Source organism: Paenarthrobacter sp. NPDC057981, assembly GCF_042886835.1.
Classification (GTDB): Bacteria; Actinomycetota; Actinomycetes; order Actinomycetales; family Micrococcaceae; genus Arthrobacter.
Genome location: NZ_JBHVQI010000030.1, coordinates 1 through 50,482 on the forward strand (window position 1 = coordinate 1; position 50,482 = coordinate 50,482).

A 50,482-nucleotide genomic window follows, 5' to 3' on the forward strand; every position below is an offset into this window, starting at 1 on the left:
GCACCCACCTGGGTGCCGACGTCGTGCTTTAAGCTCCCAGCCCGGGGCGAATGTGACTTCATACCCTTGCCGACCGGAGGCGCGCGTTCCTATAGGATTTGTGGCATGTCTGAACCTTCGCCGGCAGTCGCCCGCCCCGGCTTTCCTGTCAGTCGCCAAGTCCTGGCGGACCACGTGTATGAAGCGTTGCTCGAATGGCTCATGGATGGCCGCCTGGAACCGGGAGCTGCCGTCAGCATCGACGGGATGGCGCGGGAACTGGATGTTTCGCCCACGCCCGTGCGTGAGGCGCTGGCCCGGCTGGAGCACACCGGCATGGTTCGCCGTGTCGCGCTCAAGGGGTACCGGGTTGCTCCGGTTTTCACCCGCGAAGACTTCGCCGAGCTCATGGAAGCGCGGCTTTCGATTGAACCAGTGAATGCCAGGCTGGCATGTTCGCGGATGACGCAGGAGGGCCTCGATGCCCTGAAGCAGGCTGTGGAGGACTTGAAGACGGCTCCGAGGGGCGGAACATTCGCCGAGTATCGCAGCTACCTTGAAGCCGACGAACGCTTCCATCAGCTCATCGCCGCCCAGGCCCGCAACCAGTTCCTCTTGGCGGCGTACAACACCTTGGGCGGGCAGGTCCAGCGTTTCCGCTTGTTCGGGGGAGTGGGCATTACTGATGCCGAGCAGGCGATCTCTGAGCACCAGGCCGTTCTGGACGCCCTGACGAGCGGTGATCCTGAATTGGCTGCACAGGCGATGGTCGCGCACGTGGAGAACGTTCGCGGCCGGGCAATGGCTGACGCGCCCGAGGAATAGTCATTTGCCAAGCAAGGCTCGCCGGACACTCCGGCGGGCCTTTTTTGTGACCCTCTTCACGAACATATGTAAGACATATAGGATGCAGGAAGTTTCCGAAAAGGCTTGACAGTTCCTTCGCGTTCGTAAATCCTATAGGAAACAGGATTCTACGAAGGAGTGATCATCATGGCGTATACCGCCGAGAATTGGCCCATCACCGCGGCCCTCCTGCAGTTCCCCGGCACCGACCATACGGGCAAGGACATCAACGACGCGGATGCTTCCGTCTGGGCCGACGTCCTCCAGGAAGTCAAGGACGCGGGTTTCGCCAACGCAGACCTCACCGACAGCTGGGTGCGTCCGGGCGATCTCAGCAAGGAACGCCTCGCAGAGTTCAAGCAGACCGCCGAGCATGTAGGTATCGGGACGCCGGTCATCTCAGCCATCCGCCGCAGCGTCATCCACACCACGGACTGGGCCGGGAACCTCGCCTACAGCCACCGCACCATCGACGCAGCCGCCGAACTCGGCTGCGAGGTAGTCTCGATCGGCCTCCATCAGGCGATTACGCCGGAGCAGCAGAAACAGCTGTGGTTCTGGACCGTGGAGGGTTACAAGGACCCCGTGGGGGACAAGGAAGCATGGGGCAACGCCGTCTCCCGCATCCGTGAACTCGGCCAGCACGCTGCCGAGGCCGGGATCCTGCTGTCCCTGGAAATGTACGAGGACACCTACCTCGGCACCTCCGACTCTTCCGTTCAACTGGTGCAGGACATCGGCCTGGACAACGTTGGCCTCAACCCGGACCTCGGCAACTTGATCCGCCTTCACCGGCCCATCGAGGACTGGCGCGAAATGGTGGCCAAGACCCTGCCGTATTCCAACTACTGGCACATGAAGAACTACATCCGCGATGAAGACGTAGCCCGCGACAGCTACATCACCATGCCCGCCCCCATGGAAAGCGGCCTCATCAACTACCGCGAGGCGTTTAAGTTTGCGCTGTCCGTCGGCTTCCAGGGCATCCTCTGCACCGAACACTACGGTGGCGACGGCCTCAGCGTCACCGCCAGCAACCAGGAGTACCTCCGCCGCCACGTCCTGCCCAAGTCCGAAGGTTATGCGCTGGGCACGAGCAAGGTTGCACAGGGCCGCCTGCAGCCGGCTGCAGAGTTGGCGGGAGCCGCGAAATGACCCGGATTTTCGATGACGCGGCCGCCTTTGCCGACGAAGCACTGGATGGTTTCGTCGCGGCCAACCGCGGGTACGTAGCCAGAGTGGACGGCGGCGTGGTGCGTTCCACCGAAGTTCCCGCTGGTCAGGTAGCGCTGGTGGTGGGTGGAGGCTCCGGACATTACCCGGCCTTTGCCGGGCTCGTGGGCCCGGGCCTGGCCGCAGGCTCGGCGTGCGGCAACATGTTCGCCTCGCCCGCGGCAGGACAGGTGTACCGCGTGGCCAAGGCGGCCAACGCCGGCGGCGGTGTGCTGCTGAGCTACGGTAACTACGCCGGCGACGTCCTCCACTTCGGTCAGGCGCAGCTTCGGCTCAACGCCGAGGGCATCGAGACCCGCACGGTCACCGTTACGGATGACATTGCCAGCGCTCCCATCGAGCAGTTGGAAAAGCGCCGCGGCATTGCCGGTGACCTGACCGTCTTCAAGATCGCAGGAGCCGCCGCAGAAGCGGGACTGGACCTTGACGGCGTCGAGCGTTTGGCCATCAAGACCAACTACCGCACGCGCTCCCTCGGCGTGGCCTTTGACGGCTGCACGTTGCCGGGCGCAAAGGACCCGCTGTTCCACGTTCCCGCAGGGCAGATGTCCCTTGGTCTGGGCATTCACGGCGAACCCGGTATCTCCGAACATCCCATGCCGACTGCCTCCGAACTCGCCGAACTCTTGGTGTCCAAGCTCCTGGCCGACAAGCCCGAGAACGCAGGAGACCGCGTGGTGGCCATCGTCAACGGGCTTGGCACCGTCAAGTACGACGAACTCTTCCTGCTGTTCGGCAAGATCGAGAAGCTCCTCGCAACTGCCGGGCTGACGGTCGTCGAGCCCGAGTGCGGGGAGCTGGTGACAAGCCTGGACATGTCCGGTCTGTCCCTGACGCTCCTGTGGCTGGATGAGGAACTTGAGCAGTACTGGTCCGCGCCCGCCGACACCCCCGCTTTCCGCAAGGGCAGCATGGCACCCCGCGCGGCGCGCTCCACGGCGTTGACCGACGACGCCGAAGCCTCCGACGTCGAGCAGCCCACCCGGGCGGCGGCGGAACTTGGGGAGCAGGCCGTGGAGATCCTCGCCCAGGTGAGGGACGTCGTCGTCGAGCATGAAGAGGAACTGGGCAAGCTGGACGCTATCGCCGGCGACGGCGACCACGGTATCGGTATGCGACGTGGCGTCGATGCAGCCGCTGCTGCAGGGGAAGCCGCGAGCGGTTCGTCGGTGGCACGCGTGCTGGCCAGTGCCGGCGAGGCCTGGAGCGAACGTGCGGGTGGCACCTCCGGCGCCTTGTGGGGCTCGGCCGTCATCGCTGCCGGGCACGCGCTCGGAAACCGGGACTCATACAGTGCCCAGGATGCTGCCGCTGCCGTGAAAGCCTTCGCCGGTGCCATCACCGAACTCGGCAAAGCCGAGCCGGGCGACAAAACCATGGTGGACGCGCTCCTTCCGTTCCGCGATGCCTTCCTGGCAGAGCTCGACGGCGGTGCTCCCGTTGACAGGGCGCTGGCAGTTGCGGCTGCGGCGGCAGAGTCCGCTGCCGCGAAAACCGCGGAGCTCCGGCCACTGAAGGGCCGCGCACGTCCCCTGGCCGAGAAGAGCCTCGGCCACCCGGACCCCGGCGCAGTGTCCTTCGGCCTGATCGCCGCACGGATCTCGCACTTCATCGATTCACAACTTGCCGCTGCAACCACTGCTGCACCGGCCGGAAACGGAGCCTCAGAATGAGCAACACCCAAGGCTGGCGCATCGTCGTCGGCAATGACGAAGCCGGCGTGGAATACAAGAACGCCCTCCTTGCTCTGTTGGAAGCTGATCCGCGCGTTGCGTCGGTGACCGACGTCGGCGTGGGCCCGGACGACAACACGGCCTACCCGCACGTCGCCGTCGATGCCGCCCGCAAGGTGGCCGAAGGCGAAGCGGACCGGGCACTGCTGATCTGCGGCACCGGCCTGGGGGTAGCCATCGCGGCCAACAAGGTTCCCGGCATCCGCGCCGTCACGGCCCACGATTCCTACTCCGTGGAACGTTCCGTCCTGAGCAACAATGCCCAGGTCCTGACCCTCGGCCAGCGCGTCATTGGACTGGAATTGGCCAAGAAGCTGGTGGGCGAATGGCTCGGACACCGCTTCGACGAGAATTCCGCCTCCGCCGCAAAGGTGGACGCCATCTGCTCCTACGAACCCGACTACACAAAGGCGGTCTGATCAATGACTACACCAGAAAACCAAGCCCGGAAGATCGCCGTCGTAGGCTCCGGCTACATGGGCGGCGGCATCGCCCAGGTCCTGGCGCTCGGTGGCGCCCGCGTTGCCCTCGCCGATGTTTCTGCCGAGGTAGCGCAGAAGAACTACGAGCGTTTGCTGGAAGAGTCGGAGCAGTTCATCGCTGACGGCCTCTTCCCGGAGGGTTCCACGGAGATCCTCAAGCAGAACCTGTGGGCTGCAAAGGACATCGAGGAAGCCGTTGCGGACGCTGATTTCATCGAGGAGTGCGTTCCCGAGGTCCTGGAAATCAAGCACCAGACCCTCGCCCGGATCAGCGCCGCAGCCCGCCCGGACGCCCTGATCGGCTCCAACACGTCAACTATCTCCATTGCTGCCCTGGCTGAGGCCGTCACCAACCCGGAACGCTTCCTGGGCGTGCACTTTTCCAATCCTTCGCCGTTCATTCCCGGCGTCGAGGTCATCCCGCACGCAGGCACCTCGGCTGCAACGGTCTCCGCGTCCTGTCATCTGGTCCACGCAGCCGGCAAGCAGACCGCCGTCGTCAAGGACGTCACCGGTTTCGTGCTGAACCGACTGCAGTACGCGCTGTTCCACGAAGCGGCACAGCTGGTGGAGCAGGGGATCGCAACCGCGGACGACGTAGACACCCTGGTCCGTACGACGTTCGGCTTCCGCCTGCCGTTCTTCGGCCCGTTCGCCATCGCCGACATGGCTGGATTGGACGTTTACAACTTCTGCTACAAGTCGCTGCAGACCGGCTTCCCGGAGCGTTTTGCGACGCCGAAGATCCTCTCCGACCTGGTGGAGGCCGGCAAACTCGGCACCAAGACAGGTGCGGGCTTCCTCAACGTTCCCGCCGAACGGACCCCGGAACTCATCGCCTACCGCAACAAGGCCTACGTCGCCATGCAGAAGCTCATTGAAGAGCTCGGCCCGGCACCCATCAACTAACAGGAGAAACACATGACTTTCCCCGCATCACGCACGGCTATCGTTACCGGAGCCGTCTCGGAACGTGGCATTGGCCGCGCAACCGTCAACTACCTGGCGGCACAGGGCTGGAACATCGGCATCATCGACCTCGATGACGCCGCCTGCAAGGCTGCGGCCAAGGAAATCGCTGCAGAATTCGGAGTCCAGGCACACGGCGTCGGCGCCAACGTGGCCAGCGAAGCCGAGGTCCGCGCAGCCATCGACGAGCTTGAAGCAGAGCTGCCCCAGATCGTGGCCTTGGCCAACGTTGCCGGCGTCAGCTCGCCCATCGGGTACCTGGAACTCGAACCCGCCGAATGGGAGCGCGTCCTGAGCATCAACCTTAACGGTGTCCACTACGCCACCCGGCGCGTGGCTGAGTCCATGGTGAAGAACCGCGTAGGCCGCATCGTCAACATCTCCTCCGTTTCGGCGCAGCGCGGCGGTGGCACCTTCTCGAAGACCCCGTACTCGGTTGCCAAGGCAGGCGTCATTGGCCTGACCCGCGCAACCGCCCGCGAGCTGGGGGAGTACGACATCACCGTCAACGCGATCTCGCCCGGCCCCATCGACACCGACATCATGGGCGGCACCTTGAGCGAAGAGCGCAAGGACGAACTGGTCAAGGACCTCGTGGTTAACCGCGTCGGCTCCACCCGCGACATTGCCGCAGCCATTGCCTTCCTCATCAGCGAGGACTCCGGATACATCTCCGGCCAGACGCTGAATGTGGATGGCGGGTTGTACATGCACTAGGGCCTTCGTCTATGAAGACCTGGACCCGAGAACGGAAGGTCTACCTTGCCGTGGGCGTGCTCGCCTGCGCCGTGGGCCTTGTGCTCATTCTCTTCCCGCGCTGATAGCCCGCTTTGGTTATCCCCCAACTGACTACTCAAAGAGGAGTTTCAATGTCCGTCGCATCAACTTCCACCAAGGAGTTGCTGGATTCGCCGGTTTTGAAGTCGGCAATATCCAAGGCTTCATTCCGGCTGATGCCCATGCTGGTCATTCTGTACGTGGTGGCCTTCCTTGACCGCACCAACGTTGGTTTTGCCGAAGCTGCCCTTGGGGTGGACAAGGGCATCACCGCGGGCGCGTACGCGCTCGGTGCCGGTATTTTCTTCATCGGCTACGCACTGTTCGAGATCCCCAGCAACCTGTTGCTCACCAAGTTCGGCGCCAAAATGTGGCTTGCCCGTATCGCTGTCACGTGGGGCATCGTGTCAGCATGCTTCGCATTCGTGCAGGGTGAAGCCTCGTTCATCATCCTCCGCTTCCTGCTGGGCGTGACCGAGGCCGGGTTGTTCCCGGGCGTGATCATGTTCCTTGCCGCCTGGTTCCCCAACAAGGTCCGCGTAAAGATGTTCGCCATCTTCTACCTGGCACAGCCGTTCTCCCAGATGATGGGCGCACCGCTCTCCGGTTGGCTGATCAACATCGGCGATCAGGTTCCGGGCGTTGCCGGCTGGCAGGTCATGTTCTTCGTCGAAGGCCTGCTGGCAGTCCTCGCCGGTATCGCCGCCTTCTTCTTCCTCATCAACAGCCCTCAGGACGCCAAGTTCCTGAGCAAGGAAGAAAAGGTGGCCCTGACGGACGTCATGGCCCTGGAAGACACCGTGAAAGAAGAATCCGGTCCCCGCGGCGTCCTCGCCTCGATGCGGAACGGCAAGGTCTGGTACTTCACCATCATCTACTTCTGCCTGCAGATCGCGGTGTACGGTGTGACGTTCTACCTTCCACAGCAGGTGTCCCAGCTGACCGGCCAAAAGGTTGGACTCGCCGTCGGACTCCTGACCGCCATCCCGTGGTTCTTTGGCATCTTTGCCTGCTACTTCATTGGAAAGGCAGCAAACACGGTTCTGCGTCGGCGTCGCTGGGGTACGGCGTTGTTCGTCTCCACGGGCCTGTGCATCTTCGGTTCCGCCTGGTCCGGAGCCAACCACCAGCCGACGCTCGGCATCATCTTCATCACCCTGGCGGTGTGCAGCTTCCTCGCGATCGGCCCCATCGCATGGTCGTACCCGACGGCGTTCCTCACCGGAACGGCCGCGGCGGCCGGTATCGGCCTCATCAACTCCCTGGGTAACCTGGGTGGTTTCGTCGCTCCGATCCTGCGCACCTCGGTCAACGAGATGACTGCTTCGGACACCGGAACCATGGGTGTGTACGCCCTGGGTGTTCTGCCCTTCCTGGCAGCAATCATGATGTTCGGAACGCGTGCCTTCACCAACAAAGCCGATGAGCTGCTGGACAAGTGATGCTGTTGGACACTGACACCTTGTATGTGGGAGTCAGCACCAAGATGTACATGGGCTACGCGCAATCGCTGGCGTGGCTGGAGCAGTTGGTGAAAGAAGTGGACGCCCGTCCGGCCCTCGCGGCCGGGCGGGTGGTCCCGTTTGTCATCCCTTCGTTCCCGGTTCTTCCTGTGGCGGCGGACCTTGTGGCGGCGTCGCCGTTGGTGCTGGGGGCGCAGAACTGCGGGTGGTCTGACGGCCCCTGGACCGGTGAGGTGGCGCCGTCGATGCTGGCGGAACTCGGCGTGGGAATGGTGGAAATCGGGCACGCGGAGCGGCGGCGGTGGTTCGGCGAGTCCGACGCGATGATCGCGCGCAAGGTTGGTTCCGCCGTCGAATCCGGCCTGACACCGCTGTTGTGCGTGGGGGAGGACGAGCCGGCCGGGCCTGAAGCTGCTGCGGAGATTGTTTTCCAACAGATCAGTGCTGCGGTGTCCGGCGACTGGTCCTTGGCCGCGAGGCTCGTTATTGCCTATGAGCCTGTGTGGGCGATCGGCGCACCCGAACCTGCCTCGGCAGGGTATGTCTCGGCAGTTGTTGGAGCGCTACGTGCAGCTCTGGGCCGGCACGGCTTGTCGGGGCTGCCGGTAATCTACGGGGGATCAGCGAAGCCGGGCCTCCTGCCGCAGCTCAGCGGTGTCTCGGGGCTCTTCCTGGGCCGCTTCGCGCACGAGGCCGCGAACTTCGGCCGGGTCCTGGACGAAGCCCTCGCCCTCCGTAACCAAGCAGCCCAACTGGGGGACAGCTAAAGTCGCTATGGGCCGTCAATGGAGCACTAACTGTCCCCTAGTTGGGTTCGGCGCGTTGGCAGAGGGCTACGAATCCGCCCAGGTTTTCCAGTCCCTCCGGATGCGTCGGGAGGTAGTTGGTCAGCTCAGGCGAACGGACGACGACGGCACGCCACTGGCCGCGCGACACCGCCACGTTGATGCGGTTGCGGGAGAGCAGGAACTCCATGCCGCGGGGAACCTCACCTGCAGCGGAGGCAGCCATGGACACAATCACCACGGGAGCTTCCTGGCCCTGGAACTTGTCCACGGTCCCGACGCGGACCCTGTTCAGGCCAGCGGCGTGCAGTAGATGCTTGATGAGCTGGACCTGCGCGTTATAGGGGGCGACCACCAGGATGTCGCTTTCCTCAAGGGGACGGCTGTGCGGTGATTGCGACGGGTCCCGCCACATCAGGCCCAGGTGCGCCTGTACTTGCCGCACCACTTCCTCCGCTTCCTCGGGTGAGCTGGTGGAGTTGCCGGTGTGCTGGACGTAGACACACGAGATTCCAGGTTCTGCACCGTCCAGCTGGCGTTGCGAGGCTGCGGGGGCCGCTTCCAGCCGGGAGTCGTAGGACAGTTCCGAGACAGCACCACAAAGTTCCGGATGCATGCGCCATGACAGGGCCAGGAAGTAGCCGAGCTCGGACGGCAAGGTGTTGTGGCCGTCGGACAACCAGCCCAGCGCGGACTCGTCAACCGGCTCGGGGTGGGTTCCCTGGGTGACCTGCGGAAGCTGCTGGGGGTCGCCAAGCAGCAGGAGGCGCTTGGCTGCCCGGGACACGGCCATGGTGTTGGCCAGGGAGAATTGCCCGGCTTCGTCGATGACCAGCAGGTCCAGTGAGCCCGCAGGAACCTCCTTGCCCACCATGGCCCAGGCGGTGCCTCCGATGAGGGCGCCACCGGGCATGGACAAAGCCTCTGTGACATCGGCTTTCGCACACCCGCCCCAGGGCACGGGGTCGTTGTGCTTGACCTCCTTGGCGACCCGCTGAGGGTCCACGCCGGCTTTCTCGACAGCGGCACACAGCATGTGTTCCACCACGGCATGGGATTGCGCCACCACACCGACTTTCCAGCCATCAGCCACGAGCCGGGCCAACACGTGCGCCCCGACATGGGTCTTTCCGCTGCCCGGAGGCCCCTGAACCGCAAGGTAGGAGTGGTCAAGGTCTTTGACGGCCGCCGTAATGGCGTCCACATATCCGTCCGGTCCGGGTTCTACGGCAGGAAGCGCAGAAAGAGCGCGCAGCCTGGGCGCTTGCCGGCGGACCAGGTCCAGGGCAGGGTCCTTCGGCCACTCCGGAAGGGAAGACCGGAGCCGCGTGGCCAGTGCCGCCAACGCTGCCCGTTGGCCGTTCGTGGGAATCGGGCTGTCCGGGGTCAGTGCCATCGGCAGTTGGGTGAACTCGGTGGAATCTTTGCGCAGGCCTTCGGCGATCGTGACGAATTCAAAGTCCCCGTCTTCGCCAACGTCGCTGACTTTCGTGTTGCCCCAGCCGGCACGGCCAAGCACCGACGATTCCTTGGCCAGCAACGCATCCGGAAGCGGGGGAGCGTACATTCTGAAGTACGTCTTGCCCGGGTCCAGACCCGCGCCGTCTCCCGACCGTCCGAGCAGTTTGACCATCCGGACCGGGTTGCTGCGGGGTGTGGGCTTGGCCCAACCCTCCAGCAGCTCCGCGTGGTCCACAACAAAAATGTCCCTGGCGTCATCCCACTGCGAAGTAGGTTTCTCGAGACGGTCGAAGTGCCCCCACCAGTGTTGCTTGTCCTCGCGCCGGTGGTAGCCGACACCCGCGGCCACAATCCCTATGGCCCGGGCGTCCAAGGTGGAGCGTTCGTCGTCGGGGAGCTGCGCCAGGTACTCGAACAAGGCTGTCTCCTCGGGCGCGGCCTCGTACCCCGCGGTACGCCTGTCCGTGTCCTCGTCGCCGTTTTCGCCGTCAACGGGTTTTCCATTCAACGAGCCAGGCACGATGGAGCGCTCGGCCGCCCGGGCCAGCAACCAGTTGCGCAACTCCAGCGTGGAAAGGCAGTCGTACTCGTTGTAGTCCCGGATGCTCTCGAGAATGCCGGTGGCCACGGCGGCCTCGCCGCTGTCCCGGGCCGTGCAGTAGTCGGCGTAGGCGACCACGGAGGCACCGGCGTCGGTCACGTCACCGGAGCGCAAGTGCTGCCCCATGTACAGGGGTTCCAGTTTCTTGATGCTGTAGGAGTTCGAAGAGACCCGGATACTGTGCCGAACGGTGTCATAGAGGTCCACCAGGACGCCTTGCTTGAGGAGATCGTCGACGGCGGTCTCGCCCGTCACGTGCGTGAGGGACAGGTTCCGCAAGGCGGTCTTCTCATAAGCTGCGTAGTGGTAGATGTGCATGCCCGGGTACTGTGCACGGCGCTTGGCAACGTAGTCCAGGAAGTCGACGAAGGCCTTGCCTTCCTCGGCCCTGGAGTGCGCCCAGAAGGGTCGGAATACCGGTGACTCCCCCGGTCCAACGGGGTTCTCCATGACGCCGAACAGGTATTCCAAGCCCCATTTTCCGGTGACGGGGTCCTGCCACAGCGGATCCCCTTCGAAGTCGAAGAAGATGTCGCCAGGGTCAGGTTCGGGAAGCCTGCCCAGCGTGTTGTCAGCAAGGACGTTGTAACTGATGGACTTGGACGCTCCTGCCTTATCCGTATAGTCGACCGTCCCATCGGGGGATCCGACGCCGGTCTGCAGCCGGGCTTGTTCGCGCAGTCGAAGCAGGGTGTGGTCTCCCTCACCCGGCATGGCGGCCAGTTGGTCGATGGTGGTGACTCCGGCTTCGATCAGCTTCTTGCGCCGGCTGATGCGCATGCCTGCGACCATGAGCAGGTCCCGGTGCAGCAGAACCTGTTCCGCGCAGTAATCACAACGATCACAGGCCGTGAAGCGGGGATCTCCCCACACCGCCGGTCCGGACTCCGCCATGTGGGTCGCAACCAGATCCAGGAAACGGCTGCGACGTTCCTTGAACACCGGCAAAATCTGGGAGAGAGGGTGGTCACTGTGTACGCGGTTCCCCAGCACCAGAGTGACTGTAGGATCCGGTGTGATGCCGGCCCGCAGGAGCTGGTCTCCATAAGCGGCAAGCTGAAGGAGCGCCGTGACCTTGGCGTGCCGGGCCAGCTTGGTATCGAAGACCGCATACTGGCTGCCAGGCTTCTTAATAAGGAAATCCGAGCGACCATGGAATGTGCCATCAAAGAAGGCGGCCTGGAACACCACGTCCGCTCCGGCAACCAAGGCGTCGATGGATTCCGCATGCTTGGCCCTCAGGGTGGCGCGGTCCATCGCTGAGGCGGGTTCGACGTCGTAAACGCCTTTGCCAGTAGCCGGGTCCCATGGCCCAAACTCAGCCACGAACTCGTCCAGGACCTTGTGCTCGTGGACATCTCCAAGTTCGGCAGTGCGTTCCAGCATGGCATCTGTGGGGAAGTCCGGGCGTGGTGTGCGGCCAAGCTTTTCATCAAGTTTCCGCAGCAACTGGTATTCACACGTAGCGGCGATAACGAGATCGCTGGCAGAGAAGACCAGGTCCTGCGGGGCGCCAGCCAACTCCGGCTCGAGAAAGAACACCGAGGGCCACCTGCCTTCCTTGCTGTGAATACCCTTGTTAGCCAAGCTATCAGCGGGCCCCGACAATTTAGTGTGCGGCCCCCTTTAGACTGCCCCCATGACTGAAACGACCCATGCCACGGACGCAGCCTTTGAAGCCGCCTACCAAGCCGCACAGAAAAGCCTCAGCGAGGGCGGAATCCCCATCGGGGCAGCCTTGGCCCGCGACGGAAAAGTCATCGCAAGCGGACACAACGAGCGCGTCCAGCATGGCGACCCGATAGCCCACGGCGAGATGTCCGCGCTGCGTGCCGCGGGACGGCAGAAGAGCTACCGCGACACCACGTTGTACACCACCCTGGCACCTTGTGCGATGTGCACGGGAACCATCATCCAGTTCAAGATCCCCCGCGTGGTGGTGGGGGAGGCCGAGACCTTTCCCGGGGAGTTCGACCTCCTGCGTTCCCGCGGCGTTGAGGTGGTTGTCCTGGACGATCAACGTTGCGTGGACATGATGCGCACCTTCCAGCAAGAGCACCCTGAACTGTGGGCCGAGGACATTGCCGAGGACTGAAATCCGTCTGGTCACGGCTACCTGCCCGGCGTAATCTGGCATCATCGGCGCCGGTGCCGAAGGACCCCCATCCGCAGCATTTCCGAGGACCCCGCAGCTCCCGCGTCGATGAACCCAATCGATGAAGGAGGACCCATGAGTGTCGTACGTGAATTCATGACGACGGACGCCAAGTGCGTCGTCGAGGACCAGACTCTTGAAGTGGCCGCCCGCATGATGCGGGATATGGACTGTGGTTCACTTCCCATCTGCGGCAACGACGGCAAACTGACCGGCGTCATCACTGATCGCGACATCGTGGTCAAGTGTATTGCCGAAGGAAAGGATGCCCGTCAGGTTCTGGCCAGGGAGCTCGCCCAGGGCAAGCCGTACTGGATCGACGCTGATGCCAACGTGGACGAGGCCATCCGGATGATGGAAGAACACCAGGTCCGCCGGCTTCCCGTCATCAGCAACCACGCCATGGTGGGCATCATCAGCCAGGGGGATATTGCCCGCAACTACACCGAGCAACGCGTCGGTGAAATGGTGGAGCACATCTCCGCCAAGGAGCACATGGCCCACTGATATCCAGTCGCAGACATCCAGCCGCCGCGAAGCGCTCCGTGAAGGAACGCCTCGCGGCCCGTTCCTGGGCATGGGCGCAGCCGCCCAAACATGACCCGACCTGAAACTGTCGGCCCGGTGAGGCAAACTGTCATGGTGACTTCACATCTCCAACACCAGTCAGCTGATTCCGCCATCCACGCACAGATCGCCGAAGAACTAGGCGTCAAAGCCTGGCAGGTCAAGGCGGCGGTGGAACTGCTCGACGCCGGATCCACCGTCCCCTTCATCGCCCGCTACCGCAAGGAAGCCACCGGGACGCTCGATGACACCCAGCTTCGCGACCTTGAAGAACGCCTACGGTACCTTCGCGAGCTCGAAGAGCGGCGGAAGGCCGTCCTCGAGGCAATTGCCGCCCAAGGCAAGCTGACCCCGGAACTGGAGGCCGCCGTCGTCGGGGCCGATACCAAGGCCAGGCTGGAAGACATCTACCTGCCCTTCAAATCCAAGCGCCGCACCAAGGCCCAGATCGCCCGCGAAGCCGGGCTGGAGCCGCTGGCAGACATCCTTCTCGCCAACCCGCAGCTGGACCCGGCCACCGAAGCCGCAAAGTACCTGAATGCAGAGCACTCCATTGACGACGCAGCCACAGCGCTCGCCGGCGCCCGTGCCATCCTGGTGGAGCGCGTGGGCCAGGACGCCGACCTCGCCGAGGACCTGCGCGAACGCCTGTGGAAGCAGGGCCGCATGGTGTCCCGGGTCAAGAAGGGCATGGAAGCCGAGGGCCAGAAGTTCAAGGACTACTTCGAGTTCACGCAGGTGCCGTCCGGGATGCCTTCGCACCGCGTCCTTGCCCTGCTGCGCGGTGAAAAGGACGGCGTCCTGGAGCTCGACCTCGCCGAGGCAGACCCGGACGACGACGACGCCCTGGCCGCCGCCCGCGGCAAGTTCGAGAACGCTGTGGCCAAGTGCCTTGGGGTTTCAAACCAGGGTCGCCCGGCCGACACTTGGCTGACGCAGACAGCGCAGCTCGCCTGGCGCGGGCGTATTCTGGACCGTCTCACCACGGACCTTCGTGGCCGCATGTTTGCCGATGCCGAAGACGAGGCCGTGCGTGTTTTCGCCGCCAACCTTCGTGACGTCCTCCTCGCGGCGCCGGCGGGCAACCGCGCAACGCTCGGCCTGGATCCGGGCCTGCGCACCGGCGTCAAGGTCGCCGTGGTGGACGGTACTGGCAAGGTAGTCGCCACCGACACCATCTACCCGCACGCTCCGGCGAAGAAGTGGGATGAAGCGTTGGCCACGCTTGGACGGCTCGCCAAGCAGCACAACATTGAACTCGTGGCCATTGGCAACGGAACCGCGTCCCGTGAAACGGACAAACTGGCCACCGAACTCATCAAATCCCTGGAAGCGTCAGGATCGAAGGGAATCCAGAAACTTGTGGTGTCCGAGGCCGGAGCATCCGTCTACTCCGCCTCAGCGCTCGCGGCATCCGAACTCCCGGGCATGGACGTGTCCCTCCGCGGTGCCGTATCGATTGCCCGCCGGCTGCAGGACCCCTTGGCCGAGCTGGTGAAGATCGAACCCAAGTCCATCGGCGTAGGCCAGTACCAGCACGACGTCACGGCCGTGAAGCTCGACCGTTCCCTGGATGCCGTGGTGGAGGACTGTGTCAACGCGGTGGGTGTGGACGTGAACACAGCCTCGCCTGCTTTGTTGAGCCGCGTGGCGGGTGTCGGGCCGCTGCTGAGCGAGAACATCGTGGCCTACCGGAATGAGAACGGTCCCTTTGCCAAGCGCAGCGATCTGAAAAAGGTGCCGCGCCTGGGTGCCAAAGCGTTCGAGCAGTGCGCCGGCTTCCTTCGGATCACCGGCGGAGCGGAGCCGCTGGACGCCTCCAGCGTTCACCCGGAGGCCTACTCAGTGGCTCGCAAGATCCTTGTGGCCGCCGGTGGTGGACCGGCCTCTGCCCTGGACCCGCAGGCATTCGTTGACGGTACGTTCGGCCTCCCGACGGTCAAGGACATCATGTCCGAGCTGGAGAAGCCCGGACGTGATCCCCGACCCGCGTTCAAGGCGGCATCGTTCTCGGAAGGCATCGAAAAGATCTCCGACCTCAAGCCCGGGATGATCCTGGAGGGCACAGTCACCAACGTGGCCGCGTTCGGTGCCTTTGTCGACGTCGGGGTGCACCAGGACGGCCTCGTGCACGTCTCGGCACTGTCCAACAAGTTCGTCTCCGACCCCCGGGAAATCGTGAAGTCCGGCCAGGTGGTGCGGGTCAAGGTGCTGGAGGCCGATCCCGAACGGAAGCGCATCTCGCTGACGTTGAGGCTCGACGACGAACCCGGCACAGCGGGCGGCCGCACCTCAGGCGGACGTACTTCGGCTGGTCCGCGTGACGGGGACCGTCGGGGAAACCAGGGACGGCCGCAGCAGGGCAACCAGCGGCAAGGTGGTCCCCGCCAAGGCAAGCCGCAGCAGTCGCCGGTCGCCCCGGCCAACACAGCCATGGCCGAAGCCCTGCGCCGGGCCGGGCTCGGCAAGTAGGGCAACCTCGCCGTACTACCAGCAACGCGGGGTCACTTATGGCCCATCCGAGGGTGGGTTTTGGGCCATAAGTGACCCCGCGTTGCTCTGTGCACGGGTTGGTTGCAGGGCCATGGGCAGCCATCGGCCTATCCGCTCGAACGCTTCCTTCCGGATCGGTTCCGGCGACAGGAAGATGTCGTGGAAGGCGTTGGTCAGCCGGCTCACCGTGACGGTGTCCGCCAAGGACAACGAACGGTGGGCCACCGCGTCCACATTGAGGGCTACGTCTGCGGTGAGGGCATCGGCGGACCACTTCGGCTGCAGATAGCTCTTATCCGAAAGCATCACAAGCACAGGCACGTCGATGCCCAGGCCTGCGGCCACCGTGGCTTGTCCGCGGAACACTGCGTCAAGGAAGGCGGGCGTGATGGGGAATCCGCGATCGGGACGCCAATCGAGGTTGTAGTCCCATTCACCGTCCAGGGCCGCCGAGACTGCACGGGTGTAGATCCCCGGATCCACGGGAGGCAGCGGCGCCAGTGGATGGAGTTTGGCGTGCAAGCCCACTAAGGGTGCAATGGCGCGGCGTCCGAGTTCGGTGGCTTGGAACTCCAACCACGGGCTGTTGAGGATCAGTGCAGAGGCCACCCCGGGATGGCGTGAAGCCCACAGGCTCAAAGTGAGGCCGCCGGTGGAGTGTCCCAGGAGGATGAGCGGCCGGTCCTGGGTCCCGGAACGGCCCATCGCTTCCAAGGCCGCGGCGATGTCGTCGTCGTAAGCGGCGAGGTTGGTCACCAGGCCCGGAACCAGGCCCGGCCGCAGGCTGCGGCCATAGTTGTGCAGGTCCAAAGCATGGAACCGTGCCCCTGCCCGGTGCCAGAACTCGGCGAGGTGGCGCTGAAAAAAGTAGTCGGACCAGCCGTGGACGTACAGGACGTCGGCGTCCAGGCCAAGGCCTTCAGAGGCGACAGGCCATTGCGGACCCGTGCCAAGGTACCTCACCAAGGTGGCGACAGCACCGCCGTCGAGCTCCAAAGTCTGTTGCTCGAAACCCTCGCCAAGAATGTCCGGTACCCACGGCTGCGTCATGGATCCGATCGTAGCGGTTCGCTGGTGCCGGAGCTTTTTTCCTTCTGCCATGGCCAGCGGCCGGTGATCTCCAGCTCCAGCGAAAAGCTGAGGAAGGTCCGGATGAGCACGATGATCGCCAGGACGCCCACGCTCTCAAAGGTGGGCGTCACTGCGACGGTACGAATGATGTCGGCAGCGACCAGGAGCTCCAAACCCAGCAAGATGGAGCGTCCCAGCAATTGTCGGTAGGCACGGTACGGCGTGAACGGTTCCAGTCCCGGGGCGCGTTCGGGTTGGTAGCCACGGAGGGCCATGGGAATGGAGACCAGCGCTCCAATCACCATGACGGCCACGCCCGCAGCGTCCATGTACCTGCCAACGGCCTCGATGATGTGCTGGAAATCCATGGCCCTCCCTGTGTTGGTGGAACGCTCCGCTACAGCGCCGGTGCGGGGACCGGGAAGAACACCCTGGGATCCTGCAGCAGCGCGGGATAGTCGAAATCAGAGCGCTTGATGACGTTGGTGACCTCGAAGTTGCGGGCGAACTGGCCATCGACAGTGATGGGACGGCCATGGATCAACCCGACGGCGAAGGTGCTGCCGCCGTCGAACGGGACCGCGATCTCTGTCTTGCCCGGAAGTGTGCTGAAGGCCTTCTCCTGGGCCTGGCGCTTACGCGTGGGCTTCTTTTCCTGGGGCTTGACGGGACGCTTCTTGGGCCCTCCTACCTGCCGCCGTGACTTCTCCTCGGCGTAAACAAACTGGTACTCATCGTCCGCTGAAAGTGCAGCCGCGCGTGCCTTGCCGTGGGGAGGCATGCTCACGGTGGTGAGCTGTTCCGGCCGAAGGTCCCCAACGGAAGACCGCAGGATGAACAGGCGGTCCTCTTCGGGGTCCTCGGGGTGGAATTCGTGGTTGGGCTCGGGCCAAACGTATTCCAGCTTCTCCTCGGTCCCGGGGAAGATCTGCGCGTAGTGCTTGGGATCCTTGCTGATCAGCTTGGAACGGTGGCTGAGGTGCAGGTCCTCGTGTCCCAACCACGGCGGCATGATGATCCTGGAGGCGTAGTCCGGGTGGGCCGCCTGCGGAGCAAACTCGGCAATGTTGGTGCGGGTGTTGTCCGGGTGGCCGCGTTCCATCCATTCATCGGCCATTGCCAGGCCGTACAAGGTGAGAGCAGGAACGTGCCCCATCCACATACGGACTGCCGGGTGGGACTGCCAACCGTACTCCGGGATCACCAACGCGCGGAGGACCTGGAGGGCTTCGACGCGCTGTTTGCCGAGCCTTGAAGTGTCGAGCGCCGCGGCGCTCTCACGGAAATCGGCAAAGGGGAGGAAAGTCTGCATCCCTTCAGTCTGAGGGTGCCGGGCGTGAGAACCAAGTTGAGTGCTCCGGGACACGTGCCCGCGTTCGGGCCTAGAGTTATCGGGTGGAAACTATTGGCGAGAAAACGACCACCACGGCACCCCCGGTTGCCGAACTGCACCTGCACATTGAAGGGACCCTCCAGCCGGAGCTGATCTTTGCCCTGGCCGAACGCAACGGCATTGAGCTGCCGTACGAAGATATTGAAGAACTGCGCGGGAAGTACGAATTCTCGGATCTGCAATCTTTCCTGGACCTCTACTACGCCAACATGGCTGTCCTGCAGACCGAGCAGGATTTCACCGACATGACCCGTGCCTACCTGGAGCGGGCAGCCGCCGGCGGAGTCCGGCACGCGGAGATCATGATGGATCCCCAGGCCCACATCTCCCGGGGCGTGCCCCTGGAGACTTGCGTCAACGGAGTGGCCAACGCCCTGGCAACCTCCGAAGAGGACTTTGGCGTCTCCACCCTCCTGATTGCCGCGTTCCTGCGGGACATGTCCGAGGAATCGGCCCTCGAGGTGCTGGAACAGCTCCTGGCCATGCATGCTCCCATCGCGGGCATCGGCCTGGACTCGGCGGAGGTGGGCAACCCGCCGTCGAAATTTGAGCGGCTGTACCAGCGCGCCGGCGAAGCGGGGCTTCGAAGGATCGCCCACGCCGGCGAGGAAGGCCCTGCGTCCTACATCACGGAGGCGCTGGATCTGCTGCACGTCGAGCGGATCGATCACGGCATCCGCTGCATGGAGGACACCGACGTGGTGCAGCGCCTGGTCGCCGAGCAAGTGCCGCTGACCGTTTGTCCGCTGTCCAACGTCCGGCTCCGTGCCGTAGACAAGCTCGAGGACCACCCGTTGCCCGAGATGCTCGCCATTGGGCTGAATGTCTGCGTCAATTCCGACGACCCCGCCTATTTTGGTGGCTACGTGGACGATAACTATGAGCGGCTGGTGGAGGTCTTGAAGTTCTCGGTGCCTGAGCAGGCCACGATGGCGGCCAACTCAATCCGTTCGTCTTTCGCCACGGACGCCCGAAAAGCAGAGCTCCTGGACGAGGTCACAGAGTGGGTCAAAACATCCGTGACGGGCGCCTGAGTCGCCCCAGCCGATACCCGTACATCACTTGCGCCGCTTGTGATGTCACACTCAGTCACGACACACGGTGTTTACCTGCTGCAGTCGCGGGAATTAACAATTCATTGGCAAACTGCAAGGGAATATCCCCCGTAAAAGGAGAAGCATGGGCGCGAACACCGCCGAGAACACCAACCTTCGTCTGAAGGCCGTCCTGGACATCCTCGCAGAGGGCGTATGGTCCGGAACCACGCTGAACGCCGGCGAAGTGCTGACCGAAGCGACTGCCCGCGTTCCTTTCAACGATCACGAGGCCGAGCTGCTCAGCGGCGGCATCCCGCGCGGCCACAAGACCCTCACCACCGCCTCGGCCAAGCTGGTCAAGGCAGGCTGGCTGGTCAAGGGACGTTCGGGCTGGACCATCCCGGAGGACGGCCTTCGAGCGACCGTCGCGTTTGCGGATGTTGCAGCTTTCGCCGCAGCGCTCGACGCCGGAACGCCGGTACCTGCCGACGTTCAGGTCCCGACAGCCCCGCCAGCCAAGGCCAAGGCCAAGCGCGTAGCCGCTCCCAAGCGTGCCGCCGCACAGAAGGAAACGGCTCCGAAGGTCGCTGCCAGCGAGGTTGCGGAGCCCAAGGTTGCCGCAGCCAAGGTGTCGGCTCCAAAGGCAGCTGCTGCTACCAAGAAGCCTGCCAGCCGGAAGACGCCCGCCAAGGCAACGGCGACCACCGCCGTCGAGACTGTGCCGCAGCCGGACGCCGTCGCGATTGCCGGGGACTTCAACAAGATTCTCGGAGCACCCGAGGATTGGGCACCGCAGTATGACGAAGCGCAGATGACCTTCAGCCCCTTGGCCCAGGTGTGGACGCTGACCGCCGAACTGCCGGCCGGTTTCTACACCTACAAGATCGCGCTGAACCGCTCGTGGGACGAGAACTACGGCGCGTTTGGCGCCCGTGACGGCGCGAACCACGAACTGAACCACGACGGCGGACCTGTCACCATTACATACAGCCACGCCACGCGGGACATCGTGGTGAGCTGATTTGCCGTAGCCCGACTTTCCAGGGACGCAGCGCTGCCCCTGTTCGTCACCTACTCCGTTGAACGGGGAGGGGACGGGCAGGGGCAGCGGTGGTTAAGGTGGGTCCATGAACTCTGCGGGGAAGCGGCTCACGGCACATGTCACCGGCCTCGTCCAAGGCGTGGGTTTCCGCTATTGGACCGCCCGGAAAGCCGACGAACTGGGCTTGACGGGCACAGTCCGCAACAACACTGATGGTTCGGTGGAGCTGGTGGCCGAGGGGTCGGCGACTGACGTTGAGAGCATGGCGAGGTGGCTCCGGTCTTCCCAGGCGCCGGGCCGGGTGGAAAACGTTGACATTGACATCTCCGAAGCTGCCGGAGGCTTCACAGCTTTCCGGATCGTCGGCTAGGCCCCAGCGAGACCTTAGGCGCCGGGTGAGACCGTCATGAGTCCGGATTCCTTCGCTGCCAGGAGCAGCTCGTCATCGTAGGCCACCAGGGAGTCCGCCTGGAGTCTGATGGCGGTTGCCAGATGGATGGCGTCGGCGCTGCGGAGTTGCCTGGGCAGCGCGGAGGCATACATCAGATCCGAGCGCGTGACGTCAACCAGGTTGATGCCCGCAAGGACATCGTTGACGAGGTCAAAGGGAAGCTTGCGGCGTCGTGCTGCGCAGTGGAGCTCGGTGTACAAAAGCATTGAGGCAACGAGGTGTCCTCCGGAAACTGTCGCATCGTAGAGGTGCGCGGCCAGGGTCTCGGATTCCTGCTCCTGCACAACGAGCTTCAAGATGGCGGAGGTGTCCGCGTAGACGATCACCGATCGCCGCGGAGGTCGGCCATTATCGCGGCAGTGGTCATATCGCTTTCGACGCGGGGCCGGAACCGGAAGTCCACGGGTGAGCCTGACGCCGGGCGTACGCTGCCGGCCTGCAGCAGACGTTCAAACGGGGACGCGGAGGGCGGAATGAGCGTAGCCGCAACCTCGCCATTGTTCGTGACGTCGATGACCTCGCCATTTCTGACGCGTTCAAGGATCTTGCTGCTCTGGTTGCGCAGCTCGCGGTGCGGAATAGTTGTCATGTCGAACCTCCGTAGCAATCGTAGCACTAAAGCTTGGCGGCGGGCTTTTGACATAAATATATAGACTGGTCTATTTTTTTCACATGCCTTCTTCCTACCCCAAAGGACTCGCGACCCGGCAGCGTCTGGTCGAGTCCATGCTCGCCCTCATCCAGCTGAACGGCTACCACGGGACCGGGCTGAACACCGTGTTGTCGCAATCCGGGGCGCCGAAAGGCTCCCTGTACTTCCATTTCCCCGAAGGAAAAACCCAACTCGGAATTGCTGCCGTTGAATTGGCCGGCGAACAATTCGGCCAACTGGTCAGTGAGGCAACCGCCTTGTCCTCATCGCCGGAAGCCGTCGTGGACGTGCTCGTTGGTGAACTCAAGGGCATCCTCGAGAGCAGCGACTATCAGGCGGGGTGTCCGGTCTCATCCGTTGCCTTGGACGCGGCTTCGGAGAACGAACCACTTCGGGAGGCCTGCAGCAAGGTGTATGACGCCTGGATCAACGCAGTGTCCAGCTATCTTTCAACGTTTGGGCTTGGAACGGATCAAGCAAATCCTCTGGCGACATCCATGATCAGCCTGGTGGAGGGCTCCCTCATTCTGTCCCGCGCCCACAAATCAACCCAGCCATTGGACGCTGCCGCCGGCACGCTCAAAGTGCTGATGAACGCACTTCACAAGGAGGCAAGCGCATGAGCTCCCGCCACGCTTTGGTATTTGGAGCCACTGGCCATATTGGAAAATGGCTGGTCCGTGAACTCCTGATGCAGGACGTGACCGTGACGGCTGCGGTACGAACCGGGCATTCTTTCGGGAAACTGACCGATTGGCTGACGGAACACGGTGCGGGCGGACGCCTGACGCACGTCCTGGTGGACTTCAGCCGCGAAAACCTAGGCCAGGATCCGGCGTCGAACGCCTTCAGTACGGTGACGGAAGTCCACAACCTCGCCGGGGCGTTTGCCTTTGGCATGACCGCCGAAGCGGCCTACGCCGCGAACGTCAGCAGCGCTGAGGGCGTGGTCCGCTTCGCCGCGAAACTGCCGGCGGTGACAAGGCTGATGCACCTTTCGGGTTACCGGGTGGGTGGCCAGGACCCGTCCGGGGTGCCGTGGAGCGAATCCCGCCGCGCCAAGCTCTACAAGCGTTTGGGAGCCTATGAGGGATCGAAGGTGGAAGCCGACGCCGTCGTGCAAGCAACGGCGACGTCCCTGGGCCTCCCTTTCACCATGGTCAACCCGGCCACGGTAATCGGGGATTCGGTGAACGGAGAATCCGGGCAGGTGGTTGGCCTCGCCACCACCGTCTTGGACCTCTTCCATGGGAAGCTGCCAGCACTGCCCGGAAATGACCGCACGTTCCTCCCGGTGGTCACCGCCGACTATCTGGCCTCCTTCATGGCGCTGGTTCCCACCAGGCCCGAGGCCGAAAACGCCTCGTACTGGGTGCTCGATGAAGCCACGCCGCCACTTCCACGGCTGTTGGGGATGCTCGGGCAGCACCTTAAGGTCAAGGTCCCGCGGCTGAGGATCCCCAGCGGATTGCTCAAGAGGCTGCCCGCCAAACTCACCGGAGCAGATCCGGAAACGTTGACGTTCTTGTCAGAGGACCGCTATCCGACGACGACGGCGCTCGCCTTGGCGGAGACGGCCGGATTGCACCACCCGCCGGTCGATGTCGCCCTGAAGCGCTGGGCCGACTATCTGGTGGCGGCCGAACCCGCCGCGAGGGAAGGCCGTGTCGCCTCGATGTAGTGCTCAAGTGTCTGAAGTGCCGGTTGGGACGAAGAATCGCGGACCGCATCTGCGCCCACGGCGTTCGCTACAGCCAGGGCGTGTACGCGCTCAAGTCCAGCCTGCAGTGCTAGCACCAAAGCTGCGCAGAAGGCGTCGCCGGCACCAATGGTGTTGGCGATGTCAGTGACGCGTACGGCGGGCGCTTCTGCCGCGCGTTCGCCGTCCACGAAGATCGCCGAACCCTCGCCACCGTAGGTCACCGCCACCAGTGGAGCGTTTTTCAGTGCCGGGATGAGCTCGTATTCGGTCTCATTGACGATCACCAGGTCGCAGCGTTCCAGCAATTCCGGAATGATCGGCGCGGCGGGAGCGGCGTTCAGCGCAAAGAAGCCCTTGGTGGCGCGTGCGGCTTCCAGCACCACGTCCTGGTCCACCTCCAGCTGGCACAGCACGGCCTCGAGCTCTCGGAACGTGACAGCATCCAGCGACACGGAGGCGTTCGCACCGGGGCACACGACGATCTGGTTTTCGCCGTCGCTGTCCACCAGTACCAGCGCCGTCCCGGTTGCCTCGTCCACCCGGGCGACGCTGCTGATGTCGACGCCGGCGGCGGCCATTGCGTCCAGAAGTGACCGCCCGGCGTCGTCCTGGCCTACGGCTCCCACCATGCGTGAGCTGCCCGCGAGCCGGGCCGCGGCGACGGCCTGGTTGGCACCTTTGCCGCCGGGCTGCTGGCGGAGGACGGCGCCACCCACCGTCTCGCCGGGGGAGGGGAGGCGGCTGGCTGTGGCTGTGATGTCGAGGTTGATGCTGCCGACGACTGTGAGGCTCGACGGCGAAACGGGCGCGGCAGAATGAACGGTGTTGCTCATGGGAGATCCTTTGTGTGGGTCAGCTGGGCGTGAGCTTCAGGAGGACTGGATGACGGAGAGGTGCCCGGCCTTGGCGGCAACGAGGCACTTGGCCAGGTAGAACGGTGAGCCTTTCCGCCGGACGTACTGGGTGAGGACCAGAACGGGATCGGACGGACGCAACCCGAGCAGCTTGGCACGGCTGGGTCCGGCGGTGCTGAGGCTGATTTCGCATTCACCGGGGCCTAGGGTTGTGCCGGGAAGCCTGCTGAGGACCTCAAGGAGCGTAGCTGCCGAAAGGGTGGGTGTTTCGGCGGCTTCTTGAAGGGCTGACGCCTCGGGGATGTCCTGGGCGACGTTTTCCTGCAGGTGTGCCACGGGTTCGCCGTCGCGAATGAGCACGCTTTCCCAGAACCACACGTCCTGATCGGGTTCCACGCCAATGCCCGGAGCTACGAATTCGGAGGCCGGTTGCTTGATGGCGGCGACGCGTTTGACCTGGATGTCCTGGTCGGGACCACCGAGCAGTTGGTCGAAGGGGCGGATGTGTTCAATGCCAATGCGGGGGAGCGAGTCGGCCACGAACCTGCCAACGCCCCGGCGTGCCCGGGTGAGGCCGTCTTCTTCCAGCAGCATCAGCGCTTCCCGGATCACGGTGCGGCTGACGTCCATCATGGTGCCGAGTTCGGTCTCCGTGGGGAGCAGGGAACCCGGTGGCAGGATCTTGGTCCTGATGGCTTCGGCGATGCGGGAGTACGCGGCGACACGGAGGGGCTGACCCGGCTGGGTTGCGATGGGTCGGGACAGGAACTGGACGGCGTTGTCGGTCAAGGGTGCCTCACTTGGAATGGGTTACCGACACTGTACCCGAAGACTGTGACAGGTTGCACAAGCTCGTAATACATGCTTGTATAACAACTCACATCTCGCGGCGCCGCCCTGCGCCCTCGGACAAAGGAGTTTGATGTGAACATCCCCAACGCCACAGGCCAGCAGACGGTAGATCCGTTGGCCCCATCCTTGGAAGACCCCAACACCACCCCGGACGAGGGCCGGATCCACGGCAAAGCCGCAGCCATGCTGATTTCCACGCTGGTGCTGGCTGTGCTGGCTTTCCAACTCAACGCCAGCATGATTACGCCCGCCCTTCCGCACATCGGCTCTTTCTTTGGCGAGACCCCCGAAGCCGTCGCGCAGGTGCAGTCGATGTTCTTCCTGGCCGGCGCCATCTCAGGACCGGTAATTGGCCGTTGGAGCGACTTCATCGGGCGCCGCAATGCGCTGCTCCTGGTGTTGGTGATCATGGGTGCCGGAACGGTGCTGTGCATCTTTGCCCCCACACTGCCGCTGCTGGTCACGGGCCGCTTCATGCAGGGTGTCTCCAGTGCCATCTTTGCGCTGTCCTACATCGTGCTGAATGAGTACCTTCCGGCACGGCTCTTCGGTACGTCCATCGGCATCATCGCAGCCATCAACGGCGGCGTTGGCGGCGTGGATGGCTACTTCGGCGGACTCATGGCCGAGACTTTGGGTTTCCAGTCGATCTTCGTTGCCGTGCTGGTACTGGCCGCGATCGCCGTCGTCTGCGTCATCAAAGTGGTGCCGGGCGGTAAGTCGGCGGTCGCTCCGGGCCGTATGGACTGGTGGGGAGCGGGTTCGCTGTCCGTGTTCCTGGTCTGCATTACCTACTTTGTGTCCACAGGGTCCTCCGCCGGCTGGACCTCGCCGTCCGCCCTCGGCCTGCTCGCGGGCAGCATCGCGTCCTTCACTGCTTTCTGGCTCATCGAAAAGAAGCGCGATACACCCTTGGTAGCAGTGCACCACCTCCGTTCGCGCCAGGTGTGGCCGGTCATCGCGACCACCGTGCTGACCCTCGCCGGAATCTTCGCCATCATCAACTTCACCGTGGTGCTGCTCAGCCAGGACAAGGTGAACGGCTTCGGCCTTCCGGCCTCGGTGGCGGCGCTGCTGTTCCTCACCCCTGCCGCGCTGATCGGCGTGTTCGCCGCTCCCCTGGCCGGTTGGATCGCCGACCGCCGCGGCTGGATCAAGACCGTCCGGGTCGGCACTGCCAGCAGCCTTGCCTGTGCCATGGTCGCGGCTTTGTTCGCCAACAACCAGATCGCGGTACTCATCGCCATTGCCGCACTGGGCATCTTCTACAACGGCTTCTTCCTCACCGCCATCAACGGATTGTCCGTGCTGCTCTCGCCCAAGGAAGCACCCGCCGCCCTGCCGGGAATCAACGGTGCCTCCTTCGGTATCGGGGCGAGTCTCGGCGTCGTGGTCGTTGCGCCGTTCGCCGGGCAGGGCACCGCAGCCGGGTACTCCGCGGCCCTCTGGATCTCGGTGTCCATCACCGCCGTCGCGTTCATCGTGAGCCTGTTCATCGCCGCGCCGAAGAGCGAAAAGATCTAGAGCACGACGCCGGTCCGCCGGTTTCGTGCGCACCCCACCATTACCCTCACCACCGCTCCACCTGAAACGAGAGACCATGACCAAGCCTGCCCCCTTCTTCCTCGACTGCGATACCGGCATCGACGACGCCCTTGCCCTTGCCTACCTCCTGGCCTCGCCGAGGGCCGAACTCGTGGGAATCGGCACCGTGAGCGGCAACGTCAGTGCGGCCGGCGGTGCCCGGAACACCCTGGATCTGCTGAAGCTGGCCGGCCATCCGAACATCCCCGTCGCAGTGGGTGCGCACGATCCCCAAGTGGGCACTTTCCATGGCGGTGCTCCGCATGTCCACGGGGATAACGGGATCGGCGGTGTTGACCTGGCTCCATCCGATCGGGAGCCCGTGGAAGCCACAGCCGCGGAACTCCTTGTCCAGCTGGCACATCGGCACGCCGGTGAGCTGCGGCTGGTGGCGATCGGTCCGCTGACCAACATCGCCCAGGCATTGCGGCTGGAACCGAAGCTGCCGGAACTCATCGCCGAGCTGACCATCATGGGTGGGGCGGCGCTGGCTCCTGGGAACATCACGCCCGTAGCAGAGGCCAATATCGCCAATGATCCCGAGGCCGCGGCAGAGGTCCTCGCCGCCGACTGGGACGTCACCCTGGTGCCGCTGGATGTCACCATGACCAACGTCCTGGAAGAGAATCACCGGCAGGAACTGCTGGCAAACGAGCACCCTGTTTCCCAGGCGCTGGGCGACATGTTGGGCTACTACTTCGGCTTCTACGTGGATATTTTTGGCCGGGCGTGCTCTGCGATGCACGACCCCCTTGCCGCTGCCATTGCCGTCAGGGGAGTGGAACTGGATGTTGCTCCGAAGGTCCGAGTAAAGGTGGACACCACTGATGGTCCGGGCCGCGGCCAGACGGTCTGCGACCTCCGTGGTCAATACGTTGGCTTCCCGGACCAGCGTGGCGCGCGGTGCCGGGTAGTGCTGTCCATCGGGGAAGAATTCGCGCCGCACTTGCTGGGAACCATGCAGGCGGCGTGGCTGAGCGAAGACCAGATGGCCGCGCCCGTCGCCTAATCCTCCCCCCACCCAACTAGGGGACAGATAACGTTGCTCTGGCACTCGGGAGCGACGTTATCTGTCCCCTACTTGGGTTAGGCGTACATGAGCGAGCCGGGAGTGGTGAGCTGCTCGCCGGTTTCGAGCCAGGTCTTCAGGCCTGACAGAATCATGGGCCAGCCGCCGTAGAGCTGGTCGTTGGCACCTTCGCGGAGTTGGTCGTGGGTCACTGTGAGATGGCAGGAATCTCCCACCGGCTCGATCTCCCATGTGATCCGGGACGTCCCTTCGGCCTTCACGTCCTCGCCCCACAAAGCGGTCATGGTCTGTACCAGCCGGCGAGGGGGATCGACCTCGATGTTCTCGCCCTCGCCCAGCGGAGCGTCGGCTTTGGGGTTGCGCATTTCGAAGCGGCTGCCCGGCGTCCAGTCGGAGGTCAACGTGTTGCCGAACTGGTACTTGCTCCGGATCTCGCTGTTGGTGATGGCTTCCCAGAGCAGTTCCGGCGTGGTCTTGATGTAAATCTCGAAGATCTTTTCCATGGGACTTTCCAATCTGGATTTGAGGTCGCTGAGGGCAGCGGCCCATGGTTCTGCGTATTTACTCACCCAGCGGTCGTGGATGAGGCGGATGGGGACCGGGTTCAGGAAGTGCAGCTTTTCACGCCCCCGACGGCGGACCACCACCAGTTCCGCATCTTCCAGCAGCTTGAGGTGCTTTGCGATGCCGAAACGGGTCATCTCGAACCTGGCTCCGAGGGCTGTGGCGGACTGGCCGTCCTCGCGGAACAGCTCATCCAGGAGTTCCCTGCGAGTGGGGTCTGCCAGAGCCTTGAAGACGGCGTCCATGGCTTCAGAATAGGTGACTATTTGGTCACGTGTCAACGGATTTTGGTGGGTCGCTCCGCGAGGAGGTTCCGCGAGGTTCCGCGAGGTCGTGGGAATGCAGCGAGATCGCCGGTTCTTTGGAGGGGTGTTCGCAGGCTTCCCACGGGTTCGGTGCAGCACTTATGCAGTGGGACTGCCACCGTCCGGATCATGGTGAGTGCTGCCGCTATTTCACATGAGATCTGCATCACGTTCTAGCGGGCGGGCCCACCTATCTAGTAAGGGAAGCAACGGGCGTCCTCTGGGCAACTGAGGGGGAGCTATGAACAGGGAGCCTTGGATTCGCAGGCCAAGTTTCAACTGGGCGCAGGACGCTCGCGACTGTGTTCCACATGTGGCTTCAGCGACAATCGCCCTGGTAGCTATTGCGGGTCTCTCGGGATGCGCAGGTTCGCCCGAGGCGGCTAATCCCAGCAGCTCCTCCAGCACTGTAGGCATGGACGCCAGTTGGGCGGGGAGCTACGACAATTTGACGGATCTAAAAACGCACAGCGCCCTGGCTGTTGAGGGAAGCTTCACGCGAATCATAGACGAATCCAAAATCAAAACTGTCCCTATCACGGATTTTGAGTTCACCGTTGACGAAGTAATCCATGATCCCGCGGGCACCTTGAAAGAGGGGACCCGCATAACCGTGCGACAGACTGGCGGGTCTGTTGACGGGGTTCTTCATCAGATCTCAGACGACCCGTTGTTCAAGATCTCTGAAAATGCAGTCCTGTTCCTCAAAGAGCCGGAGCCTGGCCTATTTTATGTAATCGGTGGACCGTCAGGGCGCTTTGAAGTCATCAACGGAAGGGTCACACCTTTCGACGCTGACGGAACAAAGTTTGAGGGCACCCTGGAAGACTTCATCGCAGCGGTGAAGGGTTCCTAGGTCGTCAAAACTCAGAGGGGGCATGTCGCCGAGAAGTGCTTTCCTATCCAGTTTTTGGGTAAGCAGTCTTGGTGGCAGCCCGCTCTAAATCCCCTGTAATCTGTTCACGCAGGATATCCGCGTGCCCGCAATGTTGGGCCAGTTCACGCAGCATGTGCAGGTACACCCAGCGGAGGGGCAGGGGTCCGCGGCGGTTGCCGTGGAGAAGATCGTCCAGCCCGAGACCCAACGTGGCTTTCCGCGAAGCTTCGCAGGCTGCCGAGTAAGCCGCTTGGATGCTGGCGATGGTGGCCTCCTCCTCGAGGATGAACGATTCGTCGGGCGTGGCCGGAATGCCAATCTCGGCCCGAGACCTGCAGGTGATGGCTTCGTCGAACCACACCTTTTCCACGAAAGTCGCGTGCTTCACCAGGCCCAGTAGCGTCGTGCGCGACGCGACCAGCCGCCGTCGTGCTTGTTCTTCGGTGAGTCCGTCCAAACATGCTTCCAAGGCCCGGCGGTGCTCATCCAGAAACGCCTCGAATTGCGTCCGGATGTCCTCGTGCGTGACGTCCTGCGTGGAAGCGCTCATGCGAAAACCACCGTACCGTCCTCGTCGATCCGCCAGCCGGGGTTGTACGCGACCTCCCAGACGATGCCGTTGGGATCCTTGACGTGCCCGTGGAAGATGCCGCCGAAAGCGCCTGCCTGTGCGGGTTTGACCAGCGTGGCGCCGGCAGCCACAAGTGCGTCGATAGCGCTGGAAACCTCCGCTGCGCTGCCGACGTTGTGCGAGAGTGTCACGCCACTGACACCAGCGGTTTGCGTGCCGCTGGCCAGATCCTGGTCGAATTTTTCGGCGTCGAACAGGCCGAGCATCAAACCCGGCGCAACCTGGAAGAAGAGGATTTCACCCGGCACGTCCATGAGCGGCTCCCAACCGAGCCCGCCCTTGTAAAAGGCGCGGGCCCGGTCGAGATCAGGCGAGGCGAACGTGATGAAGTGCAGTCGCTGGTCCATACGGACATGCTAGCGACAGGGTACGACGCCGGGACTTAGGCAAGGTGCTGACGGGTACCGTTCAGGTGGGAAGCCTGGGCGCCGAAGAGCGCGGCGATGTGTTCGGCCAGTTCGGTGACGTGCGTGTAGCCGGGGAACTTGCGGTGCGGGGCGGCCTCCTTCATGGTGTCGTCCAAGAGGGCTTTCACAACGAAAACCACCGCCGCCGAGGTCTGCTTCTTGGGCTCAGTCTTGTGGCCTGACTGTGCTGCTTTGAAGCCGTCTGCGACGCCGAGGACCCAAGCTTCGGAGGCGGCCTTGACGGCCGAGTAGCTCGCGCCGCCGGCAGTCGGATTCGCTGCTGCCGTGGCGGAAACAATAGCCAAGCGACCCCGCGGTGATGCCTCCAAATCCGGGTAGAACACGCGGGAGGTGTTCCGGAGCGTGGTCATGATGCTGGTGTGCAGGACCTCCCAATCGTCATCCTTCTGACCCGTGATTCCGTCGCCTCCGCGCCAACCGCCGACCAGGTGGATGAGTCCGTCCACTGGTCCCAGGTCGCTTCGAACTGCAGCCGCCAGCTTCTCCACCGACTCAAGGTTCGCCAGGTTGCAGGTGTAGGGGACCACGCCGTCGTAATTCCGGGCGAGCTCTTCCAGACGGGCGGCGTCGAGGTCGACGGCGGCTACGCGGGCGCCTGCAGCGAGAAGCGCGGCGACAACCGCTTGCCCGGCGGCGCTCGTGGATCCTGCCACAACGACATTCGGGCCCGGGGTGGATGCCACGTCGTTGTGGTCATTCGTAGTCGGCAAGGTGTGTCCTTCCATAGGGTGATGAGGGTTGGAAGGAGCATACCGACTCAACAAGTGGAACTAATGTTTTATAGGCGTTAGGGCAAGAAAATCTAATGCTTCTGCGGTGCACAATGCCGTTAGGCCGCTGGCGGGTGGCGCTCCTTGAAATGGGACTGTTGAGGGGTAGTCAGCGGCGGTGGGAGGATGGAGCAGTGGAACCCCTCTTCGACTTCCTTGGCAGTTACTGGTGGCTCATCTTTCCCATCGGCGGTATGGCTGGCGGCTGGGCCAGGTCATGGTCGAAGGCCAGCGAAGAGCGGCACCGTCGCAAGGTGGAACTGTTGAAGCTGCGAAACCAGTTGGCCGTGCACGAGGAAGCGAACCAGGCTGAGGTGGTTTCCCTGATGGCCGCGCACGATTCCGTGAATCACAGATGGCTGGACTACGAGATCGACGTCGGGAACCTTATCGATTTCCCTCTCATGACAGACGTTCGTGAGCCACTGACCGTGGCTTTCCTGCGCGCCAAGAAGGAAGCCGACGGCTTGCGTCCCGGAACGCCGGAAGAAATCTCGACGCCGGCCCGGCTCGCCGAGTACCGCGCGGCAGTCCACAGCTACGAACTGGCATTCGACGTTGCCGAACGGGAAGCCCGGCGTATCAAGGACGGCAATTTCTCAGGCCCCGAGAGGCAACGGCTGGCGACGGCACGGAAGCTGCTGCGCATCGCCGAGGACACCGCCGCCACCCCGGCCGAACGTCAAACGGCGTACAAGCGGGCCCGGAAGGAACTCGATGGTTTGATCGTCCTGCCGGAGGCGACGGTTGCCGCATTGGAAGGCAGAATCGCGGGGATGCTGGACGAACGGAGAGACCCAGACACGGACGCCCGGTTGGCGTAACAGGTGCGCTAGATGGACGAACCTAACTCCACGCCCATCACTGTCCGCACCGTGGAACCTTCAAGATCATCCTCCAGGTGCCGCATCCCCAGATGCTCTGCTACGCACCGCGAAGCCATGTTGTCTGGGTGATTGATGGCTACCAGGCGACCCGCACCAAGCACATCCCGGGCGTACTCCAGGCAGGCCAAAGCCGCTTCCGTGGCATATCCGCGACCCTGAAGCTCCACGCGCACGTGATAACCGACCTCCAGCTCCAACCGGTCATTGACGTTCTGCCACGTTAGCCCGCAGTCTCCCACGAATTCGCCGTCGTGCGTCTCGACGAGCCACAACCCGTATCCGTGGCTGGCATAGTTCGCCTGGTTCCAGGCGATCCAGGCCGCTGCTTCGCCGCGGGGTTTGGGTGCCGGGTAGAACGTCATGACCTTTGGGTCGCCGAGCATCGAAGCCATGGCGTCGAGGTCGCCCGGGGTCATTTTGCGGAAGCGCAAGCGGGCGGTCGGATGGGGGAGCACCCCCACAGCCTACAGAGAGGCGCTCCCGACCATTGGCCCGCTGCCGCCGGCGACCCTCAGCCCCGGCCCATGGACGTGGACGGGTCCTCGCCGCCTTCTGAGGGATCTGCCCGGAGAGAATCCGGATCACCTTCAGGCAAGCCTGCCGGGCCGGGGACATCGCCCGAGGCGGCAGGAACATCCCGATCGCCTTCGCGGTCCTGGTTGATGTCGCTGTCTGTCACGCCTTGATCGTGGTGAACGTGCTCTTCATGAGTCTCGCCGTGGCCGTCCACGGCGAAAGAACGCTCGTCGGCTTGCTCCTCCGGCGTTTCCGAGTCCATGGCGTTGGAGCCTTCGCTGATGGACGAGTGGACCTGAACGTCGTCGTCCTTCTCACCGGGTTCCGGGACATTGTCCTTTTCCACGGGATCGGAAGTGCCCGCCAGATCTTCCATGGCATTTTCAGTGGCCTTGCGGATGCTGTCTTCTACGCCCATCTGATGACTCCTTTGCATGAATGGTTCATTATTGGGCCGCGGTTTGGTGGGCCGCGCTTGCATAGTAAGCCTACTTACTTATTGTGTCTCCTGTAAACGTTGCCGGGGTTGACAAAACAGGATGTTGCTGGGGACGTTGCCGCAGGTCAGCTCGTCTTGGGATGCACTTTGTACCGGTGATCGTTGGGCGATAAGGTATTGCCAGACCGTTTTGCAGAGGGCGGCCCTTTTCGCTCCTTTGCTGTCTGCTGGGGACGCTTTTCAGTCAGTAGGAACGTGCATGGTCAACCCCCTCCCCGAGCAGGAAGCTCTCCAGAACGGATACTTTTTGGATCTGGTTTTGGGCAGTGAAGATGTTGAGGCATTTCTCAGCGATCTCGCAGCTTTCTCCGCCGAGAGCCTCTCCCACCCGGAAAGCCCGGTCTTCAGCGGCATCACGGTATTACGCCGCAAGAAGTCGGCCACCGCTGCCAGCAGCGACGAGCGCGCGCGCATCATGGATCAGCTCCAGAGCACTTTTGAGGGTCCTTGTCTTACGGCCATGGACAAGCTCACGCCTGTGCTGGTGGAGGACCTTCTGAGCGAGCACCGCTGGCCCGAATATGTCCGGGCTGCCTCGGACCAGGGCCTGCGGTCGATCCTCAGTGTGCCGCTGATGGTCGAAGGCGACACCCGCGCTGCCCTGAACCTCTACTCAGAGAAGGTCAAGGCTTTCAGCGACTCCCATGTGGAACGGGCAGAGGTCTTTGCCCTGCACGCTTCCAAGTCCCTGCGGCTCGCCCTGAAAATCGCCCAACTCAGCGATGCCCGGAACGACATGGCGGCGGCAATGCAGTCGCGTACGGTGATTGACCTGGCAGTCGGCGCGATCATGGCCCAGAACCATTGCAGCCAGGACGAGGCATTCACCATCCTCCGGACTGCTTCCAGCAACCGGAACATCAAGCTGCGGCACCTGGCCAAGTCCATAATTGCTGCCGTTTCCTCGGGGAAGATCACCACGCACTTCGAGGAGTAGGGCGTCTAGCCCCCACGCAGCAATTCGCGAACGAGTGTGAGGAAGCAAACCGGTGACACACTGTAGAGGCGTCATGATACGAAATACGACCAAGCTTTGACTAAATTACTGGGGAGAGAATGAAGTTCACCACACAGGATCCGGACATCGAGACGATTTACCGGCGAATCATTGAGGCTGACTACGACCTGCAGCCTGATTTTCAGCGCGGAGAAGTCTGGACACTCAAAAAGCAGCAACGACTGATTGACACGGTGCTGCGTGGCTGGCACATCCCTCCAGTACATCTCGTTGTGCGTCCTGAAGGTACAAGTGACGTCCTCGATGGTCAGCAACGGCTAACCGCAATCCGAGATTTCATTGATGGAGCCTTTTCTATTGATGGCTTGATAGAGCCAGAGAAGGATGAGCTGCAAGAATTACACGGCCTTCGGTTCAATCAGCTTCCCGCTTCTATCAAGAGAAACTTTCGGAAGTTCACTATTAGAGTATTTGAACTTACCGACTATGAACCGGATGAGCCTCACGAACTGTTTTTCAGGTTAAATCAACCGACTAATCTTACAGAAGCTGAGAAGCGCAATGCTTTCATCGGCGGCCCTCGAAACCAGATTAAGAATCTAGTTCGTGAATTTGCTGAACAAGGATTGAGCAAAGAAAGGGTAGGCTTCTCAAATGCCCGCATGGCCTACGATGATTTGATCGGCCGTTTCCTCTTGACATTAGAGATCGGTTCCTTAGGTGAAAAGATAACGGCCGGGCGTATCACAGCTCGATATCGGTTGTCGAGGGAGTTTGGGGATGAAATCATCGCCGACGCCATGACCGCTATCGATCTCTTTCTCGCTCTCCCAATGCTTGCCGAGGGAGGGCTCCCAATCCGACCCAACAAGGCAACTATTCATACGTGGTTCTGCATGTTGTCGCGGGTCCGGGCGGGTGCTTTCTCGCAAGCGCAAGGAAGTTCATTCTTCAAAGGTATCGAATGGATTGAGTTTAACCGCTGGGATCCGAACACTATTGATGATCCCCGCCTAGCCGGAGCGCTTCGGATTTTTCATGATCGATCAACCGCGCGGGTGGCAGATGTCTCGTCCGTCATTCTTCGCGACCTGTGTGCTGCTGTCATTCTATTTGAGATCGGAGCTTGGCAGCCAGTCGAGGCCGTCCAAGCCCAGATCGAGGGTGCTAAAAATATACTGGAGCAGCGATCAAATAGTGATAGGGAGCTTTATCAATATGCCCATGTAACTGGATGGGGTGACCAGTGGTTTCTGTAAGATCGGCAAGTATCAATAAATCCATCGAACAGTTACCCAAACGAAAATACTCGGCCAGCCCAAAGCGGGTTTTGCTAAAAGGTGGTCGAGTCCCCAGCGGATATACCGTTAATATTGGGAACGGAATAGCAATAATTGCCGGAGGCAATGGAGCAGGAAAATCGAGTCTTCTTCAAGCTATTCGTACCTGTTTGGATACATCCGTTGAATTTCTAGACGATTCGGTGGGGTGGTTCGCCCAGCTAGATGAAATCGAGGTTTGTTGGTCGAACGATCGCCAAAAGGGAAAGGAGATGCGGTCAGGACTTAGGATCTCACGCTCGGACGAGAGTGGGTTTACTCTCTCGAGATCCGGTGAGGCACCGGAGCACGTCTACTACATCGATGCGGCCGTGGAGACTGAACGCTTCCTTTCGATGCTCCGTGACGACCCCAACTACTCTGATCTCATTGAGGGAGTAGACCCTGCCCCGGCAACAAGTGATGCAATGACACTTGCATCATATGTCCTTAATCGTCAGTACCAGTCTATCGACGTCTACGAGATAACCTCAGTTAGCGAGGATGACGCCGCCCTCCCGTTCTTCAAGGTTCGGGCCATGGGTGCTGAATACTCAGTGCTAGGGATGGGGAGAGGCGAACTGTCTGCCATGTACCTGTTATGGAGGTTGGAGCAAATACCGCAAGGTGCAGTCGTCATTCTTGAAGAACCTGAGACCCATTTGGCGGCGGTTTCTCAACGCAAACTGACAGAAGCGTTGGTTGAAATTTCTGCCGCAAATGATTTCTCGATTATTCTCTCAACGCACTCGCCGTCGGTCTTCGACTCGCTACCTCCCGGCCAGGTGTCGCTGATTACTTCACTTCCGACGATGTCAGTAGCCACTGACATGAATTCCAGGGCTCTGGCCAGCAGGCTAGGCCTGAAACGATCGCTACGCTGCATGGCTCTGACAGAGGACCTTTTTGCAGCCCAACTTCTGGAGATGATCATTGCTCATCTAGACCGCAGCGCTCTTGATGAGGTTGGGATTGCGTTTGCGAAGGATGGCGAGTCTGGCGTGCGCGCCGTTGTGAGGGGCATTAACGGGTACAAGAAATCCGGCGCTGCCGCACTAGATCACCGGGTTGTTGGCGTGCTTGATGGCGACCAGAGAAGTGATACTCCCCCTGATGGATACGCTTTTCTTCCTGGTGAATTTGCCCCCGAGGTGGTCGTTCGAAATCGGCTGATGGGCTGGTTTTCCGGCGATGAAGAGTATCAGGGATTCTCCGAGCAAACTGCGGAAAAGCTGCGCGACGCAATCTCGAGTGGTCAAGGTTTGGATCATCATGACTGGCTCATTGCAGTTGCCGGCCCCTTTGGAGGTTCGGCCACTTTGCTCGAGGTAATTTCGTCATTTCTGCTACAGGACACCGGTTTTAGAGAAGAAGCGGAGGTACTTCAAAAGTGCCTCGCCTCCATCTAGATCAGTACTGGTCTACTGGCCGGTTTGGAGGATAGATGAGTGGAGTAGGTGCGATTTCGACTGAATCATTCCGAGGTGCTGTTTGGCGGCCCTGAATTCGCGGCGCGGAGGTCGCGTCAAGCCGAATGATTCAGCAAAACAAGTCACCGACCCAGCGCGCCGTCCCAGACTAACTTCACGGCGTTCCTGACGCGCTCCCGCGTTGCGTCGACGACGGAGGCATCGCCGTCCGGCGGTCGAAACACGGACCGTTGACGAGGTCAATCATTGCCTCGACATCCAGATTCGCGGACAGCTCTCCAGCGGAGACGCGTATCTGAATCGGAATTACGAGACTGCCGTACTTGGAATGGCGGGAAGGTTAACTGTTTGGGCGGGCTGCATTTTTGCTGGATCATCGCCTCGGGCGCCTCAGTGGTGCCCCGGAATTCCGGAGGTCGGTGCCTGGGCGACAGGGAATGATCCAGCAGAATCGACCTCGGTCCCCAAAGTCCGCCCTGTGACCCCGTTTGGTAACCCGAGGCAACCATGGAGCAGACTGGGTTGGGTGACCGCCAACAAACCCCGTCCCGGGCTCGCCATTGCTGCGCTGAGCCTTGGAACGGCGCTGAATCCGCTGAACTCGTCCATGATCGCTGTGGCATTGGTGGTCCTTCGGGAGCACTTTGCGCTCGACGTCGCCACGGTCACCTGGGTGATTACCTCGTTCTACCTGGCATCGGCTGCGGGCCAGCCCCTCATGGGCAGGCTGGCCGACCGCTTCGGTCCCCGGCGGCTCTTCATGTTCGGCATGGCCTTGGTGGCGGTCACGTGCGCAATCGCCCCCTTCCTGCCCAACTTCGCCCTGGTCTGTGTGGCCCGCGCCCTCATGGCGGTGGGCACCGCAACCGCCTACCCGTCCGCCGTCGTGATGGTTACCGAACTGAGCCGGCTGGCGAACCTGCCATCCACGCGGCCGCTTGGCCGGATCCAGATGGCGAACACGTCCGCGGCCGCCGTCGGTCCCGTGGTGGGCGGTCTGTTGGTGAGTTTGGTGGGATGGCAGGCCCTGTTCGCGATCAACGTGCCCATTGCCTTGCTCGCGCTTTTCGTTGTGCGGCAGACGGCGCCCGCGGATTCTGGCCGCGAAACGGGTTCGTTGGGAACGCTTATCCGCGACTCCGACATTCCCGGCATCCTCGCGTTCGTTACCTCGCTCATGTTGGCCATGATGGCCCTGCTCAACGTACTGCCGGGATACCGCTGGTACCTGCTGGGTGCCGCTACGGTGATTGGCGCGCTCTTTGCCTGGCGCGAGTTGAGGTTCCGGCCCCCGTTCCTTGACCTGCGCCTGTTGGGTCGTAACCGGCCGCTGCTGCTGGTCTACCTGCTCTTCGTCGTCTTCAGCGGCGTGTATTACTTCGCGTTCTTCGGACTTCCGCAGTTGCTGCAGGAAGCAGGCCACTACGACGCCGGTCTAGTAGGCCTGCTGATGCTGCCCCTTGCGGCGTTGTCGGTTGTGGTGACGCCGCTGACGGTGCGGTTCATTGAGCGGTTCGGCGTCCGTTCGGTGCTGATCACCGGGGTGTTGATACTGACCCTTGCCTCAAGTGCGTTGGGATTTCTCACGGTGTCGCTCTGGGTGCCGGTGGTGTTCGTCCTGACCGCGATGATGGGTGTCCCGTACGGCGTTGTCAGTACGGCATCCAACCAGGGTCTCTACGTTTCCGCCCGGCCAGAGGAGAGGGGAGTGGCTGCGGGAATCTTCCAGACGTGCCGCTACCTGGGGGCCATTACGGCGACTGTCCTGATCGGTGTCCTCTACGGCTCAGGCGTGAACCAGGCCAACTGGGGGCTGATGGTCCTTGTGATGCTGGGGCTGAGCGCGGTGGTGCTGGTGCTGGCTGTGATGTGGCGGAAGCCCGCGGCCTAGCAGGGCAACAAAACGGGACCCTGGCTGTGTGCCAAGGTCCCGTCCGGTTCCTAACGCCTAGCGGTTGAGAAACTCCGCATGCTGGCGGTGTGCTTCGGCCACTTGCTCGCGGATCTTGTCCACGTCCTTGGCCTTGTTCCTGTACTTCAGGGGCATCTGCACGATCTGTGCTTCCTCGGCCGTCAGGGCGCGGTAGATGCGTTCGCGTTCGTTGGCGTCGGCGGTGTAGTCCAGGTCCAGGTAGTCCACCGCATGGCGGCGGGCGTTGTTGATCGCGGTCTGGGCCTTGCCTGCCGGGCTCAGGAGCGAGAGTGCAACGGTGATGACCAGGGTTCCAACGATCACTGATAACGAGAAGCCGGTGGTGATCTCGATGACGTTGACGTGCTCGCCGTCGTTGATGAACGGCAGGTTGTTTTCGTGAAGGGCGTGCAGGATCAGCTTGACGCCGATGAACGCGAGGATGGCGGCCAGTCCGTAGGAGAGGTAGATGAGGCGGTCCAGGAGGCCGTCGATCAGGAAGTAGAGCTGGCGCAGGCCCATCAGTGAAAATGCGGTGGCCGTGAAGACGATGAACACGTTCTGGGTGAGGCCGAAGATCGCGGGGATGGAGTCGAGTGCGAACAGGATGTCCGTGCCACCGATTGCCACCATGACCAGCAGCATGGGAGTCAGGGCACGCTTGCCGTTGACCATGGTGAAGAGCTTGTCGCCGTCGTACTTATCCGTGGTGTGGAAGAACTTCTTGGCCAGGCGGATGATGAAGTTGTTCGCTTGATCGTCGCCGTGGTCGCCGGGCTTGAGCAGGTTGCCGGCCGTGAGCAGCAGGATGAGGCCGAAGATGTAGAACACCCAGGCGAACGAGTTGATCAGCGCAGCGCCCAGGAAAATGAAGCCGGTGCGGGCGATCAGCGAGAACACGATGCCGAACAGGAGGACCTTCTGCTGATCCTCGCGCGGCACCCTGAAGCTCGCCATGATGATCAGGAATACGAACAGGTTGTCGACCGAGAGTGCCTTCTCCGTGATGTATCCGGCGAAGTACTCGGAGCCCATCTGGGCTCCGCCGAAGACCAGTACCAGGATGCCGAAGATGACAGCCAGCCCCACGTAAATGGAGGACCAGATGGCTGCTTCTTTGAGCGATGGGACGTGGGCTTTGCGGATGTGGAAGAAGTAGTCAAAGGCCAAAAGCGCCAGAATGACGACGATGGTGATGCCCCAGATGAGGGGTGAGACGGTCATATGATCCTGCTTTCGTGAGGCGCGCGAGTGGTGTTGCTCACCGAGGGTCAAACTCGTGGAATCAAATTTACCGGGTCCGTCACCGCGGCGGGTAACGGCGGGGCTCATGGAAAGTACTTGACAAGATGGAAAGTACTTTCTTAGGCTCAATGCACAAGACCAACTTCTTGGGGGAACAATGACAGAAAACATCAGCGGCCCATCCGCTGCGGAAGCCCGCGAACTCCTGGCCCGGGCGGAGGCCATCAGCGCCACGTCCACCAATGCCGCCGCCTGGCCGGTTGCCGTCACGTTTACCAGCCTTGCGATCCTGGGTTCCTTGCTCCTGATCGGCATGCACATTGTGCTGGTTACCGGCTATGGCGCCGCATTGCTGGCTTGCTCCGTGGGCGCCTGGGCCGCCGTGACGGCCTGCGTCTGGCCCATGTTCCAGCGCTCCACCAAGGCCGGTTTCACCAAGTGCTTCCTGACATCCCTGTTGGCGTACTTTGCCCTGTACGTGGTGGCACTCGTCGTGGGCGCATCTGTCTTCCGCGACGGCAATCTCTGGTTCTACATACCTGCGGCGATTGCTTTGGCCGGCATCGGCCTGGCCGCGGCCTTCCGTGAGCTGCGGGCATGACGACCCCGGCGGAGCACCCGCGCCACAAGCTCAACGAACTCGTTCACTCACCCGTCCGGTTCTCCATCATGGCTGCCTTGGCGGGGGCGGAGTCGATGGACTTCAAGGACATCCGCGATGCCATCCAAGTGAGCGACTCCGTCTTGAGCAAGCAGCTGGCCACTCTGGAGAAGGCCGAGTACGTGAAGATCAAGAAGAGCTTCGCGGGCAAGATGCCGCGGACCTCGGCCAGCCTCACTGCCTCCGGGCGTGAGGTGTGGGCGGCGCACTTGCAGACGCTGCGGGAGATCGCGGGCGGATAGCGGATCGCTTTTCAGGAAGGGTACGACGGCGGGCGCGGCGTTTGTGGTTGGCTAGCCTTTCGCCTTGTGGAGCTGAAATCACGACGCCGGTCGGGTCGCGTTGGTCTTATCCGCCGAAGAGTTTCTTGCCGATTTTGGCGAAGACACCAGGTTCCAAGGAAGGATCGATAGTAGTTGGTTCGACTGTTAAGTCAGTTCCCCTGTCAGTGACCGGCCGACGACGGTTGTTCCAGTCAACCGAGTTGAACTGCGGGTTGTAAATCGGAGGAGTCACGTCTTCCGCCCGGAAGATATCCCACATCCAGTACGGGATGTTGTCGACAGCGCGAGGGAAACGCAGCAACTGTTGTGCCCAAGTTGCGGCGTCAGATGGCTTGGCTCCCGGGTACCAATTGCCGTTAGGCATCCGGTCTAGGTGCTCCTCGTCGTACAGGTCAAGCCTGCCGGGAGCATTTGGAAAGACGTGGACTTCTGCCGTGGTCCAAGTTCCCCGACCCGGAACGTAAGCTACAACTCGGCACTCATCAAGCCATCGGTTCAGGGCCTCACGTGAGAATCTTGCACCGCGATCGCGGTCCAATACAGTCGAGCCCGCAACCATGTGCCCTCGCAGGTAAAGCGAGGAGGGGCGGCTTACCACGATTTCGACAACTTCGTCCATTGACTGCGCAAACCCATGGGGACCGAACGCTTCATTTTGGAGTCGCGTAAGACCTTCCTTCACTAGTGGGTGACGATAAAAGTCGTATGTAGTCATTTTCTCAGGGATCCTTCAGCTTAAGAACGCTATATTCAAGCCTGCGCGTTGTTTCCGGGCAGAATAAGGAATCGACGACGGCGGCCGCGGTATTTGCGGTTGGCGAGACTCTTATACGACCGAGCTGACACAAATACGACGCCGGACGGGTCGCGTATGTCTTATCCTCCGAAGAGTTTCTTTCCGATCTTGGCGAAGACACCGGGTTCCAACGAAGGATCGATCAAGGTTGGTTCGACTGTGAAGTCAGTCCCACTATCAGTGACCGGGCGTCGCCGGTTCTTCCAATCCACGGAGTTGAACTCCGGGTTGTAGATCGGCGGAGTCACGTCCTCCGCCCGGAAGATATCCCACATCCAGGACGGGATGTTGTCGGCAGTACGCGGATATCTGAGGAGCTGTTGAGCCCAAGTTGCGGCTCCTGCAGGCTTACCGCCGGGGTGCCACCGGCCGTTGCTCATTCGTTCGAGATGCTCCTCGTCGAAGACATCCAAGCGACCCGCCTTGTTAGGAAAGACATGGATCTCTGCTGTAGTCCATGTTCCGAAGCCGCTAACGTAGGACCGGTTCCTATATTCATCTAGCCAGTGATCCAGGTTTTGCGTGGAAAAATCGTCCTCAAAGCCTTGGCTCTTATAGATGATCTTGTTCTCGCTAATTTTGTGGCCATAGCCGAACGTACGAGTCCCGTAGTGAACTAAAACATGTACGACCTCATCTAGGCCGCGGGCAAAACCCTCGGGGCCGAATGCTTCAGATGCAAGTCGTTGTAGGCCGGTAACAACAAAAGGGTCAAAGTTTATCCTCAAGGCGTCCACGTACCTAGCCTAATTCGGGTTCGACGAGGTTGTTGAATCTCGCGATTGCGGAGTTTCCGCCGTCAATGGCGCCCCTCAGCCTTATCTCTCGCGACATTCCGGCCCTAGCGCTGGGTTCGATCTTCATTTCCCGGGGTTAAGTCAACCGGCCCCCGCGCTTCCATGCGTTTGTTCAGTTCCGGGGACCATGCGCCTTTGATGACTGCGTACCTATCTACCCGGGTAACAGTGCCGGTGGCACCGGTGTAGTACTTCTCAACGGTGTTGGGGTGCCAGCCGCGGTCGGTCGGTCCAGTAGTGATGAAGGTCGACGACGGCGGGCTCGGAATGTGCGGTTGGCAGGCCTCCCGTTTGGCTGTGCTGAAACGACGACGCCGGTGGTCGCGTTGGTCCTATCCGCCGAAGAGTTTCTGTCCGATTTTGGCGAAGACGCCGGGCTCCAACGAGCGATCGATCACGCTTGGTTCGACCGTGAAGTCAGTTCCCCTGTCAGTGACTGGACGGCGGCGGTTCTTCCAGTCAACGGATTTGAACTGCGGGTTGTAAATAGGCGGAGTCACGCCTTCGGCTGCGAAGACATCCCGCATCCAAAACGGGATGTTCTCCGCTGTTCGCGGGAACGCCATGAGCTCGGACGTGAGTGTTGCTGCGCTCGACCGCGCATTTAGCCGCCCTGACGTGGAGTGAAGTCCCTTAGTGAGTAGCTCTTCGTCAAAAACTTCGAGCCGACCTGGCTCGTTTGGATAAAGGAACACCCTGCACGTCATCCAAGTACCCTCACCGATTACGTAGCAGCGTTCTCGCAACTCAAGCAGCCATCTGTCCATGGCCTCATCTGAGAAATCTGAGGAGATATCAGCCTGGCCCCACTGGCCGTTGCGCTTTACGTCGTCGTACCGACGCGACATGGCTTGTTGGACAACCGAAGTGCTCACTACTTCTTCGGCACCGTTACCGGGTCCCCGCTGAGAAAATGCTTCGAGCTGAAGGCGTTTAAGCCCCTCTGTCACAAATTCATCTTCCAGCGTCTTACTTTTTGGCATCGGTAAGATCTCCATCCATGTTCAGGTTATTGAAACGTACCCTTCTATCTCTTCTCCTTCGAAGTTATAGCGGAGCAGGGCGCGGGATTTGGGGCTGGCAGCTTTCGCTCTTTGGCTCAACCGACCCCTATGCCTGATCAGTCTCGCTTGTCTTAGCCGCCGAAGAGTTTCTTGCCGATCTTGGCGAAAACACCGGGTTCCAAGGAAGGATCGATCACGGTCGGTTCGACTGTGAAGTCAGTCCCCCTATCAGTTACCGGCCGACGCCGATTCTTCCAATCCACAGAGTTGAACTCCGGATTGTAGAGCGGCGGAGCTACGTCCTCAGCCTTGAAAATATCCCACATCCAGGACGGGATGTTGTCGACAGTACGAGGGAAGTGTAGGAGCTCTTCAGCCCACACTCGGGCATCCGATGCGTGCTCGCCAGGGTACCAGTGTCCGTCTGGGTCGCGTTCCAGACGCTCCTCGTCGAAAAACTGAAGTTGGCCGGGGCGGTCTGGAAAGATTGACACTTCAGCTGTGGTCCAGGTTCCGGCCCCAGGCCGATAGGCCAATAGGCGGCACTCTTCCAACCAATCGTTCCAAGCCTCTCGGGAGAAGCGCTGGTCCCCTGCCATAAAGCTCATACCTGACTCCGCCTGCATCGATCCATGCCACGACGTTCCCGAGACGTGATGAATAAGTGTCGCAGAGGCCGAGGTCATGCCGACAGCAAACCCTGAGGGCCCGAACGCTTCCCTCTGAAGTCTCGCCACGCCCCGAATGATCACAGGCTCGTCGCGCAGGTTGTAAGAGGTCAATTGCCTACACTCTCCCAATTGGTCTAGTTATTGAAGGTCTTGAACGTGGCACGGTCCTGGCTAAAGCGATATTCAAGCTCCAATTCCGGGGGACCATGCGCCTTTGACCCCGGCGTAGGTAACTTCCCGAGTGACAGTGCCGGTGTCATCGGTGTAGTAGTTCTCACCGACGGCGACCGCGGTCGGCAGGTCCTGGGGCGATGAAGGTCGACGACGGCGGTCGCAGGATCCGTGGGCGGCGCGAATGCCGCTTTACTGACATGAAAATGACGACGTCGGTCGGGTCGCTTTGGTCTTACCCTCCGAAGAGTTTCCGTCCGATCTTGGCGAAGACACCCGGCTCCAACGATGGGTCAATAATTGTTGGCTCGACTGTGAAGTCAGTTCCCCTATCAGTAACCGGGCGTCGCCGATTCTTCCAGTCCACGGAGTTGAACTCCGGGTTGTAGATCGGCGGAGTTACGTCCTCAGCCTTGAAAATATCCCACAACCACGGCGGGATGTTGGCCGCAGACCGCGGGAATGCTAGGAGTTGCTGCGCCCATGTTAGGGCGTTGGCCGGACCTCCTCCGGGTGGCCAGTTACCTTGGGCATCTTTCTCCAAAAGTTCTTCGTCATAGAGATCGAGCCGGCCAGGTCGATTTGGAAAGACGTGAATGATGGCCGTAGTCCACGTTCCTACACCCGGTGAATACGCCAGAAATCTGCATTCGTCGAGCCAGACGTTCAAACCGTCGTATGAGAACCTATCTGTATCTGATCGGCCCGTATAGATGTGGTTATCGCCGGAGACCACATGACCGAACCCAAATGTGCTTGTTCTGCGGTGAATCAGCACATGTACGACCTCGTCCATGTGCTGAGCGAAGCCATCAGGCCCGAAAGCCTCGCCAGAAAGCCTCTGTAATCCGATCTCGACGAAGGGTTCTGAATTCAAGTCAAACGTGACCATTGGAGCCTATTTTCGTAGGGAGCTTCGCACTATCTAATCTTTCGATTGGTTTTAGCGGTGCCAGAATGACTGCGGGCGGGGGAGGCGTGGCCGGCAAGACTGCCGCTTAACTGACCGAACCGACGACGCCGCCGGACGGGTCGTGTGGGTCTTATCCTCCGAAGAGTTTCTTTCCGATCTTGGCGAAGACACCAGGTTCCAACGTAGGATCAATCACGGTTGGTTCGACCGTGAAGTCAGTTCCCCTATCAGTGACCGGGCGTCGCCGATTCTTCCAGTCCACGGAGTTGAACTCGGGGTTGTAGATCGGCGGAGTTACGTCCTCAGTCCGGAAGATATCCCACATCCACGGCGGGATGTTGTCCGCAGTTCGCGGGAAAGCGAGGAGTTGCTGCGCCCACGCGCTTGCTCCAGAGGGGCGTGCTCCTGGGTACCAGTGCCCGTCGGGCATTCTCTCCAGAAGTTCCTCTTCGAAGAGTTCGAGCCTTCCGGGTCGGTCCGGATAGATGTGGACCTCGGCCGTTGTCCACGTGCCTCGGCCGAGCGTATAGGCACGAACGTGGCACTCATCAAGCCACGTTGTCAATGAATCGTCTGAGAAGTGGAAGGTACTTCCACGGGGCACTCGGCTGCCGCCTTGATACATTCGTCCGCGCCAGAAGGTAGTGCTGGTTCTATGCACGAGGACATCAACTAGTTCACTTGCACCGAGAGCGAACCCTGAATTTCCGAAGGCTTCCTCCTGCAGTCGATTCAGTCCGCTCTCAACCCACGGGTCCTCGCCAAGATCAAAGCTAGTCACGCTATGAAACCTACTCACTCATCTTCAGATTATTGAACCTTGCAATGACAGGGTCCATTGACCCGAAGGAATATTCCAATCTTACGGTCGGAGGAACTGATGATTGAGTGCTTTTCGTCAGGTTCATCTCCCAACTGAGGTCGACGGGTTTGCCTTCCGAGATGTCGCGTTTGACCTTCTTGATGACTTCCATTTCCGTGTCGTGGAAGTTGTTTGAAGTGTCGAGCTCGTTGGGTGTTCCTATTTTGCGGTTTTGCCAGGCGTGTTGAGGGAAGAGTCCGCCGCGTTCGCCGATGAAGCCCAGGGCTGAGGGGGCTGCGTGGCCGCCGTCGTAGCCGGGGCCGCCGAGCCAGCCGGCTTTGAGTTGTTGCCATCCGTTGCGGTTGACGTCGCCGACGAGGGTTGAGGTGATGTGGCCTTTGGCGTAAGCGAGGTCTCCGTTGGCGTCCATTTTGAGGGTGAAGGTGTTCTGCAATCCACCGTCGACTTGGGCGACCACGTTGTAGGTGACGTTAGGCATAGGTTTGTTCAGTTCGGGGGACCATGCGCCTTTGACCCCGGCGTAGGTATCTACCCGGGTGACTGTGCCGGTGTCATCGGTGTAGTACTTCTCGATGGTGTTTGCTTTGAGGGCGCCTGTGCTGTCTCTCATGAGGCCGCGGTGCTCGATGATGTATTCGGTGTTCGGCTTCAGGGTGGTGCGAGCGGCGAAATTCTCCTTGCGGTGGACGGGAAAGGCGCTGTCGCCGTGCCGGTAGGTGACGGTGTTGGTGATGTTCTCCGGCGGCGGGAAACGTTCTTCCATGCTCGGAAGGTGGAGGGGCGCAGGGGTATCGGCGGCGGGGGTTTTGGGCGGCACGAAGGCCGGTGGGTTGTTCTCCCGGATCTTTGCGGCCTTGTTGTCGAGCAGGTCGGGGATCCCGGTTTGGATTCCGGTGCGGGTCACGACGCCGCTGGGGTGCGGTACCACCGGGCCTGGGATGGTCGCTTCTGCTGCGCGCAGGCCGTTCGCGAGGTGTCCCATGCCGTCGGCGAGTCCATGCTTGGACGTGGTGATGGTGTCCAGGGTTGCTGTTTTGACAGTGCTGATCGCGGCCCAGGTCGCATGGCGGGCTTGGGCCATGGTGTTGATGACTTTGGCGGTGGTGTTGGGCATCAGGATGTCGGAGACCTTGAGGGTCAGCGAGCCGGGTTTGGCCAGGAACTCTCCGGTGGTTTTGAGGCCGCTCGCTGTTGCGCCGAGCATGGCTGAGAGATTTTGCAGTCGTGTACTTTGCACAGTGGCGATGCTGAGTCGTTCGGCGATGGCACCGGCTCTGCTGGCCACTACTCCGCTCTTTAGTGCCGCGCCGGCACCGTAGGAACCAACGATGCTGGCAACGTTGAAGCTCGTGGCGCCGGCTGCCCAGTTGGGGTTGGTTCCGGCCTCGCTGGCATGGATGAACGCCGGTCCCATGGACCCGAACAAGTCCAAGGCTTTCTGGACTTCGGGGGCTTCGCGTTGCTTTCGCTCTTCATCCCAGGCTGACAGGGGCGTAAGGGCCAGGGTGGTGAAAGCCCCTATGGCCGCACCCAAGCCCGCCCACGCTTGTTGCCTTTTGTTGGGGTTGTCTGTGCCGACGAATGAGTAGACGCCGTCGATGAGTTCTATTGCTCCCGCGCCGAAGCCTTGGAGGAGGCCCAGGGTTCCGTTCGGCCGGTAGGGCACCGTTTGCTTGCCCCAAGGCTGTTCCTCTTGGGGGTGTTCGATTCCCAGGGCTGTTCCTGCGTTCCAGAGAACCTCATCGAACCAGTTCCCGGACTTCATGTCTGGGCCTACGGGTCGGGACACGGTGTAGGTTTCTCCGCCCGAGGCCTGAGCCAGGGCGCTGGCACAGCTGTTCTGTGCGGCGAGGTAGTCATCGTGGATGGCCTTGACCTCGGAGGCGAGACTGTCATGCCGGGCGGTGAGGTCCGCTTCGCCGGACCAGTGCTGTTGCACCCGGGTGGTGATCACTTCATCCTTGAGCACCGTGGTCTTTTCCACGGATGTGGGGAATGCGCCGATGTCGGCGTCCAAAGCATGGACCTTCCGCCCATACGCGTCCAGACGATGCTTCAGCTCACGGCACGTGGCCGAAAACGCCGCCAACGCCGTCGACGTCGATGCTCCTGCTCCCTGCACCCGCTGGGCTGCAGGCATGATGGTCCCGAACGCGGCCAACACCGTGGGCGACTCATCGGAGGAATACGAGGAGGACAGTCCCCGCCAGATCGCCGTTGAGGTCGCCACGTCGGCGAGGAAATCATCAGCGTGCTGCCGGAGCGACTGGGCCGCAGCATCCAGGGCATCAACATCGGGCAGCGCAAACCCACCCGTGGGATTCAGCCCGGAAGGGCCAACATCAGCACTCATTCTTAATCCCTTAGGGATGTCATAGGCCCGCTCGTGGGTGCCAGAGGGGTGTGTGAATCGACCTGCCCGGCACTGCGTTGGGCAGCGGTCGCCATGGTCAGATCCCCTTGCTGGTAGAAATTCAAGGCCTGGGCCGTGGAAACGATGACGTTCTCCGAGCGGCTCGCAACCTCGGTAGCGGCAGGGCTGAGCCTTAGGGTCACAACATCGTTCAGCGCAGCAAGGACCACGCCCGCATCATCGGGGATCGCGGCAGCGGCCTGTTGGAGCGCCGCGCCCATACCTTCAAGGCAGGGCTGGACGCCCTCTACCTGGGCCGCGGTGGCCTTGAGCGTCGATGACGCCGCGGTGACGTCGATGTTCCAGACAGCCATGATCGAGAAGCCGGGGGTTAGCCGATGCTCTGCACGGCGTTGCGGGCAGAGGTCGCGGCGGTGGTGGCGGTTTCGTCGTTCTGGCCCAGGGTGGTGCGGACGAGGGTGATGATGGCTTTGACTTCGTCGGCGGCGTTGTTCCAGCGGGTTTCGACGGTCTGGTATTCGGTGTCGACGCCGTCGGCGCGGAAGTCGGCCATGGCCTGGTTGACGTCGGTTTGGCGGGCCGCGATGAGGGACTCGAGTTGCGCGGCGAGGCCTTGGATGTCGGATTGGACCTGGGCGGAGATGTTGGTGTCGTAGGCGATGCGGTTGGTGGTCATGGTTTAGGCCCGTCCTTGGAAGCGTGCGGCGTCGAAGTTCGCGGCGCTTTCGGAGCGGCGCGCGTTATCGGAGGCGTTCAGGTCGCCTTGGGTGAAGGCGGTGTTCATTCCGGACTGGCCGGTCACGATCGCGGCCAGGGCGGTGTTCAGTTCGGACGCGACGAGGTCGGAGCGGTTTTTGAATGCGTCGAACGCGGCTTTGCCCGCGCCGCTGAATTTGCCTTCGAGCGGGGTGACGGCGTCGACGAAGCGGCGGACCAGGGCGCCGAGGTCCTGGTGGGAGGCGTCGGTTTGTTTGTTCAGGTGGCTGAGCGTTTCGGCGCCCATGTCGAAGATGGCCATGCGTTCCCCCAAGGGTTGATCATCGGTCGTGGCGGTGCCGGAGCACCTTAACAGCATCCTGAAAACCGTTTATTAAGTCCAGTCGATGCAGTAACAAGTTGTTGAATCTTTTATGACGGGCTGGTCACACGCCGGGTGGTCCGGCGAGCTGTGCGACCGGAACCAAGCATGCCCCACACCACCGACACTAGGTGGCGGAACAGCCAAACTAGGGGGTGAAAAGGCTCAATCTAGGTGCTGAAACCCCCAAAATGAGTGCTCACCAGTCACCATCTAGGTATTACCGAGGCAAAGTGGACAGCCGGGGCTTCGCAAACAGCCAGGCCAGAATTCCAAAGAGCGGGACAGCGAACATCAGGACGACCCAGAGCACCCTGGCGGTTTGAGTCAGGCGGGTTTCGCCGAGGATATCGAAGACGGCCCAAACGATCGATCCCATCACAAAGAGTGCGGCGGCTCCCGCCAGGATCGCTGGTATCCACTGCAAAGCTTCCATGCCGTTCCCCCTTGAACATGCCGTTTCCCTGCAATGTAGCAGCCGGCCTGGGTGCCGAGCAGCGCCCGCACATATGAGCCAGTCGCAGGGAACCGCCGCCCCCGCAATCAGCCCACACTCACCAACACCTGCTCGATCCCCCCCAGCAGGCCCGGCCAGCCGTTGCCCATGCCCTCGATGGCCTGCCGTCCCATGGGCGAGTCCAGGTTGAAGCCGGCGTGTTCGAAGTGAAGTGTTGTCCCGGCGTCGACCGTTTCCAGCCTCCAGGTGATGGTCGTATCCAAGGTGCCTTCGGCGAAGACGAAAGTGATCGATTCGCCGGGCTCGACGGCGGTGACTTCGCACTGCTGCTGGCCCCAGGCGCCCATGTCCATGGTGAACCGGTGCCCAACGACGGGCGCGATGTCGCCGGGGGCCCACCAACGGGCCAGGAGCTCCGGCGTCGTGAGGGCGGCCCACACTGATTCTTTGGGGTGGGGGAAGGTGCGCTCAAGGCGGATGGCGTTTTCAGTCATGGGTGTTTTCCTGTTCAGTAGATTCGTCGTCCAGCAGATCGGCCAGGGCATCAAGCCGCTGGTTCCAGTAACGCTCGTAGTGCTGCAGCCAGCCGCTGACTTCACGCAGTCCTTGCGGCTGGAGGTGGTAGATCCTGTGCCGGCCTTGCCGTTCCTCGCGGATCAGCCCCGCGTCTTTGAGGACGGTCAGGTGTTCCGACGCCGATGAGCGGCTGAGCTCCAGTCGACCCGTCAGTTCGCCCGCGGTCAGGGGACCGGCGAGGAGGGTGTCGAGGATGGTCCGCCGCGAAGGGTTCGCGAGGGCGCCGAAAACGTCGGAGGGCACGTGAAGATAATATGTCGGAAATTTCCGAAATGACAATATTTCAGCTAACGCCAGCAGCACGATTTGGTGGTTTTATTTCTC

The 50,482-nt window shown here is 61.8% G+C and carries 54 protein-coding genes; 26 read left to right on the forward strand and 28 right to left on the reverse strand.

What is annotated here, in order from left to right; genetic code table 11:
- Positions 1-105 precede the first annotated feature (105 nt).
- The 8 genes from ACFVSI_RS19415 (at position 106) to ACFVSI_RS19450 (ending at position 8,249) form a co-directional block, all read left to right on the forward strand.
- On the forward strand, positions 106-804 hold the full coding sequence (locus ACFVSI_RS19415; protein ID WP_387827295.1) for a GntR family transcriptional regulator: 699 nt from the start codon (positions 106-108) through the stop codon (positions 802-804).
- A gap of 168 nt (positions 805-972) precedes the next feature.
- Positions 973-1,980, forward strand: a complete 1,008-nt coding sequence (locus ACFVSI_RS19420; protein ID WP_387827298.1) for a sugar phosphate isomerase/epimerase family protein — start codon at positions 973-975, stop codon at positions 1,978-1,980.
- Entirely contained in the window at positions 1,977-3,731 is a 1,755-nt protein-coding gene (dhaL, locus tag ACFVSI_RS19425; protein ID WP_387827301.1) for a dihydroxyacetone kinase subunit DhaL, read from the forward strand. Before ACFVSI_RS19420 ends, dhaL begins: the two co-directional genes overlap by 4 nt.
- Positions 3,728-4,210 carry a ribose-5-phosphate isomerase gene (locus ACFVSI_RS19430; RefSeq protein WP_387827304.1) on the forward strand — a complete coding sequence of 161 codons (483 nt, stop codon included), beginning with the start codon at positions 3,728-3,730 and terminating at the stop codon, positions 4,208-4,210. The genes dhaL and ACFVSI_RS19430 overlap by 4 nt, the downstream gene beginning before the upstream one ends.
- 3 nt (positions 4,211-4,213) lie before the next feature.
- Positions 4,214-5,182: a 3-hydroxyacyl-CoA dehydrogenase family protein gene (locus ACFVSI_RS19435; protein WP_387827307.1), complete on the forward strand. Its 969-nt coding sequence runs from the start codon at positions 4,214-4,216 to the stop codon at positions 5,180-5,182.
- Positions 5,183-5,194: 12 nt separating this feature from the next.
- Positions 5,195-5,959, forward strand: a complete 765-nt coding sequence (locus ACFVSI_RS19440) for an SDR family NAD(P)-dependent oxidoreductase (protein WP_387827310.1) — start codon at positions 5,195-5,197, stop codon at positions 5,957-5,959.
- 152 nt (positions 5,960-6,111) lie between these two features.
- Positions 6,112-7,461 (forward strand): MFS transporter, encoded by a 1,350-nt coding sequence (locus tag ACFVSI_RS19445; RefSeq protein ID WP_387827312.1) that lies wholly within the window; start codon positions 6,112-6,114, stop codon positions 7,459-7,461.
- Positions 7,461-8,249: a triose-phosphate isomerase family protein gene (locus tag ACFVSI_RS19450; RefSeq protein ID WP_387827314.1), complete on the forward strand. Its 789-nt coding sequence runs from the start codon at positions 7,461-7,463 to the stop codon at positions 8,247-8,249. Before ACFVSI_RS19445 ends, ACFVSI_RS19450 begins: the two co-directional genes overlap by 1 nt.
- A 37-nt stretch (positions 8,250-8,286) precedes the next feature.
- On the opposite strand, the gene ACFVSI_RS19455 is transcribed toward ACFVSI_RS19450, so the two are convergent.
- A complete protein-coding gene (locus ACFVSI_RS19455) occupies positions 8,287-11,871 on the reverse strand; it encodes a TM0106 family RecB-like putative nuclease (protein ID WP_387827316.1) in 3,585 nt (1,194 codons plus the stop codon).
- A gap of 97 nt (positions 11,872-11,968) precedes the next feature.
- Between ACFVSI_RS19455 and ACFVSI_RS19460 the strand changes: the two genes are divergently transcribed.
- From ACFVSI_RS19460 to ACFVSI_RS19470, 3 genes are all read left to right on the forward strand, one after another.
- Entirely contained in the window at positions 11,969-12,424 is a 456-nt protein-coding gene (locus ACFVSI_RS19460) for a nucleoside deaminase (protein ID WP_387827318.1), read from the forward strand.
- Positions 12,425-12,559: 135 nt separating this feature from the next.
- Complete coding sequence (locus tag ACFVSI_RS19465; protein ID WP_387827321.1) at positions 12,560-12,991, forward strand: CBS domain-containing protein; 432 nt, start codon at positions 12,560-12,562, stop codon at positions 12,989-12,991.
- A gap of 132 nt (positions 12,992-13,123) precedes the next feature.
- Positions 13,124-15,523, forward strand: coding sequence for a Tex-like N-terminal domain-containing protein (locus ACFVSI_RS19470; protein WP_387827323.1), 2,400 nt, complete (start codon positions 13,124-13,126; stop codon positions 15,521-15,523).
- Positions 15,524-15,559: 36 nt separating this feature from the next.
- Here the strand turns inward: ACFVSI_RS19470 and ACFVSI_RS19475 are convergent, their stop codons facing one another.
- From ACFVSI_RS19475 to ACFVSI_RS19485, 3 genes are read right to left on the reverse strand one after another with little or no spacing between them, the layout of a single operon-like run.
- Entirely contained in the window at positions 15,560-16,594 is a 1,035-nt protein-coding gene (locus ACFVSI_RS19475; RefSeq protein ID WP_387827326.1) for an alpha/beta hydrolase, read from the reverse strand.
- A complete protein-coding gene (locus tag ACFVSI_RS19480; protein ID WP_387827329.1) occupies positions 16,591-16,983 on the reverse strand; it encodes a DUF1622 domain-containing protein in 393 nt (130 codons plus the stop codon). Before ACFVSI_RS19480 ends, ACFVSI_RS19475 begins: the two co-directional genes overlap by 4 nt.
- A gap of 29 nt (positions 16,984-17,012) precedes the next feature.
- The gene (locus tag ACFVSI_RS19485) at positions 17,013-17,927 is read right to left on the reverse strand and encodes an MSMEG_6728 family protein (RefSeq protein WP_387827331.1); all 915 of its coding nucleotides are present in this window, start codon (positions 17,925-17,927) and stop codon (positions 17,013-17,015) included.
- An 83-nt stretch (positions 17,928-18,010) separates the two neighbouring features.
- Between ACFVSI_RS19485 and ACFVSI_RS19490 the strand changes: the two genes are divergently transcribed.
- The 3 genes from ACFVSI_RS19490 (at position 18,011) to ACFVSI_RS19500 (ending at position 20,457) form a co-directional block, all read left to right on the forward strand.
- Entirely contained in the window at positions 18,011-19,042 is a 1,032-nt protein-coding gene (locus ACFVSI_RS19490; RefSeq protein WP_387827334.1) for an adenosine deaminase, read from the forward strand.
- A gap of 145 nt (positions 19,043-19,187) precedes the next feature.
- Positions 19,188-20,066, forward strand: coding sequence for a glycosidase (locus ACFVSI_RS19495; RefSeq protein ID WP_387827336.1), 879 nt, complete (start codon positions 19,188-19,190; stop codon positions 20,064-20,066).
- Between the two features lie 106 nt (positions 20,067-20,172).
- Complete coding sequence (locus tag ACFVSI_RS19500) at positions 20,173-20,457, forward strand: acylphosphatase (protein ID WP_387827339.1); 285 nt, start codon at positions 20,173-20,175, stop codon at positions 20,455-20,457.
- Positions 20,458-20,471: 14 nt separating this feature from the next.
- Here ACFVSI_RS19500 and ACFVSI_RS19505 read toward each other — a convergent pair whose 3' ends face one another.
- Positions 20,472-20,864, reverse strand: coding sequence for a type II toxin-antitoxin system VapC family toxin (locus ACFVSI_RS19505; protein WP_387827342.1), 393 nt, complete (start codon positions 20,862-20,864; stop codon positions 20,472-20,474).
- Positions 20,861-21,127, reverse strand: coding sequence for a type II toxin-antitoxin system Phd/YefM family antitoxin (locus tag ACFVSI_RS19510; RefSeq protein WP_387827345.1), 267 nt, complete (start codon positions 21,125-21,127; stop codon positions 20,861-20,863). The genes ACFVSI_RS19505 and ACFVSI_RS19510 overlap by 4 nt, the downstream gene beginning before the upstream one ends.
- Before the next feature lie 83 nt (positions 21,128-21,210).
- Between ACFVSI_RS19510 and ACFVSI_RS19515 the strand changes: the two genes are divergently transcribed.
- Positions 21,211-21,813: a TetR/AcrR family transcriptional regulator gene (locus tag ACFVSI_RS19515; protein ID WP_387827348.1), complete on the forward strand. Its 603-nt coding sequence runs from the start codon at positions 21,211-21,213 to the stop codon at positions 21,811-21,813.
- Positions 21,810-22,871, forward strand: a complete 1,062-nt coding sequence (locus tag ACFVSI_RS19520; RefSeq protein ID WP_387827351.1) for an SDR family oxidoreductase — start codon at positions 21,810-21,812, stop codon at positions 22,869-22,871. Before ACFVSI_RS19515 ends, ACFVSI_RS19520 begins: the two co-directional genes overlap by 4 nt.
- On the opposite strand, the gene ACFVSI_RS19525 is transcribed toward ACFVSI_RS19520, so the two are convergent.
- Both ACFVSI_RS19525 and ACFVSI_RS19530 read right to left on the reverse strand, forming a co-directional pair.
- On the reverse strand, positions 22,817-23,725 hold the full coding sequence (locus ACFVSI_RS19525; RefSeq protein ID WP_387827354.1) for a ribokinase: 909 nt from the start codon (positions 23,723-23,725) through the stop codon (positions 22,817-22,819). The genes ACFVSI_RS19520 and ACFVSI_RS19525 overlap by 55 nt on opposite strands.
- Positions 23,726-23,761: 36 nt before the next feature.
- A complete protein-coding gene (locus ACFVSI_RS19530) occupies positions 23,762-24,535 on the reverse strand; it encodes a GntR family transcriptional regulator (RefSeq protein WP_387827356.1) in 774 nt (257 codons plus the stop codon).
- A 135-nt stretch (positions 24,536-24,670) separates the two neighbouring features.
- Between ACFVSI_RS19530 and ACFVSI_RS19535 the strand changes: the two genes are divergently transcribed.
- Together ACFVSI_RS19535 and ACFVSI_RS19540 are read left to right on the forward strand one after the other, a co-directional pair.
- A complete protein-coding gene (locus tag ACFVSI_RS19535) occupies positions 24,671-26,122 on the forward strand; it encodes an MFS transporter (RefSeq protein WP_387827358.1) in 1,452 nt (483 codons plus the stop codon).
- A 76-nt stretch (positions 26,123-26,198) separates the two neighbouring features.
- On the forward strand, positions 26,199-27,191 hold the full coding sequence (locus tag ACFVSI_RS19540; RefSeq protein ID WP_387827360.1) for a nucleoside hydrolase: 993 nt from the start codon (positions 26,199-26,201) through the stop codon (positions 27,189-27,191).
- 77 nt (positions 27,192-27,268) lie between these two features.
- Here ACFVSI_RS19540 and ACFVSI_RS19545 read toward each other — a convergent pair whose 3' ends face one another.
- Positions 27,269-28,021, reverse strand: coding sequence for an ArsR/SmtB family transcription factor (locus ACFVSI_RS19545; RefSeq protein WP_387827363.1), 753 nt, complete (start codon positions 28,019-28,021; stop codon positions 27,269-27,271).
- 475 nt (positions 28,022-28,496) lie between these two features.
- Here ACFVSI_RS19545 and ACFVSI_RS19550 point away from each other — a divergent pair, with 475 nt between their 5' ends.
- Positions 28,497-28,937, forward strand: a complete 441-nt coding sequence (locus ACFVSI_RS19550) for a hypothetical protein (RefSeq protein WP_387827365.1) — start codon at positions 28,497-28,499, stop codon at positions 28,935-28,937.
- 43 nt (positions 28,938-28,980) lie between these two features.
- Here the strand turns inward: ACFVSI_RS19550 and ACFVSI_RS19555 are convergent, their stop codons facing one another.
- The 3 genes from ACFVSI_RS19555 to ACFVSI_RS19565 are packed head-to-tail and all read right to left on the reverse strand — an operon-like array spanning position 28,981 to position 30,781.
- Positions 28,981-29,508: a DinB family protein gene (locus ACFVSI_RS19555; RefSeq protein ID WP_387827368.1), complete on the reverse strand. Its 528-nt coding sequence runs from the start codon at positions 29,506-29,508 to the stop codon at positions 28,981-28,983.
- Positions 29,505-29,936 carry a VOC family protein gene (locus tag ACFVSI_RS19560; RefSeq protein ID WP_387827371.1) on the reverse strand — a complete coding sequence of 144 codons (432 nt, stop codon included), beginning with the start codon at positions 29,934-29,936 and terminating at the stop codon, positions 29,505-29,507. The genes ACFVSI_RS19555 and ACFVSI_RS19560 overlap by 4 nt, the downstream gene beginning before the upstream one ends.
- A 35-nt stretch (positions 29,937-29,971) precedes the next feature.
- Entirely contained in the window at positions 29,972-30,781 is an 810-nt protein-coding gene (locus tag ACFVSI_RS19565) for an SDR family oxidoreductase (protein ID WP_387827374.1), read from the reverse strand.
- Positions 30,782-30,921: 140 nt separating this feature from the next.
- Here ACFVSI_RS19565 and ACFVSI_RS19570 point away from each other — a divergent pair, with 140 nt between their 5' ends.
- Positions 30,922-31,611, forward strand: coding sequence for a hypothetical protein (locus ACFVSI_RS19570; RefSeq protein ID WP_387827376.1), 690 nt, complete (start codon positions 30,922-30,924; stop codon positions 31,609-31,611).
- Between the two features lie 8 nt (positions 31,612-31,619).
- Here the strand turns inward: ACFVSI_RS19570 and ACFVSI_RS19575 are convergent, their stop codons facing one another.
- Complete coding sequence (locus tag ACFVSI_RS19575) at positions 31,620-32,129, reverse strand: GNAT family N-acetyltransferase (RefSeq protein WP_387827379.1); 510 nt, start codon at positions 32,127-32,129, stop codon at positions 31,620-31,622.
- A gap of 56 nt (positions 32,130-32,185) precedes the next feature.
- Positions 32,186-32,608: a hypothetical protein gene (locus ACFVSI_RS19580; RefSeq protein WP_387827382.1), complete on the reverse strand. Its 423-nt coding sequence runs from the start codon at positions 32,606-32,608 to the stop codon at positions 32,186-32,188.
- A gap of 280 nt (positions 32,609-32,888) precedes the next feature.
- Here ACFVSI_RS19580 and ACFVSI_RS19585 point away from each other — a divergent pair, with 280 nt between their 5' ends.
- The 4 genes from ACFVSI_RS19585 to ACFVSI_RS19600 all read left to right on the forward strand — a co-directional run bounded on the left by ACFVSI_RS19585 (position 32,889) and on the right by ACFVSI_RS19600 (position 38,287).
- Positions 32,889-33,626, forward strand: coding sequence for an ANTAR domain-containing response regulator (locus ACFVSI_RS19585; RefSeq protein ID WP_387827384.1), 738 nt, complete (start codon positions 32,889-32,891; stop codon positions 33,624-33,626).
- A 119-nt stretch (positions 33,627-33,745) separates the two neighbouring features.
- Positions 33,746-34,906 carry a DUF262 domain-containing protein gene (locus tag ACFVSI_RS19590; RefSeq protein ID WP_387827387.1) on the forward strand — a complete coding sequence of 387 codons (1,161 nt, stop codon included), beginning with the start codon at positions 33,746-33,748 and terminating at the stop codon, positions 34,904-34,906.
- Positions 34,894-36,375, forward strand: a complete 1,482-nt coding sequence (locus ACFVSI_RS19595; RefSeq protein WP_387827390.1) for an ATP-dependent endonuclease — start codon at positions 34,894-34,896, stop codon at positions 36,373-36,375. Before ACFVSI_RS19590 ends, ACFVSI_RS19595 begins: the two co-directional genes overlap by 13 nt.
- Before the next feature lie 547 nt (positions 36,376-36,922).
- Positions 36,923-38,287 (forward strand): MFS transporter, encoded by a 1,365-nt coding sequence (locus tag ACFVSI_RS19600; protein WP_387827393.1) that lies wholly within the window; start codon positions 36,923-36,925, stop codon positions 38,285-38,287.
- Between the two features lie 57 nt (positions 38,288-38,344).
- On the opposite strand, the gene ACFVSI_RS19605 is transcribed toward ACFVSI_RS19600, so the two are convergent.
- Entirely contained in the window at positions 38,345-39,532 is a 1,188-nt protein-coding gene (locus tag ACFVSI_RS19605) for a TerC family protein (protein WP_387827396.1), read from the reverse strand.
- Between the two features lie 178 nt (positions 39,533-39,710).
- Here ACFVSI_RS19605 and ACFVSI_RS19610 point away from each other — a divergent pair, with 178 nt between their 5' ends.
- On the forward strand, positions 39,711-40,154 hold the full coding sequence (locus ACFVSI_RS19610; RefSeq protein WP_387827398.1) for a hypothetical protein: 444 nt from the start codon (positions 39,711-39,713) through the stop codon (positions 40,152-40,154).
- Entirely contained in the window at positions 40,151-40,456 is a 306-nt protein-coding gene (locus ACFVSI_RS19615; RefSeq protein ID WP_274262312.1) for a transcriptional regulator, read from the forward strand. The genes ACFVSI_RS19610 and ACFVSI_RS19615 overlap by 4 nt, the downstream gene beginning before the upstream one ends.
- Before the next feature lie 106 nt (positions 40,457-40,562).
- Here ACFVSI_RS19615 and ACFVSI_RS19620 read toward each other — a convergent pair whose 3' ends face one another.
- The 13 genes from ACFVSI_RS19620 to ACFVSI_RS19680 all read right to left on the reverse strand — a co-directional run bounded on the left by ACFVSI_RS19620 (position 40,563) and on the right by ACFVSI_RS19680 (position 50,401).
- Complete coding sequence (locus tag ACFVSI_RS19620; protein ID WP_387827402.1) at positions 40,563-41,213, reverse strand: hypothetical protein; 651 nt, start codon at positions 41,211-41,213, stop codon at positions 40,563-40,565.
- A gap of 161 nt (positions 41,214-41,374) precedes the next feature.
- Entirely contained in the window at positions 41,375-42,031 is a 657-nt protein-coding gene (locus ACFVSI_RS19625; RefSeq protein ID WP_387827405.1) for a hypothetical protein, read from the reverse strand.
- A 392-nt stretch (positions 42,032-42,423) separates the two neighbouring features.
- Positions 42,424-43,089 (reverse strand): hypothetical protein, encoded by a 666-nt coding sequence (locus ACFVSI_RS19630; RefSeq protein ID WP_387827407.1) that lies wholly within the window; start codon positions 43,087-43,089, stop codon positions 42,424-42,426.
- A gap of 137 nt (positions 43,090-43,226) precedes the next feature.
- Positions 43,227-43,589, reverse strand: coding sequence for a hypothetical protein (locus ACFVSI_RS19635; RefSeq protein WP_387827410.1), 363 nt, complete (start codon positions 43,587-43,589; stop codon positions 43,227-43,229).
- Positions 43,590-44,172: 583 nt separating this feature from the next.
- Complete coding sequence (locus ACFVSI_RS19640; protein WP_387827412.1) at positions 44,173-44,829, reverse strand: hypothetical protein; 657 nt, start codon at positions 44,827-44,829, stop codon at positions 44,173-44,175.
- A 151-nt stretch (positions 44,830-44,980) separates the two neighbouring features.
- Positions 44,981-45,454 carry a hypothetical protein gene (locus ACFVSI_RS19645; protein WP_387827415.1) on the reverse strand — a complete coding sequence of 158 codons (474 nt, stop codon included), beginning with the start codon at positions 45,452-45,454 and terminating at the stop codon, positions 44,981-44,983.
- Between the two features lie 187 nt (positions 45,455-45,641).
- Positions 45,642-48,026 (reverse strand): hypothetical protein, encoded by a 2,385-nt coding sequence (locus tag ACFVSI_RS19650; protein WP_387827417.1) that lies wholly within the window; start codon positions 48,024-48,026, stop codon positions 45,642-45,644.
- 2 nt (positions 48,027-48,028) lie between these two features.
- Complete coding sequence (locus tag ACFVSI_RS19655) at positions 48,029-48,400, reverse strand: DUF6507 family protein (RefSeq protein ID WP_387827420.1); 372 nt, start codon at positions 48,398-48,400, stop codon at positions 48,029-48,031.
- 17 nt (positions 48,401-48,417) lie between these two features.
- A complete protein-coding gene (locus ACFVSI_RS19660; RefSeq protein WP_387825323.1) occupies positions 48,418-48,723 on the reverse strand; it encodes a pore-forming ESAT-6 family protein in 306 nt (101 codons plus the stop codon).
- A 3-nt stretch (positions 48,724-48,726) separates the two neighbouring features.
- Positions 48,727-49,065: a hypothetical protein gene (locus ACFVSI_RS19665; RefSeq protein WP_387827423.1), complete on the reverse strand. Its 339-nt coding sequence runs from the start codon at positions 49,063-49,065 to the stop codon at positions 48,727-48,729.
- Positions 49,066-49,345: 280 nt separating this feature from the next.
- The gene (locus ACFVSI_RS19670) at positions 49,346-49,561 is read right to left on the reverse strand and encodes a PLDc N-terminal domain-containing protein (RefSeq protein WP_387827426.1); all 216 of its coding nucleotides are present in this window, start codon (positions 49,559-49,561) and stop codon (positions 49,346-49,348) included.
- Between the two features lie 107 nt (positions 49,562-49,668).
- On the reverse strand, positions 49,669-50,076 hold the full coding sequence (locus tag ACFVSI_RS19675; protein WP_387827429.1) for an SRPBCC domain-containing protein: 408 nt from the start codon (positions 50,074-50,076) through the stop codon (positions 49,669-49,671).
- Complete coding sequence (locus tag ACFVSI_RS19680; RefSeq protein WP_387827432.1) at positions 50,069-50,401, reverse strand: ArsR/SmtB family transcription factor; 333 nt, start codon at positions 50,399-50,401, stop codon at positions 50,069-50,071. The genes ACFVSI_RS19675 and ACFVSI_RS19680 overlap by 8 nt, the downstream gene beginning before the upstream one ends.
- Positions 50,402-50,482: the final 81 nt, after the last annotated feature.

What these genes read in the sequence shown, in the direction of transcription:
- ACFVSI_RS19460 (WP_387827318.1), top strand. Translation starts at nt 11,969, where the DNA reads ATGACTGAAACGACCCATGCCACGGACGCAGCCTTTGAAGCCGCCTAC.
- ACFVSI_RS19630 (WP_387827407.1), bottom strand. Translation starts at nt 43,089, where the DNA reads ATGGAGATCTTACCGATGCCAAAAAGTAAGACGCTGGAAGATGAATTT.
- ACFVSI_RS19615 (WP_274262312.1), top strand. Translation starts at nt 40,151, where the DNA reads ATGACGACCCCGGCGGAGCACCCGCGCCACAAGCTCAACGAACTCGTT.
- ACFVSI_RS19450 (WP_387827314.1), top strand. Translation starts at nt 7,461, where the DNA reads ATGCTGTTGGACACTGACACCTTGTATGTGGGAGTCAGCACCAAGATG.
- ACFVSI_RS19665 (WP_387827423.1), bottom strand. Translation starts at nt 49,065, where the DNA reads ATGGCCATCTTCGACATGGGCGCCGAAACGCTCAGCCACCTGAACAAA.
- ACFVSI_RS19610 (WP_387827398.1), top strand. Translation starts at nt 39,711, where the DNA reads ATGACAGAAAACATCAGCGGCCCATCCGCTGCGGAAGCCCGCGAACTC.
- ACFVSI_RS19670 (WP_387827426.1), bottom strand. Translation starts at nt 49,561, where the DNA reads ATGGAAGCTTTGCAGTGGATACCAGCGATCCTGGCGGGAGCCGCCGCA.
- ACFVSI_RS19655 (WP_387827420.1), bottom strand. Translation starts at nt 48,400, where the DNA reads ATGGCTGTCTGGAACATCGACGTCACCGCGGCGTCATCGACGCTCAAG.
- ACFVSI_RS19555 (WP_387827368.1), bottom strand. Translation starts at nt 29,508, where the DNA reads ATGAGCGCTTCCACGCAGGACGTCACGCACGAGGACATCCGGACGCAA.
- ACFVSI_RS19420 (WP_387827298.1), top strand. Translation starts at nt 973, where the DNA reads ATGGCGTATACCGCCGAGAATTGGCCCATCACCGCGGCCCTCCTGCAG.
- ACFVSI_RS19480 (WP_387827329.1), bottom strand. Translation starts at nt 16,983, where the DNA reads ATGGATTTCCAGCACATCATCGAGGCCGTTGGCAGGTACATGGACGCT.
- ACFVSI_RS19500 (WP_387827339.1), top strand. Translation starts at nt 20,173, where the DNA reads ATGAACTCTGCGGGGAAGCGGCTCACGGCACATGTCACCGGCCTCGTC.
- ACFVSI_RS19430 (WP_387827304.1), top strand. Translation starts at nt 3,728, where the DNA reads ATGAGCAACACCCAAGGCTGGCGCATCGTCGTCGGCAATGACGAAGCC.
- ACFVSI_RS19525 (WP_387827354.1), bottom strand. Translation starts at nt 23,725, where the DNA reads ATGAGCAACACCGTTCATTCTGCCGCGCCCGTTTCGCCGTCGAGCCTC.
- ACFVSI_RS19510 (WP_387827345.1), bottom strand. Translation starts at nt 21,127, where the DNA reads ATGACAACTATTCCGCACCGCGAGCTGCGCAACCAGAGCAGCAAGATC.
- ACFVSI_RS19495 (WP_387827336.1), top strand. Translation starts at nt 19,188, where the DNA reads ATGGGCGCGAACACCGCCGAGAACACCAACCTTCGTCTGAAGGCCGTC.
- ACFVSI_RS19590 (WP_387827387.1), top strand. Translation starts at nt 33,746, where the DNA reads ATGAAGTTCACCACACAGGATCCGGACATCGAGACGATTTACCGGCGA.
- dhaL (WP_387827301.1), top strand. Translation starts at nt 1,977, where the DNA reads ATGACCCGGATTTTCGATGACGCGGCCGCCTTTGCCGACGAAGCACTG.
- ACFVSI_RS19475 (WP_387827326.1), bottom strand. Translation starts at nt 16,594, where the DNA reads ATGACGCAGCCGTGGGTACCGGACATTCTTGGCGAGGGTTTCGAGCAA.
- ACFVSI_RS19675 (WP_387827429.1), bottom strand. Translation starts at nt 50,076, where the DNA reads ATGACTGAAAACGCCATCCGCCTTGAGCGCACCTTCCCCCACCCCAAA.
- ACFVSI_RS19550 (WP_387827365.1), top strand. Translation starts at nt 28,497, where the DNA reads ATGGACGCCAGTTGGGCGGGGAGCTACGACAATTTGACGGATCTAAAA.
- ACFVSI_RS19465 (WP_387827321.1), top strand. Translation starts at nt 12,560, where the DNA reads ATGAGTGTCGTACGTGAATTCATGACGACGGACGCCAAGTGCGTCGTC.
- ACFVSI_RS19515 (WP_387827348.1), top strand. Translation starts at nt 21,211, where the DNA reads ATGCCTTCTTCCTACCCCAAAGGACTCGCGACCCGGCAGCGTCTGGTC.
- ACFVSI_RS19445 (WP_387827312.1), top strand. Translation starts at nt 6,112, where the DNA reads ATGTCCGTCGCATCAACTTCCACCAAGGAGTTGCTGGATTCGCCGGTT.
- ACFVSI_RS19650 (WP_387827417.1), bottom strand. Translation starts at nt 48,026, where the DNA reads ATGAGTGCTGATGTTGGCCCTTCCGGGCTGAATCCCACGGGTGGGTTT.
- ACFVSI_RS19520 (WP_387827351.1), top strand. Translation starts at nt 21,810, where the DNA reads ATGAGCTCCCGCCACGCTTTGGTATTTGGAGCCACTGGCCATATTGGA.
- ACFVSI_RS19620 (WP_387827402.1), bottom strand. Translation starts at nt 41,213, where the DNA reads ATGACTACATACGACTTTTATCGTCACCCACTAGTGAAGGAAGGTCTT.
- ACFVSI_RS19540 (WP_387827360.1), top strand. Translation starts at nt 26,199, where the DNA reads ATGACCAAGCCTGCCCCCTTCTTCCTCGACTGCGATACCGGCATCGAC.
- ACFVSI_RS19440 (WP_387827310.1), top strand. Translation starts at nt 5,195, where the DNA reads ATGACTTTCCCCGCATCACGCACGGCTATCGTTACCGGAGCCGTCTCG.
- ACFVSI_RS19485 (WP_387827331.1), bottom strand. Translation starts at nt 17,927, where the DNA reads ATGCAGACTTTCCTCCCCTTTGCCGATTTCCGTGAGAGCGCCGCGGCG.
- ACFVSI_RS19435 (WP_387827307.1), top strand. Translation starts at nt 4,214, where the DNA reads ATGACTACACCAGAAAACCAAGCCCGGAAGATCGCCGTCGTAGGCTCC.
- ACFVSI_RS19605 (WP_387827396.1), bottom strand. Translation starts at nt 39,532, where the DNA reads ATGACCGTCTCACCCCTCATCTGGGGCATCACCATCGTCGTCATTCTG.
- ACFVSI_RS19585 (WP_387827384.1), top strand. Translation starts at nt 32,889, where the DNA reads ATGGTCAACCCCCTCCCCGAGCAGGAAGCTCTCCAGAACGGATACTTT.
- ACFVSI_RS19660 (WP_387825323.1), bottom strand. Translation starts at nt 48,723, where the DNA reads ATGACCACCAACCGCATCGCCTACGACACCAACATCTCCGCCCAGGTC.
- ACFVSI_RS19640 (WP_387827412.1), bottom strand. Translation starts at nt 44,829, where the DNA reads ATGGTCACGTTTGACTTGAATTCAGAACCCTTCGTCGAGATCGGATTA.
- ACFVSI_RS19580 (WP_387827382.1), bottom strand. Translation starts at nt 32,608, where the DNA reads ATGGGCGTAGAAGACAGCATCCGCAAGGCCACTGAAAATGCCATGGAA.
- ACFVSI_RS19470 (WP_387827323.1), top strand. Translation starts at nt 13,124, where the DNA reads ATGGTGACTTCACATCTCCAACACCAGTCAGCTGATTCCGCCATCCAC.
- ACFVSI_RS19560 (WP_387827371.1), bottom strand. Translation starts at nt 29,936, where the DNA reads ATGGACCAGCGACTGCACTTCATCACGTTCGCCTCGCCTGATCTCGAC.
- ACFVSI_RS19545 (WP_387827363.1), bottom strand. Translation starts at nt 28,021, where the DNA reads ATGGACGCCGTCTTCAAGGCTCTGGCAGACCCCACTCGCAGGGAACTC.
- ACFVSI_RS19415 (WP_387827295.1), top strand. Translation starts at nt 106, where the DNA reads ATGTCTGAACCTTCGCCGGCAGTCGCCCGCCCCGGCTTTCCTGTCAGT.